Origin of the sequence: Solwaraspora sp. WMMD792, assembly GCF_029626105.1 — a bacterium.
In the GTDB taxonomy this organism is placed as follows: domain Bacteria; phylum Actinomycetota; class Actinomycetes; order Mycobacteriales; family Micromonosporaceae; genus Micromonospora_E.
The window spans coordinates 6671676-6729346 of the sequence record NZ_JARUBH010000009.1; the positions used below are offsets into that span (position 1 = coordinate 6671676).

Consider the following 57671-nt stretch of genomic DNA (forward strand, 5'->3'; position numbering starts at 1 on the left):
GGTGCGGACCCGGCCACCGGCCCGAACGTGGTGCCGAACCAACGCGACGACGCGGCCGCGACGGCACCGGCCGCCGACACGGCCGACGCACCGGCACCCGTCCCGCACCCCGACGGCGCACCGACCGACGGCGCGCCGACCGACGGCGCGCCGACCGACGGTGCACCCAATGACAGCGCACCGACCGACGGCGCACCCAATGGCAGCGCACCGACCGACGGTGCACCCAATGACGGTGCACCCAATGACGGCGTAGCGCACGGTGCCGGACCGGATGGCGCCCAGCCGTCGGACGGTCGAGTCACCGCACTACGCCGGATCGGGCTCACCGAACGCGAACTCCAGGTGCTACGCGGGATGGCGGAAGGCAAGAGCAACGGCGAGATCGGCCGCGACCTGTTCGTCTCGGAGGACACCGTCAAGACCCACGCGCGACGACTGTTCCGCAAGCTCGGCGCACGGGACCGGGCGCACGCGGTGGCCACCGGATTCCGTACCGGACTGGTCGCCTGACCGACCTCAGCCCGGCCGGTCCTGGTCGTCGTCCGCCTCGTCCCGCAGGGTGTCGTGCACGCCGTCGGCGTACCCCCGGGCGTACTCCCAGCTCACGTAGTGGTCCGGGTCGGGGTTGAAGGCCGGCTCATGCACCCTCGGCCGGCCGGAGTCGAGCAGGTGGCGCAGATTACCGCGCAGCAGGTCCCAGTCGAAGTAGTGCGGCTCCCGGCAGTCCTCGCAGTCGATCACCAGCCCGCGGATCCCGACCGCGCCGAGCAGCGCCCGGTAGACCTCCAGGTCGGCGAGGTCCTCCAACACGTCCTGCCGTTCGGCGGGCGTCAACGAATCCGGCTCGCCGGCCTCGGTGGGATCCTCCAGCCCGGCTGCCGGATCGGCGGGGTCGCCGCTGAACGGATCGATCGGCTCTTCGTGCACCCCTCCACCGTAGTCCCACCCGTACCGGCTGCGGGGGCCCCACCCGGTCCGGCCCGCCGCGCAGGTGGCGCGCCCGGCCGGCCCGGCGGTGGGTACGATGAACCATCGCACCGCAAGACGGGGCGAGCCGGTCAACCGCCACCCACGCCGGGCCGCCTGCCGACCCGGCGCCTGGGCATCAGCCGCCGCCGGCCTCAGGCGAACCGTCCGACCAGCTCAGGGGAAGAAGTCGTGGAAAACTCGCCCACCCAGCAGCCCGTCGTCGACAGCACCGCCAACGGCGGTCACGTGCCCCCGGTCCCCGCCGCGTTCGGCGGCCACGTGCCGGAGATGCCCGCCGGGTCGGCCCGGGCGGTGCCGCTCGGGTTGACCTTCGACGACGTGCTGCTGCAGCCCGCCGAGTCGGACGTCATCCCGAGCCGGGTCAACACGGTGACCTCGATGACCCGCAACGTGCGGCTGTCCGTACCGCTGCTGTCCAGCGCGATGGACACGGTGACCGAGGCGCGGATGGCGATCGCGATGGCCCGGCAGGGCGGCATCGGCGTACTGCACCGCAACCTCTCCGCCGACGACCAGGCGATCCAGGTCGACCTGGTGAAGCGCTCCGAGGCCGGCATGATCACCAACCCGGTGACCTGCGGCCCGGACGACACGCTGCGGCACGTCGACACGCTGTGCGGCCGGTACCGGATCTCCGGTGTCCCGGTCGTCGACGAGCAGGGCGCCCTGGTCGGCATCATCACCAACCGCGACATGCGGTTCGAGACTGACCAGAGCCGCCCGGTACGCGACCTGATGACCTCGATGCCGCTGGTCACCGCCCCGGTCGGGGTGGCCAAGGCGGACGCGCTGGCCCTGCTGCGCCAGCACAAGGTGGAGAAGTTGCCCCTGGTCGACGACGCCGGCCGGCTGCGCGGGCTGATCACCGTGAAGGACTTCACCAAGAGCGAGCAGTACCCGGACGCCACCAAGGACGACGCCGGCCGGCTGCGGGTGGCCGCTGCGATCGGCGTCGGCGACGACTCGTACAAGCGGGCCCGGACCCTGGTCGACGCGGGCGTCGACGTACTGATCGTGGACACCGCCCACGGCCACCAGCGCGGGGTGCTGGACATGGTGCGCGCCCTGAAGCGGGACACCGAGGTCGACGTGGTCGGCGGCAACGTCGCCACCTACGCCGGTGCCCGCGCGCTGGTCGAAGCCGGCGTGGACGCGGTCAAGGTCGGAGTCGGCCCGGGCGCGATCTGCACCACCCGGGTGGTCGCCGGGGTCGGTGTACCGCAGGTCACCGCGATCATGGAGGCGGTCCGGGCCTGCCACCCGGCCGGCGTTCCGGTGATCGCCGACGGCGGCATCCAGTACTCGGGCGACATCGCCAAGGCGTTGGTCGCGGGTGCGCACACGGTGATGCTGGGCAGCCTGCTCGCCGGTTGCGAGGAGAGCCCCGGCGAGCTGCTGTTCATCAACGGCAAGCAGTTCAAGTCGTACCGGGGAATGGGGTCGCTGGGCGCGATGCAGTCCCGTGGCCAGGCCCGCTCCTACTCCAAGGACCGCTACTTCCAGCACGACGTGCTCAGCGACGAGAAGCTGGTCCCGGAGGGTGTCGAGGGCCAGGTGCCGTACCGTGGACCGCTGGCCACCGTCGTGCACCAGCTGATCGGCGGGGTCCGGCTGGCCATGGGGTACGTCGGCGCCGAAGGCATCGACGACCTGCACCAGCGCGGCCAGCTGATCCGGATCACCGCGGCCGGTCTGAAGGAGAGCCACCCGCACGACATCCAGATGACCGTCGAGGCCCCCAACTACCACACCCGCTGACCTACGCCGTCGACCTGCCCGCGCGGTGGCCGAGCCGCCGGGCGGTCGACCTGTCCATGACGGAGATATGCCATGCGTGACGTGGTCGAGATCGGGCTGGGCAAGACCGCGCAGCGCGGCTACCACCTGGACGACATCGCCATCGTGCCGAGCCGGCGGACCCGGGACGTCGACGACGTCTCCACCGCGTGGCAGCTCGACGCGTACCAGTTCAAGATCCCGTGCGTGGCGCATCCGTCGGATGCCACGATGAGCCCGGCCAGCGCCGCCAAGCTGAGCGAGCTGGGCGGGCTCGGCGTACTCAACGTCGAAGGGCTGTGGACCCGCTACGAGGACCCGAGCAGGGTGCTCGGCGAGCTGACCGCGCTGGGCGACGACGACCCGGCGACCCGCCGGCTGCAGGAGGTGTACGCCGAACCGATCCGTCCCGAGCTGATCGCCGAACGGGTCCGGCAGATGCGGGCCGGCGGCGGTACGGTCGCCGCCCGGGTGTCGCCGCAGCACACCCTGGCGCTGGCCCCGGTGGTGCTGGACGCCGGCGTGGACATCCTGGTGATCCAGGGCACCCTGGTGTCGGCGGAGCACGTGTCCACCACCGACGAGCCGCTGAACCTCAAGGAGTTCATCGCCGACCTGGACCTGCCGGTGGTGGTCGGCGGCTGCACCGACTACAAGACGGCGCTGCACCTGATGCGTACCGGCGCGGCCGGGGTGATCGTCGGGATCGGCGCCGACGAGTGGTCGACCACCGACTCGGTGCTCGGTATCCGGGTGCCGATGGCCACGGCGATCGCCGACGCGGCCGCCGCCCGCCGCGACTACCTGGACGAGACCGGTGGCCGGTACGTGCACCTGATCGCCGACGGTGACCTGCAGACCTCCGGTGACATCGCCAAGGCGCTGGGCTGCGGTGCCGACGCGGTGATGCTCGGTGAGCCGCTGTCGCTGTGTGCCGAGGCCCCGGCCGCCGGGGCATGGTGGCATTCGGTGGCCAGCCACCCGAAGCTGCCGCGTGGCGCGTTCGGGGTGGCCGACGAGCCGCTGGGCACCATGGAGCAGTTGCTGTTCGGGCCGGCCGACTCCCCGGACGGCCAGCAGAACCTGTTCGGCGGGCTGCGCCGGGCGATGGCCAAGTGCGGCTACCGCGATCTGAAGGAGTTCCAGCGGGTCGGTCTGGTCCTCGACCGGTGACCAGCCGCCGTCCGTCGTTCGCGCTGCGGCGGCGTACGTCCGGTGTCGCCGCGCTGCTCGCGGCGGTGCTGGCCGCCGGCATCGCCGGCTGCGGCGTCCTGCCGGAGCTGATCGACCGAAACGACGACAGCCCGGCGGGTGGTTTCCGACCCGGTGCGGCCGGCATCGGCGACCCCTACTTTCCGACGTACGGCAACGGTGGCTACGACGTGGCCGGCTACCAGTTGACGCTGCGCTACGACCCGGACAGCGAGCGGCTCGACGGCACCGCCACGATCACCGCCACCGCCACCACGGATCTGTCCCGGTTCAACCTTGACCTGGCCGGGCTGGTCGTCGACGCGGTCACCGTCGACGACACCCCGGCCGGGCACAGCCGCGACGGCAACGAGCTGGTCGTCACCCCGGCCACCGGGCTGGCCGACGGTACGCAGTTCACCGTGGTCGTCGACTACGGCGGCCGGCCCGAGCTCCTGACCAGCCCGGACCTGGGTGCGGGCGGCTTTCACGTGACCGACGACGGGGCGATCGCGCTCGGCCAGCCTGAGTCGGCCAGCACCTGGTTCCCGGTCAACGACCATCCGCTGGACAAGGCGACCTTCGACATCGACGTCACCGTCCCGGACGGGCTGGCCGCGCTGAGCATCGGCGTACCGGGGCCCACCAGCAGCGCCGACGGCTGGACCACCTGGACCTGGTCGGAGTCCACCCCGTTGGCCAGCTACCTGACCACCCTGGTGATCGGCGACTACCGGGTGGAGCGTGGCACCCACGCCGGCCGGCCGATGGTGACCGCCGTCTCCGCCGATCTGCCGGAAGGTGGCCCGGCCGAGCAGGCGATGGCCCGCACCGGTGAGATCGCCGACTACCTGGAGTCGGTGTTCGGCCCGTACCCGGTCGACGCATACGGCGGCGTGGTGGTGAACGACGACCGGATCCGCTACGCCCTGGAGACCCAGTCCCGGCCGGTGTACGGCGACGTGTTCTTCGACTCCGGGCCGGTCACCTGGGTGGTCGCGCACGAGTTGGCCCACCAGTGGTTCGGCAACAGTGTGTCGATCCGGCACTGGCGGGACATGTGGCTCAACGAGGGTTTCGCGACGTACGCGGAGTGGTTGTGGTCCGAGCACGACGGTGCGGCCAGCGTCGACGAGATGTTCGACCGGGAGTACGACCGGATCGACTGGGCGAGTCCGGCCGGTGACCCTGGCCCGGCGGGGATCTTCAGCCAGTCGGTGTACAAGCGGGGCGGGCTGACCGTGCACGCGTTGCGGCTGACCATCGGCGACGACGCGTTCTTCCGCCTGCTCCGCACCTGGACGGCCGAGCGACGCAACGGCAACGCCAGCACCGAGGAGTTCGTCACGGTCGCCGAGCGGGTCTCCGGCCAGCCGCTGCGGGAATTCTTCGATGCCTGGCTGTACGGCGACACCGCTCCGGCCAAGCCCTGACTGGTAGTGCGTGGCGGGCCCGGCGTGAATGCCGGGCCCGCCTTGTCATGGTGTGGTGTGGGGTTCGGTCAGCGTTGCAGGGTCAGCACGCCCGGCCGGTAGGGGAGGAGGCCGTAGTCGCCGCCGGAGTTGGGGGAGCGGCCTTGGTAGAGGAATTGGAGGTTGCAGGGGTCGATGGTCATGGTCTGGTCGGCGTTGGTGCGGATGAGTTCGCCGTGGCTGATGTCGTTGGTCCAGGTGGCGCCGCTGTTGGCTTTTCCTGCGAAGGGGTTGTTTTCGCTGGTGGCGTTCGGGGTCCAGGTGCCGCCGAGGTTGGTGGCGGTGAAGGAGCGGAAGTAGCGGCCCTGGGAGCCGATGGCTTCGACGATCATGAGGTAGCGCTGTTGGCCTTGGAGTTTGTAGACCTGGACGCCTTCGAAGAGGTTGTTGGTGGTGTCGGTCATGATGGTGGTGTAGTTGGAGCCGAAGCTGCCGGGGAAGTTGCCGATGGGCATGCTGGCGCGGTAGATGCGGCCGTTGTCGCCGGCGAAGAAGAGGTACATGTTCTGGTCGTCGCCGATGAGTGCTTGGTCGATGGGTCCGGTGCCGGAGTTGCTGATGCTGCCGGTGAAGAGGGTTTGGTGGGCGGACCAGCTGTTGACGTTGGTGGGGTTGGTGGAGGTGCGGTAGGAGAAGGCGGGGCCGCCCCACTGGTAGGCGAGGACCCAGATGTTGCGGGGGGCGAAGTAGAACAGCGACGGTGCGACGGCGGAGAAGGGCATGGCGTTCTGGCTGGCGGAGCCCATCTGGTTCCAGTTGGAGAAGAGGCCGAAGTTCATGGAGCCCCAGCTGGTGCCGTAGTCGTGGTTGGTGGCGTAGACGAGGTGTTGGCCGTTGTAGGGGGCGTGGGTGAAGTCCTTGAGGGACACCCAGCCGGAGCGGGGTTGGGCGAGTGCGCCGGTGGAGGTCCAGCGGTACGTCGACGGCAGATTGCAGGCCGGCGGCGCGGTGGTCGGCGGCGGTGCGGTCGTGGGTGGCGCGGTGGTCGGTGGCGGTGCGGTGGTGGGTGGTGCGGTGGTCGGCGGTGCGGTGGTCGGGGTCGTGCCGCCGTTACACGCCACACCGTTGAGCGCGAAACTCGTCGGTGCCGGGTTGCTGCCCGTCCACGAGCCGTTGAAGCCGAACGACACCGTGCCGTTGGTGGGAACGGCGTTGTTGTAGCTCACGTTGCTGGCGGTCACCGCCGAGCCGCTCTGGGTCAGTGAGGTGTTCCAGGCCTGCGTCACCGTCTGCCCGGCGCCGAACGACCACGTCAGCGTCCAACTGGTCAGTGGATCCCCGAGGTTCGTGATGGTCACGTTGGCGCCGAACCCGCCCGGCCACTGTGACGACACGGCGTAGTTGACCGAGCAGCCCGCCGCAGCGGCATCGGCCGGTGCCGCCACGACGAGCGCGGCCGACGCCAGCAACGCGGCCCCGGCCGACGCCAGCCCGGCTCTGGTTGTTCTCGATTTGATCATGTAGCACTCTCCCGCAGGACGGTGACCTCGCACGTGTGCTCAGGTCAGTGTTAGGTGAGCGTTAACATCCGTGCCGGGTATGTTACGGGAGCGCTCCCAGTCCATCAACCTATGTCTATGCTGGGACGTCAGGTTCCTGCATGAGCCGCGCCGGAGGCAGATGCGAGTCCGGGTCCGACGGGCGGGGCCCCTCCGGGCCGTCCGGGCCGACCCGGACGAAGGTCTCCACCCGGGTCACTCGGCACGGGACGCCCTTCAACTCGAAGTCGTCGGTGCGGGGCGGCCGGTGCGCCGCGCGGGCCCGCTCGTACGCGGCCACGAACTCCTCCACCGGGGTGTCGTCGTCCAGCTTGACCCCGACGTCGGAGATCGAGAACGACTCCGCGTCCCGGGCGTCCTGCGGCGTCGCGTAGGTGGTGGACGACCGAGGCCGCCATCGGCCAGCGACGCACTCTCCGACGGTGAAACCGACCGGGAGCAGCACCACGTTCGGATGCGTGGTCACCGCCAGCCGGGAATCGGCGTGCACGTCCCCTGGGACAGCCCTCGGATGGTAGGAGGCGGAGATCATTTCCATCCGGACGAGTCCGTTGGTCAGTCCGGTGCCGGCGGCCGGGTCAATAACGAATCCGTCCAACTGCGAGGTGTTCCGCTTCGTCTGGCCGGGCGGGTACGGGTCCGGGTCGGTCGGCCGGGGTGGCTCCGGCCCGTCCGCGCCCATCCGGATGAACGGCTGGGCGCGGATGATCCGGTAGCGGGAACCGTTGACGGTCAGTTCGTCGACCGCCTCCCAGTCCAGCAACTCGTACACCGCTTCGTACTCTGCCCGCTCGGCGGCGTGCTCGGGGGTCTGCGGTGTCTCGCTGTGCAGTCTCCGGAAGTGGGATGCAAGGCTGTCACGGGCGTCCTGCGGGCTGTCGGCGTTCAGCCGCAGGATTCGCCACCGACCGTTCACCTCCTGGGCGGAGCCGTAGATCGGGGCACCCCACATGAGCTTCGGGTAGGCGGCCGCACGGTTGCGGGCGTCGTCCTCGGAAACCGCCGATACCGGGTCGTCCCGATGCTCGATTTTGATCAACAGGTGCTCAGGCACCTGGTTGGCGTCATAGACCATGTACGCATTGTGATGGCTCGATCGCTGGGCCGCAGCCCCGCCCTGCCGGGATCGGCCCGCATCACGGTCGATCCGTCTCGGTGTGGCCCTACTGGCCGTTCGGGTCCAGGCTCTGCTGACCATTCTGACCATTCTGACCATTCAGGTCCAGGGCAGCACGCGCCTCGTCTCGGCTGGGGTACCCGCAGAGCTCGACGAGGTTGCCGGTCGTCGCGACGAAGGCCTCGTAGATGTCGTCGTCGAAATGGTTGAGCCAGTCGCCGGCCTTGCCCTTGCGGTAGTGCGCCGTCGGCCCGGTCTCCAGGCGATTCTTGCGCATCCGGGAGAACCCGTGCCGGTCGAGCAGCGCCGCCAACTCGGCCGGAGGCAGGGCAATCCCACAGTGCCGCAGCAACTCTTCCACCTCGTCCGCCTGTCGCTCACCGGTCAGATCCTCGTACCGGAAGAGGCGGAACGTCTCGGCGCTGGGTGCGACCACCCACGACCGCAGCGCGGAGAAGAGGTTCTTCTCCGCGAGGTGGTTGATGATGTAGAGCAGGCCTTCCTTGCGTGGCTTCTCTTTGAGGATCTTCCGATGGTGCAGGACGTCACCCATCGGGGTGTGCGAGTTCCGCAGCGAGAAGTAACTGGAGACGACGATGTCGCGCGGGTCCCGCATCACGAAGAAGGCCCGGTACTTCTCCGGCTTGGGGATCGCTTCGAAGCGTTTGTAGCCGACGAAGAGCGACGAGGCGACCCGGCCGGGCGGAATGGCGTCAGGGTAACGCCGCCGGTGGACTCGCTGATCGAAGGGCAGCAGGCCGGAGTACTGATACACGACCGGGTCGCTGAGGATGGCCTTCACCCACTGGCTGCCCGTCTTGCGGACCGTGCAGTGGTAGATGTTGTCGTATTCGCAGCGGGCGACCACCGGGATCGTCAGCCGGCTTCTCGCGATCCGCGTCTCGAGCATCGTCCACCGCACCGCCACCCGCACGTTGCTGGGCGTGTGGTGCTTGGCGAAGGTGAAGGTCCGTTTGATCAGTGTCCTAGCCCTGTCTCTGCCCGCAGCCGGTCCCTGTCCGAAGCGGATCCCTGCCCGAAGTGGACGACACGCATCAGCGGATGCTGCGCATCTCAGCCTGAGATGATAGTACGCACCCCAGCCTGAGATGATGATGGACGTGGACCGCTCGGTCAACCTCGGAGCCGCCCGTGAATCGATGCGGCAGCCCACTACGTACCGCGAGCTCGAGGCGGCGGGGCTGGTGACCTCCCGGCGTGGCGGCGGCACCCGGGTCGCGGCCGCGCCGCCCGCCGGGCCCGGTCCGGATGAGATGCTGCGTCACCAGGCTGCCGCGTTCGTCCGCGAGACGCGTCAACTCGGCGTGGACGACAGCCAGATCATCTCGGCGGTCGCCCGAGCGCTGGCGGCTTCGATGCAGGACCCCGACGCGCAGGTCCGGTAGTCTGCCATCCAGGAGTTGGGCCGGCTCAAAGGATGTCGAGAACGGCGCGTAGCAGCCGGTTGACCTCGACCATCTCGGCCGGGCTCAGGCGGCCGACGCGCTCGCCGATCGCCTTTTCGACGTCGACGGCACGCAGTTGGTCCAGCATGAGTCGGGTTGGCTCGCCGCGTACGGTGACCTCGGGCCGGAACACGTACGGGTGGGCTGAGGTGGAGGTAGGAGCGACGATCGTCGTGGACAGGTTGAGATCGTCGGACTGCACCACCACGGCGTACCGCGCTCCTTGTTGCTCGTGACCGACGGCATCGCGGGGTGCGCGCAGCCGGTGAACGTCACCACGCACTGAGCTCGTCCATCTCAGCCTGTACGCGGCGAACCTCCGCGAGGTCGTCGATGTTGCCACGAGCGTGCTCCGCGTCGGCCCGCATCTTTGCCCTCAGCGCCTGGTCGGCGTGCTCATCGAGAAGCCGCGTGATGACCTCGTCAATCGGCGCGTCACCGAACTCTTCCGTGCGGGTCCGCATCAGCCGGTCGCGAGTGGCCGTGCTGACCCGGATCGTCGTCGTCGCCATGCAGAGAAGTCTACGTATCAGGCTACATTCTGTCTACAACTTAGGTCTACTTCCTCTGGCTGCTTGTCGATCCGCTAGCGGATGGATCGGCGGATCGGCTCGTGGTGCAGCGGTTACCAGTCGGTAATGATGGCGGGATGCGGTACGACGTGGTCGTGATCGGGTCCGGGTTCGGCGGCAGCGTCGCCGCGCTGCGGCTCGCTGAGAAGGGCTACTCGGTGCTGGTGCTGGAGGCCGGCCGCCGCTTCGCCGACCACGAGTTGCCGCGCACCTCCTGGCGGGTGCGACGGTTCCTGTGGATGCCGGCGCTCGGCTGCTACGGAATCCAGCGGATCACCCTGCTGCGCCCGCCCAGCCGACGCGGAGCAGCCCGCGTACGCGCAGGAGGAACAGGTACAGGGGAGACACCCACGGGGGAGAGCAGCGGCCGGGCCGGGGTGCTGGTGCTGTCCGGTGCCGGCGTCGGCGGCGGGTCGCTGGTTTACGCCAACACGCTCTACGAGCCGCCGGACGACTTCTACGCCGACCCGCAGTGGTCCGGCATCACCGACTGGCGGGCCGAACTCGCCCCGCACTACGCCCGCGCAAAGCAGATGCTCGGCGTCGTCGACTATCCGCGTACCACCGCCGCCGACGAGGCGATGCGGGCGGTCGCCGACCGGATGGGTGCCGCCGACACGTTCCGGTCCACCCCGGTCGCCGTCTACCTCGGTCGTCCCGGTGAGCGGGTCGCCGACCCGTACTTCGGTGGGGCCGGGCCGGACCGGGTCGGCTGCACCCACTGCGGTTCCTGCATGACCGGTTGCCGGGTCGGTGCCAAGAACTCGCTGCCGAAGAACTACCTGTGGTTCGCCGAACGGGCCGGAGCCCAGGTCCGCCCGCTGACCACGGTCGTCGGGCTGCGGCCGGGTCCGGACGGTGCCGGCTACCTGATCGACGTACGGCGTACCGGTGCCTGGGTCGGCGGCCGGCAGACGATCACCGCCGACCAGGTGGTGCTCGCCGCCGGGGCGCTCGGCACCCAGCGGCTGCTGCACGCCGCCCGCGCCACCGGCGTGCTGCCGGCGATCTCCGCCCGGATCGGCGCCCTGACCCGGACCAACTCGGAGGCGATCCTCGGCGTGTCTGTCCCCCGCCGGGCCGCCCGCCGCCGCGCCCTCGACTTCACCGACGGGGTGGCGATCACCAGTTCGTTCCACCCGGAGCCGGGCACCCACGTGGAGCCGGTGCGTTACGGCGACGGGTCCAACCTGATGGGGCTGCTGCAGTCGGCGCTGGTAGCCGGCGGGCCGCACCGGGTGCGCCGCTGGCTGGCCGCGCTGGCCGGCCGGCCCCGCGACACGGTACGGCTGCTGTCGGTTCGGGACTGGTCGCGGCGCACCATCGTGGCGCTGGTGATGCAGTCGGTGGACAACTCGCTGACCACGTACCACCGACGCGGGCGGCTGGTCGCCGGGCACGGGCACGGCGAGCCGAACCCGAGCTGGATCCCGGCCGGTCACCGGGCGGTACGGCTGCTCGCCGACGAGATCGGCGGCCTGCCGGGTGGCGCGGTCACCGAGCCGTTCGACGTGCCGATGACCGCGCACATCCTGGGCGGGGCGGTGATCGGAGCCACCGCTGCCGAGGGCGTCGTCGACCCGTACCACCGGGTGTTCGGTTGTCCGGGCCTGCACGTGGTCGACGGCGCGGCGGTCCCGGCGAACCTGGGGGTGAACCCGTCGCTGACCATCGCCGCGCTCGCCGAGCGGGCGATGGCCCACTGGCCGGTCAAGGGCGAGCCGGACCGCCGTCCGCCAGCGATCTGAGGCCAGCGCATCGGCGACCTGAACCATCGTCCAGCCGTCGCCGGCACGGTCGGTAGGCTTCGTGGACATGAGCACGCCGCGTCCGGTCCTGGTGGTGGACTTCGGAGCCCAGTACGCCCAGCTGATCGCCCGTCGGGTGCGCGAGGCCAAGGTCTACTCGGAGATCGTCCCGCATGACATGCCGGTGGCCGAGATGATGGCCAAGGAGCCGGCCGCGATCATCCTGTCCGGCGGCCCGGCCAGCGTCTACGCCGACGGTGCCCCGCAGGTCGACCCGAAGCTGTTCGACGGCGGGGTGCCGGTCTTCGGCATCTGCTACGGCTTCCAGGCGATGGCGTTGGCGCTCGGCGGCACGGTCGCGCACACCGGCAACCGGGAGTACGGCGGCACCCCGCTGGCCGCCCGCCCCGAGGCCGGAGTGCTGCTGCGGGAGCTGCCGACCGAGATCCCGGTGTGGATGAGTCACGGTGACTGCGTGACCGCCGCGCCGGAAGGGTTCACGGTCACCGCCGGTTCGGCCGGGGCACCGGTCGCCGCGTTCGAGGATCTCGCCGGCCGGCGGGCCGGCGTGCAGTTCCACCCGGAGGTGGGGCACACCGCGCACGGCCAGCTGATGCTGACCCGCTTCCTGTACGACATCGCCGGCATCGAGCCGACCTGGACGCCGCAGAACATCATCGACGAGCAGGTGGCCCGGATCCGCGAGCAGGTCGGTGCCAAGGAGGTCATCTGCGGGCTGTCCGGCGGGGTCGACTCGGCGGTCGCCGCCGCGTTGGTGCACCGGGCTGTCGGCGACCAGCTGACCTGTGTCTTCGTCGACCACGGGCTGCTGCGGGCGGGGGAGGCCGAGCAGGTCGAGTCGGACTACGTCGCCGCGACCGGGATCAAGTTGAAGGTGGTCGACGCCACCGACCAGTTCCTCGGCGCGTTGACCGGGGTGACCGACCCGGAGCAGAAGCGCAAGATCATCGGTCGGGAGTTCATCCGGGTCTTCGAGGCGGCGGCCCGTGAGGTGGCCGCCGCCGGTGACGTCGAATTCCTGGTGCAGGGCACCCTCTACCCGGACGTGGTGGAGTCCGGTGGCGGCACCGGCACCGCCAACATCAAGTCGCACCACAACGTCGGCGGGCTGCCGGACGACCTGCAGTTCGCCCTGGTCGAGCCGCTGCGCACGCTGTTCAAGGACGAGGTGCGGGCGCTCGGCCTGCAACTCGGCCTGCCGGAGGCGATGGTCTGGCGGCACCCGTTCCCCGGCCCGGGTCTGGCGATCCGGATCATCGGCGCGGTCGACCGGCAGCGGCTGGACCTGCTGCGCGCCGCCGATCTGATCGCCCGCGAGGAGCTCACCGCCGCCGGGCTGGACCGCGACGTCTGGCAGTTCCCGGTGGTGCTGCTGGCCGACGTACGCAGCGTCGGGGTGCAGGGCGACGGGCGCAGCTACGGCCACCCGGTGGTGCTGCGTCCGGTGTCCAGTGAGGACGCCATGACCGCCGACTGGTCCCGGCTGCCGTACGAGGTGATCGGCCGGATCTCCACCCGGATCACCAACGAGGTGCCCGAGGTGAACCGGGTGGTGCTGGACGTGACCAGCAAGCCGCCGGGCACCATCGAGTGGGAGTGAGCTGACCGGTCAGTCGGCGGTACCGCAGCGGCCGGTCAGATCGGCCCCCGGTCGCCGTGCACCGGCATGGTCGGTGCCGGGGTGGTGGTCGCCGCAGCAGGTGCAGCGGTGGTCGCCGCAGTGGGCCAGGGCGGCGCGGTCGGCGGCTCCTCCGGCATCAGGAACCAGATCACCGGGTAGGTCAGCGCGGCCAGGCCGCCGGTCAGTACGGTGACCACCGCGAAGATCACCCGGACCAGGGTGGGGTCGGCGTCGAAGTAGCGGCCGAGGCCGCTGGCGACACCGGCGATCATGCGGTCCGTGGTGGGTCGCCGGAGCTGCTTGTACGGGGCCTGAGCTGTGGGGTTCTGGGAGGTCGTCATGCTTCAACGGTCCGCGCGGCGGTCCTCGGCGACCTCGGTGACCCCCCGGATCAATACCCTGATCCGTCCCGGAATGCGGCTCTAGGTAGTCAAGTAGTTACCTAGAATACTGTCGCCAATCTGACAGTCGTCCGCGCCGACTGGCTACTTGCGGGCAGAATTCGGACTCGTGACTCCCGCCCTAGAGCCGCTTCGCAGGATCGCGGCATACGCTGTCTGTGCCGATTCGGAGGACCGGGTTCTGCTGGTCCGCGCCTCTCCGCGCTCTGGTACACCCGGGGTGTGGTCGCTGCCGGGAGGAGCAGTGGACCACGGGGAGGATCCCAACCACACCGTCGTCCGGGAGACCGCTGCGGAAACTGGCATTTCGGTCGCGGTCACCGGGTTGCGGGACGTCCTCGCCGACATGCGCTCCCTTCCCCGGCGCGGCATCACCCTGCACACCGACCGGTTGATCTACGACGCGTCGATCCGTGGCGGACAGATCTGCCACCGGATCAACCAGCCCACCGACCTCGCCCGGTGGTGCAGCCTGGACGAGGCGAAGCAACTGCCGCTGCGTCCGTTCACCGCCAGCGCTCTCGGTCTGCCGCCGGAGACGATCGACCTGCGGCCGGACACCGCTCCCGACTTCCCGTCGTTCTACGCCGTACCTGGGCCGGACGGGCTGCACCGGGCGCAACGGTTCGCGGCGTACGCGGTCGCCACCGATCCGGCCCGGCGGGTCCTGCTGACCCGGATCGCGCCCGGCTACCCGGGTGCCGGTCGGTGGCATCTGCCCGGCGGTGGCACCGACTACGGCGAGCAGCCCGGCACGGCGCTGATCCGCGAGCTGGTCGAGGAGACCGGCCAGCGTGGCCGGCTGGTCCGGCTGCTCGGCGTGGCCAGCCACCGGGACGCGGCCTCGCTCGGTCCGGAGGGCTACCCGATCGACTGGCACGGGGTGCGCGCCTTCTATCAGGTGGAGGTGGACCGCCCGTCCCTGCCGATCGTCACTGACATCGGTGGGTCGACCTCGGAGGCCCGCTGGTTCGCCCGGACGGATCTGGCAGCCATCCGGTCGGAGTTGACCGAGGTGACCGCCGAGGCGGTCGGAGCCGCCCAGCTGGTCTGACCCTGACCCCGGCGGTGCCTCCGACGCTCGGCGGCGCCGCCGGGAAGGCCGTGGTCGGCGCTAGCTCCAGCTAGCGCTGCTTGCTTGAGCTAGCGTATCGCCGTGAGTAGGTGACCGGTTTGGCCCGGACGAACCGGCATAACTCAGACTGATCTCTCGCCATCCCGCGTCGGCTGTGCAATGGTGTAGGCCGCATAATCGGGCGTCCGGCGCAAGTTGCGCGGGACGACCGACCGATGATGGAGGGATCCGTGGCGAGAGCCCCGTGGCGGCGGCGGCGTACGACTGACAGTCCCCGGCCGGCAGGACGTCAATGGGCGGGCCGTCGATGGACCGGTCCGCTTCGTCGTAGTGGCAGCCTGGCCCGCCAGGTCCTGCTGGTGCGGGTCGGCCGCAGCGGCAGCGACCGGCTCCGGTTCGGCCGGCGGTCGGCGGACTCCGTCGGGCGGTACCGGGTCGACCCGCTGACGGCGGCCGAGATCGCCGCGATCGCTCCGCTCAGCCCGGCGGTCGGTCCGGTCGGTCCGGCACCTGCCACCGGCGTCGAGGACCACCCGATCACCCCTGACGACCACACCGCCACGGCGGACAGCCGGCCCGGCGTGCTGCCGCCGGCTCCCGTACCGCTGCTGCCCGGCACCCCGACGGCCGCCCGGCGGGCCGGCTTCGTGCTGGTCAACTCGACCACGCTGGCCAGCCTCACGCTCGGTCTCACCGCCATCTTCCTGGCGATGGAAGGCGACGTACGCCCGGCTGCGGCCTGCCTGATCGCCTGCGTGGTCTTTGACGGACTCGACGGGGCGCTGGCCCGCCGGCTCGGGGTGGCGAGCCCGTTCGGCGCGCAGATGGACTCACTCGCCGACATGTGCTCGTTCGGGCTCGCCGCCCCGGTCGTCGTCTACGCCTCGCTGGCCGGCTCGGTCTCCACCACCGCCGCGGCGGTCGCCTGCGCCCTGGTCGCCGGCTGCGCAGCGATCCGGCTGGCCCGGTTCAACGTGTCGCCGTGCGACGGCCGGTTCTTCACCGGCGTACCGACCACACTGGCCGCCGCCGTCCTCGGTCTCGGCGTGCTGATCGACGTCCCGATCCCCGGCGGTGCGCAGCTGGCGGTCGTGGCGCTGCTGGCCTTCGCGATGGTCTCCAGCTTCCCGTACGCGAAGCTGGCCCGGCTGATCAAGCTGCCGCCGTGGCTGTGGGTCGTGCCGGTGGTCGGCGCGTTGATCGACGCCCGGCTGACCTTCGGCCTGATCGTGCTGGCCTACCTGGTGAGCGGGCCGTTGCTCTGGCTGCACCAGCGGCGGGCCACCTGACCCTCAGTCACCGGCCGGCCCCGACCGGCCGGCCCTCTGCGGGTCAGCGCCAGCGGGCGATCACTGAGCTGCCACCGGCCACCCGGTCACCCGGCCCGACCAGCGCCTCGGCGGCGTCCGCCGGCAGGTAGACGTCGGTGCGGGATCCGAACCTGATCAGCCCGAACCGCTCACCCTTGGCGAGCAGACTGCCGACCGGGGCGCGGTGCACGATCCGGCGGGCCACCATCCCGGTACGCTGCGCGACCACCACCCGGCCCCGAGCGGTCTCCAGCACCGTGTACGCGGCGACGTTGTGCTCCGCGGCCGGCTTCATCGCGGCGGCGAAACCCCCGTCGGTGACGAAGTGGTCGACCACCCGGCCGGCGACCGGACTGCGGTTGACGTGCACGTCGAGCACCGAGAGGAAGACCGCGATCCGTAGGAACCCGGCGGCACCGAGTCGTTCGTCGTGCACCCGTTCCACCGACAGCACCCGGCCGTCGCTCGCCGCGACCACGGCGGTCGGGTCCTCCGGTACGTCGCGTTGCGGGTCGCGGAAGAACGCGGCGACCGGGCCGGCGGCCAACGCTGGCAGCAGCCAGAGCCGGCTCTTCGGCCGGGCCAGCCGGGTCGCGGCGGCCAGCCCGAGGGCGATCCCGGCGGCGGCCACGCCGCTGGAGTCGATGTGCATCCCCCGGGTCAGCGGAACGCTGCTGGTCCGGAACGCCGGCCCGAGCTTGGCGGCCCGGTCGACCGGTGCCGGGGTGAACCGCAGCCGGTGCACCCGCAGCGGCGGGACGTTGCGCAGCACCAGGTCACTGCCGACGCCGAAGAGCGCCGCCTGCCGATCCAACTCGGCGGCCGCACCGGAGGTGCCGCCCGGCAGCGCCGCGACGGCCACGGACAGTACGGCGCCTTCGGTGAGGTACTTGCCGTAGCCGTCGATCATCGTGCGGGCCTGTTCACCACTTCCGGTGAGGACGGTTCCGACGATCAGTAGATCGGCCGGGTCGGCGGCCGACACCGTCTCGATCACCCGGACCCGTTCGTCGACCCACGGGCCGTGACTGGCGATCTCCGCCCGCAGTTGTGCCGTCTGGTCGACGCTGGCCGGCACCACGGTCATCGTGTCGCCGGGCAGCAGTGCGTCGATGGCGGCGTCGACCACCCTCGCTCCCGGAACCACCTCGACCAGCAGGACGTGCTTCGCCGCGTTGTCCCGGGCGAGTTCGGCGGACAGCGCTCGGGCGGCGCGCTCGCCGATGTCGACGCGGGTGCGAAGCACGGAAGCGACTGGTACGGGGGTGTCGGACATGGCGGGCGGGCTCCTCGCGGCAATGGTGGGACGCGGACCCAGCATAGGTGCACCACCGGTGGGCTGCAGCGGGCCGTCAACCACCCGACCCGCTGGGCGGGGTAGCCGGCTGGTCGGGCGCGAGCTCGCCGGGCGCGGCGGCGTCGGGCGTCCGGGCGTCGGCGTCCGCCGGTCCGCCGCTGTGCTCGTCGGCGTCCGCCGGCCCGTTGTCCTGGCCAGCGGTGCCAGCGGGAGGTTCGCGGCGGCCGGACCGCAAAGCACCGACCAACCCGAGTACGCCGATCAGGATCAGCCCGCCGGCGACGATCCAGCCGACTCGAGGCAGCGGTAGGTTGACTGACTGGGCGATCAACCACCAACCGGCGATCAGGAGGAAGATCAGCCCGAAGGTGAGGGAGACGCCGTCGGTACGATGCCGTTTCATCGGATGACCTCCAAGTCGCCAGCGTTGATTTCGATCCGCAGGGTGAGTTCGCCGCCGCCGGTGCCGTCCGATCCGAGGTCCTCCACGACGCGGCTGCCCTGCTCGAAGCCGTCCCAGCGGTGGCCGAGCACGGACGCGTTGCCGGCGTTCATGTCGGTCACGGTCCGGACGTCGACCTCGTCCGGCAGGTAGACGCGGAGTTTGCCGAACGACAGCGAGACCGTCACGTCCTTCTGGCGGTCGGTGAAGTCCACGCCGCGCAGGTCCAGTACGGCGTCGCCGAATGTCGCCGCGTACCGCGAATCCACCTGGCCGTAGGTTGCCGGTTTCCACACCACCGGCTCCGACGTGGCCTCCTTGGCCGACTCGACGAGGCTGGAGACACCGACCGCGGCGGCAGCCGTCAGACCCAGCGCGATGAGCCAGCGGGCCCGGCCGATCCAGGCCCCGACCAGCAACCCGACCGCGATCGTGGCGAGTACCGCCGCGAAGTAGGCCGAGGGTGGCGTGGGCGCCAGGTCGGTCAGGTCGAGCGCGGCGACCAGCCCGAGCACCACGAAGATCATCGAAAAGGTGATGGTGCCCAGCCGGGACCGTTCCTTGCGGGGCCGTGGTGCGGCCGCCGGCGGCGGCGGGACCGGCGGCGGGGGGAACTGCCCCGGTGGCCCGCTACGACCGGCGTACGGGCCGTAGGGCGCGAACGGTGCCCGGTAGCCCCCGGCCGGTGGTGGCGGGCCTACCGGCGGGTACACCGGCAGCGGGTGGGTCGGCGGGTCGTCCGGCCGTGGCTGGGCCAGCTGCCCGGCGGCGACCGGTACGGCTGCTCCCGCTGCTCCCGCTACCGGCGCGGGCGGCGGTGGTGGGCCGTACCCGTGCGGCGGTGGTGGGCCGTACCCCGCCAGCGGTGGGCCGTACCCGGGTGGTGGTGGGCCGTATCCCGGCGGTGCCGGCGCCGGGGGTCCGGCCGGTCGCGGGCCGTTCTCCCGGAAACTGCGGTTGAGCAGCAACGCGCCGCCGATCAGCACCGCCGAGCCGAGCAGGACGGCCCGGAACCCGTCGGTGACGATGAAGCCGAACATGACAGCGGCGAGGATGCCGATCACCAGTACGACGACCGGTGACGTGCTCGACCGGCCCCGGCCCAGCAGCCCTTCCACCGGCGAGGTGCTGTCCCCCTCACTCGGGGTGGCCAGCCACACCACCAGATACACCAGGATGCCGATGCCGCCGAAGAAGCCGAGCACCGCCAGCAGCACCCGCCACAGGACCGGGTCGGTGTTGGTGGCCCGGCCGATGGCCCCGCACACCCCGGCCAGGTACCGGCCCTGACGCGGCCTGATCAATCCGTACCGCGAGGCGAGGGCCTCGGCCTGCGGTGGCGGTGGCGGCCAGCCGTACCCGGGGGCGTCCGTCGGCGGGGCCGACGCGGTCCCGTCGGCCGGCTCGCCCGCTGCGCCGGGCTGCTGTGCCGACTCGTCCGCCGGGTCGGGTTGCGGTGCCTGCTCGCCCGCTGTGCCGGGCTGCGGTGCCGACTCTTCCGCATGGTCGGGCGGCTGCGCCGGTCTGGTCGCTGGGTCGGGTGGCTGAGCCGGTCCACCTGGCTTGGTCGGGTCGTCGGTCATACTTGTGATCCTCCGTGCCCGGCTGTCCGACCTGCCTCGGGAATCGACCCTGACGCCACCCTGACTTTCCAGACCGTGGTTGTCCGGGACGTCCCCGTGGTCGCGCGGGTCGTCGCCGTGTGACGATCGAATCCACCGGCCGAATTCGCCGGCCGAACTCACCGCCAGCGGGCGCCGGCCGGATCGGCCGTCAGATCGTCCACGTCCCATCCGCCGAGGAGGCAGCGATCACTACCGCGATCGAGCCACCACGTCTGTATCGCAGTCGCGAGCAGCGGGTGGTCGCCGGAGTCGCCGCCGGGATCGCCCACCACCTGCGACTGCCGGTGGTCGGCGTCCGGGTGGCGTTCGTCGTACTGATCGGGTTCAGCGGACTCGGCGTGCTGCTCTACGCGGCGTTCTGGGCGGTGGTGCCACCCGCGACCACCGGACCGCCGAAGCGTCGCGACCTGGGCGAACTACTGCCGTTCGTGGCGATCGGCCTCGGCATCATCCTGATCCAGGTGCTGGTCTTCGAGTCCAGCGGGGTGAGTGCCACCGCCGGCTGGCTGGTGGCGGTCATCGCGGTCGGGACCGGGATCATCTGGCACCAGTCGGCACCGGAACGGCGGCGCGCCTGGCGGGAGACCCTGCCGCAGGTGCCGTGGCTGGGTGCGGTGGTCGACGAGAGCGACCGCCGGGCCTTCCTGCTGCGGTTCATCGGCGGCGGGCTGCTGGTGGCGGTCGGCGTGATCGGGGTGGCCGCGGTGTACTCGCCCCGGGGCGACTTCGCCGCCGTCGTCAACGGCGTCATCTTCGCCCTGGTCGGTCTCGCCGGCGTCGGGGTGGTCACCGCCCCGGTGCTGTGGCGGACGTTCAACCAGCTGCGCGCCGAGCGGGAAGGCCGGGTCCGGGAGCAGGAGCGGGCCGAGCTGGCCGCGATGATCCACGACCAGGTGCTGCACACCCTGGCGCTGATCCAGCGCAACGCCGCCGACCCGAAGACCGTGCAGCGGCTGGCCCGGGGTCAGGAACGGACCCTGCGGAACTGGCTCTACAAGCCGACGGCCTCGCCGACCGAGCGCTTCGCGGCGGCGTTGGAGCAGGTGGCGGCCGAGGTGGAGGACACCTTCGGGTTGTCCGTCGAGGCGGTCGTGGTGGGTGACCGGGGCACCGACGAACGGGTCGGCGCGTTGGTGGCGGCGACCCGGGAGGCGCTGGTCAACGCGGCGCGGCACGCCGGGGTGCAGACCGTGTCGCTGTACGCGGAGGTGGAGCCGGAGCAGCTCAGCGTCTTCGTCCGGGACCGGGGTACAGGCTTCGACCCGTCCCGGGTGGAGGAGCACCGGCATGGGGTGCGCGGCTCGATCGTCGGCCGGATGCGCCGGCACGGCGGTCGAGCCGAGATCATCAGTACGCCGGGCTCGGGCACCGAGGTCCGGCTGACGCTGCCGGTCGGGCCGGAGAGCCGGCGGCCCGGGCCGGAGAGTCCACAGCCCACGCCGGAGCGTCGGCAGCCTGGAGAGGGGCAGAGATGAGTGAACCGATCAGCCGGCCGGCGGCGGGTGGGGCACCGGGGCAGCCGGACGGACGGCGGTTGCGGGTCTTCCTGGTCGACGACCATGCGATGTTCCGTACCGGGGTCCGCGCCGAACTCGGTGCCCACGTGGATGTGGTGGGCGAGGCGAGCACGGTGGCCGAGGCGGTCAGCGGGATCGCCGCGGTCGGTCCGGACGTGGTGCTGCTCGACGTACACATGCCTGATGGTGGGGGACGGGCGGTGCTGGACGCGGTGCTACGGGGCTCCGGCGTGGCGCGGCCGTCGGTGCGGTTCCTGGCGCTGAGCGTCTCGGATGCGGCGGAGGACGTGATCGGGCTGATCCGGGCCGGCGCCCGTGGCTACGTGACGAAGACGATCTCACCGGACGATCTGGCGGCGGCGATCCAGCGGGTGGCCGACGGGGACGCGGTGTTCAGCCCTCGGCTGGCCGGGTTCGTGCTGGACGCGTTCGCCTCCCGGTCGGACGCGCCGGTGGTGGATCCGGAGCTGGACCAGCTGACCAACCGGGAGCGGGAGGTGCTGCGGTTGCTCGCCCGGGGCTACGCCTACAAGGAGATCGCCAAGGAGCTGTTCATCTCGATCAAGACGGTGGAGACCCACGTCTCCAACGTGTTGCGCAAGCTGCAGATGTCGAACCGGTACGAACTGTCCAGATGGGCGGCGGACCGCCGGCTCATCTGACCGACCAGCGGACTTGCTCTATCTCCCGGATGGTGGGAACCTGGTTGGCGTTCGTCCGCAGTCGATCATGACGGGCCTGGTTGTGGGCTCGTGATGGGTCTGCTGCGGACCGGTGTTAATCCTGAGGTTACAAGCCGGCAATTGCCGTCAATCCGGCATCCGGGCACCTCGGACAAGTGGTGACTAATCGTATTGACTTGACATCCGAACGTGATGGAGGGGTCGCGGGGAAGGTCACACGAGGGCGTTCCTACTCTGCGGTAATAAAGGTTGTACAGTGGTCCGATGCCCAGGTCAGGGCGGGTCCGAACGACGGTTGAGTGATCTTGACCGGAGTATCGGGGCCGTCCCGGCCGCGTATCACCTTGATAACGGCACCTTCACGCAACGGGCTACCTGGTGTCACAGTGTCAGTCACCTCACAACCCCCCCGTGAGCGCCCTGAGGAGGCTCTCCCATGCGTGGGAAAACCCTAAAGGTGGCGGTCGCAGCGACCGCCATCGCTCTGTTCGCCACCGCTTGCAGTAGCGACGGCGAAGACACCACGGAGAACAACAACTCCGGCGGTACGCTTCGCATCTATGCCTCGGAGCCGGCGTTCCTGCTGCCGTCCGCTGGTGACGACGAGCCGTCCATCTTGGTCCTCCGCCAGCTCTACCGTGGCCTGGTCAAGTACAACGCCGAGACCGGTGAGCCGGAGAACGACCTCGCCGAGTCGATCGAGTCCGAGGACAACAAGACCTGGACGGTCACGCTCAAGGACGGCTACACCTTCGACAACGGTGAGCCGGTCAACGCCGACGCCTTCATCCGGGCGTGGAACTACACGGCGTACGGGCCGAACGCCCAGAACAACGCGTACTTCATGAAGCGCATCGTCGGCATCGACGAGGTCAGCGGTGAGGAGCCGGCGGCCGAGGAGCTCTCCGGCCTGCAGAAGGTCGACGAGCTGACCTTCACCGTCGAGCTGAAGGAGCCGTTCGCCGGTTTCCCGGCGATCGTCGGCTACTCCGGGTTCTTCCCGATGGCCGAGGCCTGTCTCGAGGACACCGACGCCTGCAACGAGACCCCGATCGGCAACGGTCCGTACAAGATCGAGGGCAGCTGGGAGCACGACCAGCGGATCCAGCTGGCGCGCAGCGAGACCTGGGCCGGTGAGGAAAAGGGCGCGGCCGACGTCCTGGACTACAAGATCTACGCCGATGTGGACGCCGGCTACGCCGCCTTCCAGTCCGGCGAGCTGGACGTGATGTACACCATCCCGCCGGCGCGGTACCAGGAGGCCAAGCAGCAGTACGGCGACCGGATGTACGAGGCCCCCGGCGACAGCTTCACGTACGTCGGCTTCCCGACCTACGACGAGCGCTTCGCCGACAAGCGGGTCCGGCAGGCCTTCTCGCTCGCGATCGACCGGCAGGGCATCATCGACGCCGTCTTCGACGGCCGGTTCACCCCCGCTGAGGGCGTCGTGGCGCCGACCTTCGACGGCTACCGCCCGGGTGTCTGCGAGTACTGCACCCAGGACGTCGACCGGGCCAAGGAGCTGCTGGAAGAGGCCGGCGGCTGGGACGGCGAGCCGCTGGTGCTGTGGGCCAACGCCGGTGCCGGTCACGAGCAGTGGCTGCAGGCGGTCGGCGACCAGCTGAAGGCCGCGCTGGGCATCGACTACGAGCTGAAGGTCAACCTGCAGTTCCCCGAGTACCTGGCGACCGCCGACGAGAAGGAGTTCACCGGTCCGTTCCGGCTCGGCTGGGGCCCGGACTACCCGGTGGTCGAGACCTACCTCTACCCGCTCTACGGCTCCGGTTCGGACAGCAACAGCTCGGGCTACAACAACCCCGACTTCGACGCGCTGATCGCCCAGGGCGACGCCGCGGCGGACCTCGAGGCGGCGATCCCGTTCTACAACCAGGCCGAGGACATCATCGTGGAGGACATGCCGGTCATCCCGATGTGGTTCAGCAAGATCGCCGCGCTGTACGGCGAGAACGTCGACGAGTTCCACTGGAACAAGATCTCGGACGCTGAGTACGGCAAGATCACTCTGAAGAACTCCTGACCTGCGAGTCTGACTGATCAAGTCGTAACGCGACGTGGCGGCAACGGGAACTCCCACGAGGGGGCCTGTTGCCGCCACGTTTAGCGCCGAGAGGAGACCCCCCAGATGGGGCGCTACGTCATCCGACGGTTGCTCCAGTTCATCCCCACCGTGCTGGGCACCATGTTCCTACTGCACTACGTCACGTCGCTGGGCATCCAGTTCAGCGGCAACCCGGTCCGGGCGATCTTCGGCGACCGCAAGCCGACCGAAGCGCAGCTCGCCGCCATGACCGAGAAGCTCGGCTTCGGCGACCCCTGCCTGGAGCAGCCGGGCAACCCGTGCTTCGGTCTGTTCTTCGACCGCCTGCAGGACATCTTCCTGCGCTTCGACTTCGGCATCAACCTGCAGCAGGAGCCGGTCACCGAACTGGTCTCCCGGGCCCTGCCGCACACCCTCAAGCTGGTGCTCATCGCCATCGTCTTCGAGGCGGTCATCGGCATCTTCGCCGGTGTCCTGGCTGGGCTGCGTAACGGCAGCTTCTGGGACTACCTGGTGAAGATCTCCACGGTCTTCGTCATCTCCGTGCCGATCTTCGTCCTCGGCGTCGTGGTCCGCCAGTACGTCGGCGTCGAGTTCGGCAACGTCCTACGTGGGCAGGACTGGATACCGGAACTGATCTCCCGCGGCGTCTTCGGCGCCGGGTTCATCGCCGACTACCCGACCGCCAGCCTGGTCATCCCCGGCATGGTGCTCGGCGCGGTCTCCCTGGCCACCACCGCCCGGCTCACCCGGACCAGCATCATGGAGAACATCCGGGCCGACTACGTGCGTACCGCCAAGGCCAAGGGTCTGGCGAACCGGCGGGTCATCGGCGTGCACACGCTGCGCAACTCGCTGATCCCGGTGATCACGTACCTCGGTGTCGACATCGGCTCGCTGATGGGCGGCGCGGTGGTCACCGAGCGGATCTTCAACGTACGCGGTATCGGATCGTTGGTCGCCCAGGCCGCCACCTCCGGTGAAGCCTCGGTGGCGATCGGCGTGGTGACCATGCTGGTCATGGTCTTCCTGCTGGTGAACCTGCTGGTGGACCTGCTTTACGCGGTCCTCGACCCGAGGATTCGCTATGAGTGATCGCAATGGACCGAACATCCGGCCCGGTGCCGTGTTGATCCACGGCGGACCGAGCGTAGCGAGGTGCCACCATGAGTGACCCGACCCATCCCACGGCCCCCGCCGGCGGCACCGAGGTGGCACCACCGCCACCCGAACCGGCCCCGGCCCCGGCCACCACCGAACGCAACGCCAGCCTGTGGGCCGACGCCCGGCGGCAACTGCTGCGTGACCCGGTCTTCATCGCCGCGTCGATCTACGTGCTGCTGGTCGCGTCGATGGCCGCCTTCCCCACCCTGTGGACCCGGCAGGACCCGCGCGCCTGTGACGTCCAGCGGACCCGGATCGCGCCCAGCTGGGAGCACCCGTTCGGGTTCAACAACCTGGGCTGCGACTACTACTCGCACGCCATCCACGGGGCCCGGCCGTCGCTGCAGATCGCGATCTTCGCCACGCTGGGCATCGTCCTTCTCGGCGGCACCGCCGGGCTGCTCGCCGGCTACTTCGGCGGCTGGGTGGACGCGATCATTTCGCGGATCACCGACATCTTCTTCTCGCTGCCGTTCCTGCTCGGTGCGATCGTCTTCCTGACCGTGATCAAGCAGCAGAACGTCTGGACGCTGGCCGCTGTTCTGATCGTGCTCGGCTGGACCACCATCGCCCGGATCATGCGCGGCAGCGTGCTCTCCTCCAAGGGCCTGGACTACGTGCAGGCGGCCAAGGCGATGGGGGCCGGGCACGGCCGGCTGATGTTCCGGCACATCCTGCCGAACGCGATCGCCCCGATGGTCGTCTACGCGACGATCACCCTGGGTGCGTTCGTCTCCGCCGAGGCGACGCTGACCTACCTCGGTGTCGGCCTGCAGCCACCGGAGGAGTCCTGGGGCATCATGATCTCCCAGCACCAGGTCTACTTCCTGGACCACCCGTGGCTGCTGCTCTTCCCGTGCGGGCTGCTGGTCGGCACGGTGCTCTCCTTCATCCTCATGGGCGACGCGCTGCGCGACGCCCTCGACCCGAAGCTGCGGTGAGGTGAGCCATGGCGACAGACAGAGACTTCACCGCCACCATCGACGCGCTGCCCGGGCTCGACGCCAGCGCACCGCCGCTGGAGGTCAACGACCTGCAGGTCGAGTTCCGCACCCGCAACGGCATCGCCCGCGCGGTCAACGGGGTGAGCTTCTCGTTGCAGGCCGGCGAGACCCTGGCGATCCTGGGTGAGTCCGGCTGTGGAAAGAGCGTCACCGCCCAGGCGATCATGGGCATCATCGACTCACCGCCCGGGTTCGTCACCGGCGGCGAGATCAAGTACCGGGGCGTGGACCTGCTCAAGCTGCCCGAATCGCAGCGGCGCAAGATCCGGGCCAACCGGGTCGCGATGATCTTCCAGGACGCGCTGTCGGCGTTGAACCCGGTGTTCACCGTCGGCTTCCAGCTCTCCGAGTTGTTCCGCAAGCACCGGGGGATGTCCCGGGCCGACGGAAAGGCCCGGGCGGTCGAACTGCTCGACCTGGTGAAGATCCCGGCCGCCAAACAGCGGGTCAGCGACTTCCCGCACCAGTTCTCCGGCGGCATGCGCCAGCGGGTGATGATCGCGATGGCGTTGGCTCTCGACCCCGAGGTGCTGATCGCCGACGAGCCGACCACCGCCCTCGACGTCACCGTCCAGGCCCAGGTGATGGCCCTGCTCGCGGAGCTGCAGCGGGAACGCAACATGGGCCTGGTGCTGATCACCCACGACATGGGGGTGGTGGCCGACGTCGCCGACCGGATCTCGGTCATGTACGCCGGTCGGGTGGTCGAGGAGGCGCCGGTGCGGGACATCTACGCCTCGCCGGCCCACCCGTACACCAAGGCGCTGCTGGAATCGATCCCCCGGATCGACCTCAAGGGCCAGGAGCTGAACGTCATCAAGGGCCTGCCGCCCGCGTTGACGAACATCCCGGCCGGCTGCTCGTTCAACCCGCGCTGCCGGTACGCGCAGGATGTCTGCCGGGCCGACCCGGAGCCGCCCCGGTTCGCGCTGGCCCCGAGCCGGACCTCCGCCTGCCACTTCTGGAAGGAGGTCAAGGGCGATGAGTGACGTTGTCCTGGAGACCAAGGACCTGGTCAAGCACTTCCCGCTGACCCAGGGCATCCTGTTCAAGAGGCAGATCGGCGCGGTCCGCGCGGTGGACGGGATCAACCTCCAGCTGCACCGGGGCGAGACGCTCGGGATCGTCGGCGAGTCCGGCTGCGGCAAGTCCACCCTGGCCAAGCTGCTGGTCGGGTTGGAGACCCCGTCGTCCGGCTCGATCATGGTGCACGGTGCGGACATCGCCGGCCGCAGCGGCGCCGAGATGCGCCGGGCCCGGCGCAACATCCAGCTGGTGATGCAGGATCCGTACACCTCGCTGAACCCGCGGATGACGGTCGGTGACCTGATCGGTGAGCCGTTCGAGATCCACCCGGACGTGGCGCCGAAAGGCGACCGTAGCCGCCGCGTCCAGGAGCTGTTGGAGCTGGTCGGCCTCAACCCGGACCACATCAACCGCTACCCGCACCAGTTCTCCGGCGGGCAGCGGCAGCGGATCGGCATCGCCCGGGCGCTGGCGCTGCGCCCGGAGATCATCCTCTGCGACGAGCCGGTCTCCGCGCTGGACGTGTCGATCCAGGCGCAGGTGATCAACCTGCTGGAACAGCTGCAGAAGGAACTGGGGCTGTCGTACATCTTCATCGCCCACGACCTGTCGGTGGTGCGGCACATCGCGCACCGGGTCGGCGTGATGTACCTCGGAAAGATCGCGGAGATCGGCACCGAGGAGGAGATCTACGAGCAGCCGACCCACCCGTACACCCAGGCGTTGCTCTCCGCGGTCCCGCTGCCCGACCCGACGGTACGCGGCCTGCGGGACCAGATCGTGCTGGAAGGCGACGTGCCGTCACCGGCGGACCCGCCGTCGGGCTGCCGGTTCCGGACCCGCTGCTGGAAGGCGCAGGACATCTGCGCCGCCGAGGAACCGACCCTGACGGTACGGGCGACTTCGGCGCACCCCAGCGCCTGCCACTTCGCCGAGGTACGCAACGTCGTGCGGGTCACCGAGTAGTCCCGGCGCCGGCCCGCTCGTCGCCTCGCGTCACCTCGACGCACGGCCTGGGCGGGCCGGCTGGGCACCGTGCGGGCCGGTCGGCCGGCCATCGCAGGTGCCGGGTGGTGATCACAACGGGCCGCGGCCTGCCCGCAGCACCAGCAGCGCCAGCTGGGTGCCGTCGGCACCAAGCTCCGACCGGTAGCGGTCGACGATCTCACGTTCCCGGGAGAGCACCAGCCGGGTGCCGCCCGAGGCGATCCGCACCGCGCCCACCTGCTTCGACAGCTCGGCCCGTTCCTGCCAGAGCGCGATCAGGGCGTCGTCGATCTCGTTGATCCTGTTCCGGATGGCCAGGATGCGATCGGCCGCCTCCGGCGCGTCCGTCCCGGTCTGGTGCCGACCGTCGGATCGCCCCGCCGAGCCGGTCGCGCCCGGTTGGCTCGCCTCCTCGGCGGTGCCGGCCGGTGGCGTCGCGCTGCTGTCGGCGGTGTGCGCAACGGCGTTGGTCCCCATGTCCTGCCTCCTGGACTGTCCGGCCCCGGTGGACGCGGAACCCGGAACGCGAAGTGCCCCGGGCTCTCGCGAGAGCCCGGGGCACTTGTAGGTCTGATGATCAGGCGCGACCTACGGCAGCCGGACTCCCGGAACCGTAGCTAAAGAAAAATCGTGCCTGGCGGATCACGCTACGAGTATGCCCAGGCCGGCGACGCCAGCGCAAGAATTCCGCCATCCTCTGGGAAGACACCCAGCGCGCCGACGGCCTGAGCTCGGCGGGCCTGAGCTTTGCGGGCCTGAGCTTTGCGGGCCTGAGCTTTGGCGGGCCTGAGCCTGCGATCCGGGCTGGCGGCGCGGGCGGCGCAGGGCTGTCGGTCGTGCGGCATAGACTCGCCGTGCGATGCATCCACTCTTCGAAACCCCAGCGGCCCCATCCGCACCTGCCACAGATCGGGACGGTCCGTCGGCGGGACCGCCCCCGGTTGAGCCCGGTGTGGCCGGCCGAGGGCCGGTTGAGCCCAATTTGGCCGGTGCCGCGCTGCTGACCGGGCTCAACGGCCCGCAACGGGAGGCAGTCACCCACGCCGGTGGCCCGCTGCTGATCGTCGCCGGTGCCGGTTCCGGCAAGACCAAGGTGCTCACCCACCGGATCGCCTACCTGCTCGCGGCCCGGCAGACCCACCCCGGTGAGGTCCTGGCGATCACCTTCACCAACAAGGCGGCCGGTGAGCTGAAGGAGCGGGTCGGCAACCTGGTCGGGCCACGGGCCCGGATGATGTGGGTCTCCACCTTCCACTCCGCCTGTGTGCGGATTCTGCGGGCCGAGCATGAGCACGCCGGGCTGAAGTCGACGTTCTCCATCTACGACGCGGACGACTCGCGGCGGCTGATGCAACTGGTCGGCCGGGAGCTCGACCTGGACCCGAAGCGCTACCCGGCCCGAGGGCTGGCCACCCAGGTGTCGAACCTGAAGAACGAGCTGGTCGACCCGGAGACGTTCACCGACCGGGCGGCCGGCCCCAACGAGCGGGCCCTGGCCGAGGCGTACACGCTCTATCAGCGTCGGCTGCGCGAGGCGCACGCGCTCGACTTCGACGACCTGATCATGACGACGGTGCACCTGCTGCAGGCCCACCCGCACGTGGCCGGCAGCTACCGGCGGCGGTTCCGCCACGTGCTGGTCGACGAGTACCAGGACACCAACCACGCGCAGTATCAGCTGGTCAAGGAGCTGGTGGGGGACGGTTCGGACGACGTACCGCCGGGGGAGCTCTGCGTGGTCGGCGACGCCGACCAGTCCATCTACGCCTTCCGGGGCGCCACCATCCGCAACATCCTGGAGTTCGAGCGGGACTTCGCCCAGGCCCGCACGATCCTGCTGGAGCAGAACTACCGCTCCACCCAGACGATCCTGACCGCCGCCAACGCGGTGATCACCAACAACGCCGGTCGCAAGCCGAAGCGGCTGTGGAGCGACCAGGGCGACGGCGAGCGGATCGTCGGCTACGTCGCCGACACCGAGCACGCCGAGGCGGACTGGGCGGCCCGGCAGATCGACCGGTTGTGCGACGACGGCGCGGCCCGCCCGGGCGACGTGGCGGTCTTCTACCGCACCAACGCCCAGTCCCGGGTCTTCGAGGAGGTGTTCATCCGGGTCGGCCTGCCGTACAAGGTGGTCGGCGGGGTGCGCTTCTACGAGCGCAAGGAGGTCCGCGACGCGCTGGCCTATCTGCGGGCGGTGGTCAACGCCGACGACACGGTGAGCATCCGGCGGGTGCTCAACACGCCGCGTCGGGGCATCGGCGACCGGGCCGAGGCGTGCGTCGAGGCGCTGGCCGCCCGCGAACGGATCTCGTTCGGTGCCGCGCTGCGGCGGGCGACCGAGGCACCGGGGATCTCCACCCGGGCGGCGAACGCGATCGCCGACTTCGTGGCGCTGCTCGACGGGGTACGGGAGCAACTGGCCACCACCACCCCGGAGGAGGCGTTGGAGTCGGTGCTGCTGCGCTCGGGTTACCTGACCGAGCTGGAGGAGAGCCTGGATCCGCAGGACGCCGGCCGGGTGGAGAACCTGCAGGAGCTGGTCAGCGTGGCCCGCGAGTACACCGAGCGGGTCGAGGCGTCCGACGAGCCGGCGACCGTCGCCGGCTTCCTGGAGCAGGTAGCGCTGGTCGCCGACGCCGACCAGGTGCCCGACGACGACCCGGACCACCAGGGTGTGGTCACCCTGATGACCCTGCACACCGCCAAGGGCCTGGAGTTCCCGGTGGTCTTCCTGACCGGCCTGGAGGACGGCGTCTTCCCGCACCTGCGGGCTCTCGGCGACACCGGGGAGCTGGAGGAGGAGCGGCGGCTGGCGTACGTGGGGATCACCCGGGCCCGGCAGCGCCTGTTCCTGTCCCGGTCGGTGACCCGGGCCGCGTGGGGGCAGCCGGCGTACAACCCGCCGTCGCGGTTCCTCTCCGAGTTGCCGGCCGAGCTGGTCCGCTGGGAGCGGACCGAGGCGGCGTACACCTCCTGGTCGGGCACGGGTGGCGGGGTCGGTGGGCGGTCGGCCGCTGCGGACCGGTCGCCGGTCGCGCGCGGCGGCGGCTTCGCCGGCGGTACGCCGAAGGCCGCCCGCCTCGCTCAGCGGCTCGGGGTGGATCCGAGCCGGCTGAGCACCGCCAGCGAGCTGCCCACCGCGCCCAAGGTGACGGTGGGGGAGCGGGTCAACCACCAGCGGTACGGGCTGGGCCGGGTGCTGGCGGTGGAGGGGCACGGCCCGGGAGCCAGGGCCCAGGTCGACTTCGGTGACCAGACGATGTGGCTGGTGCTGCGGCACGCGCCGATCGAGAAGATCTGACCCGGTCCGTACCGAAGCGGTCAGCAGCCCAGGTCGACGCCGCGTTCGCGCATCCACGGGGCCGGGTCCACCTGGCTCCACAGCCCGCCGACGTGCACCTCGAAGTGCAGGTGCGGGCCGGTGGAGTCGCCGGTGGAGCCCTCCGCGCCGATGGTGTCCCCGGGGGCCACCTGGTCACCGACGGCGACGCTGGTCGCGGAGAGGTGCGCGTAGTGGGTGAGCACACCGCCGCCGTGGTCGATCACCACCGAGATCCCGTAGCCGGTGTACGCCCAGCCGGCGACCTGCACCGTTCCGGCGCCGGCGGCGAGCACCGGGGTGCCGGCCGGCAGGGCCAGGTCGATCCCGGCGTGCAGCACGCCCCAGCGCTGGCCGTAGCAGGAAGTGATCTGGGCGCCGGGCATCGGGGTGACCCAGTCGGCCGTGCTGGCCGCTGTACTCGGCTGCGCCGCCGCCGCGGTCGTGGCCGAGTCACTGCCGTCGCTGCCGTCGTCGTCGGTCTGCCTCGCGGCGTCGTCGGTCGACCTCGCGGTTTCGTCGTCGGTCCCGGTCGGCGCGGCGCCGTCGGCTGCTTCGGTCGGGTCCGCCGGTTGACCGGTCTCCTCGGAGCGGCTGGTGCTGCTGTCGGTGGGCGCCGGGCCGAAACCGGTCTCGTCCCCGCCGCTGTCCGGGGTGGCCGTCGGCTGACGGGTGCTCCGGTCGGCGCGTCCCGCCGAGTCGGCCCGGTTGGCGAGGGCCGAGGCCGTCGCCGGATCGGTCGCGGTGGGGTCGGGGGCGGAGTTGAGTGCGGTGGCCGCGCCGCCGATAGCGAGGGCCGCGACGGCCAGCACGGTGAGGGCGGCGGTACGGGTCCGGCGGCCGAACTCCGCCACCTGGGCGTGCTTGCCGGGCGGAACCAGCCGGTGCAGCCCTGGTGACCGACGCCGGGTCGAGGGCTCGCTGCGCTCCGTGGGCTCGGGGTGCGACACGGGGGTGACCTCCGTGGTAAGGGGGGCACGGACCCGGAAATGGTGGTGTGCCAGGCACAGAGGGTGGGTACCGGGTAGCCGGAGAAGTCGGCGCGCACCGCCCGGAGGCCGGACTTTCGTGACTCTCCGTGGTCAGATGGGGGATTTGCTGGCCCGACCGATAGTGGTACAGATCACAAGATCCAATGTGACGTAGGACATATTTCCGCTGGTGCGGGTAACCGAACTGCACAAAAAACCGCTCAGACCGTACGGTCCGAGCGGTTTTCGTCAGTCACATAGAGTGTCAGGGCTCGACGACGCCACCGTAGATCGCCTCGACCTGCAGCTTGAGGTCCACTCCCTTGCCCCGCAGCCAGGTGATCGGGTCCTGCGGCTCCGAGTCCACGTGCACCTCGAGGTGCAGGTGGGCACCGTAGGAGTGGCCGGTGTTGCCGACGTCGCCGAGCAGATCACCGGCTTCCACCCGCTGACCGGCGGTGACCCGCAACCGGGACGCATGGCCGTAGACGGCCTCGGTCCCGTCGTCGTGCTTGACGATCACGCAGTAGCCGTAGCCGCCGTTCCAGCCGGCGAGGGTGACCGTGCCAGCGTGGATCGAGTGGAACGGGGTGCCCTCGGCGGCGGCCAGGTCGACGCCGGCGTGCAGCTTCCCCCAGCGCATGCCGTACGGAGAGGTGAAGGTGTAGCCGCGCAGTGGCAGCATCCACACGTCCGGAGCGGCCTGGGTCATCGAGGTGGCCGGGGTCCGGTCGGCGTCCCGGGAGGCGCGCTCGGCGTCCTCGGCCCGCTCGCTGATCTGGCTGTCGAGGTCGAGGGCCTGGTCGTCGATCTCCAGGGCCTGGTCGCTCAGCGCGACGCTGTTCTCCAGGTCGGCCAGGGCCGACGGGCTGAGCGTCTTGGCGTCGGGCATCGCGCTGGCCCCGAGGGCGACGACACCCGCGCCGACGACGGCGGTGGTCATGACCGCCGCGTAGCGGCTACGGGGTGGAGTCGGTACGCGGCGACGACCCCGATATCGATCGGGCTCTGACGACAGGCGCTGGCGCACGCACACCCTCCATCGGCGGGTAGTTCGGCGGCGGTGCGAGCATCCGGGACCTCGTTGCGGAACCTGGGATTAACGCTCGTTGGCCGGGTTGGTTCTGGCCGGAGCCAGAGGACAACCGTGGACACGGTAGCCAACCCCTAGGGTCGCCACAACCCGACTCGCGAAAAACTGTTGACGATCTGCGACCGTCCGTTGTGTATTGCCCGATTTCGTAACCTTTTATCGGGCCACTCGTTGGTAACTGCTGGTTACATTGAGCAATACTTATCGTGCGTTCAGTCAGGGTGGATTCGGGGTTGCGGCTCAGGGGCGGCCGGGCTGCCGGCGATGTGCCGAGGTTGGTTAACCTTCGTTAAGGATCGACCGGTCGGCAGGAGGCGCGCAGCGATGGAGACTCGGATCCGGGTGGTGGTGGCGAAGCCTGGTCTCGACGGCCACGACCGCGGCGTCAAAGTGGTGGCCAGGGCGTTGCGGGATGCCGGCATCGAAGTCATCTACACCGGTCTGCACCAGACACCGGAGCAGATCGTCGAGACCGCCATCCAGGAGGATGCCGACGCCATCGGGCTCTCCGTGCTGTCCGGCGCGCACCTGACGCTGTTCCGCCGAGTGCTCGACCTGCTGGGCGAGCGGGGTGCGGACGACATCGTGGTCTTCGGTGGAGGCATCGTCCCCGACGAGGACATCGCGGCACTCAGTGCGCTCGGCGTGGCCAGGATCTTCACCCCTGGGGCGAGCACCGCCGACATCGTCGACTGGGTCCGCGGCAACGTCCCCGCCCGGTGAAGTGGCAACGTCCCCGCCCAGTGAATAAGGTGAGCGGCCCAGCGAAAAGGGTGAGAGGCCGGACGCACCCCTCACACGTCCGGCCTCTCCATGCACGATGCCCCGCCGCCACCCCTCGACCGACAGGGCATCGGCCGCTTCCGTCGGCCCCGCGCTGCGTTTCCGACACCTCACTCAACGACACCTGTCACCGGGGGTTACGTCGCCGGCACACCTTATTTTCGGGGGCGTGCCGGTGGTCGCGACCGGGTCGCCGTACGGCTGGGTGGGCGGCTCGCCGGATGTGTGCAGTTGCGCACACCGTCCGCCCGCCTACTGGCGTCCCAGGGCCGGGTGGTTAGGCTGCGCCAATGGCCGGTCACCGCTCGTGACCGGGAAATCATCTGATTCTGCACGCTGGCGGCGGCGCGACGGCGCGCCGCGGAGACGGAACGGGACGCGCAAACGTGGACCTGTACGAGTACCAGGGGCGCGAGCTGTTCGAGCGACACGGATTGCCCGTGCTCGCCGGCGGCGTCGCCACCACCCCGGAAGAGGCCCGCGCGATCGCCGAGCGCCTCGGCGGCCGTGTCGTGGTCAAGGCCCAGGTCAAGGTCGGTGGTCGAGGCAAGGCCGGCGGCGTGAAGCTGGCCGAGGACGCCGACGAGGCGGTCAGCCACGCCACCAACATCCTCGGTATGGACATCAAGGGGCACACCGTCGGCAAGGTGATGCTGACGGTGACCGCCGACATCGCCGACGAGTACTACCTGTCGTACCTGCTGGACCGGGCCAACCGCACCTTCCTCTGCATCGCCAGTGTCGCGGGCGGGATGGACATCGAGCAGGTCGCCGCCGAGACGCCGGAGCGGGTGGCGAAGATCGCCATCGACGCCAACGTCGGGGTGGACGAGGCCAAGGCCGCCGAGATCGTCACCGCCGCCGGCTTTCCGGCCGAGCTCACCAACCAGATCACCGAGATCGCGGTCCGCCTCTGGCAGGCGTTCATCGCCGAGGACGCCACCCTGGTCGAGGTGAACCCGCTGGCCCGGACCCCCGAGGGTCGGGTGCTCTGCCTCGACGCCAAGGTCACCCTGGATGAGAACGCCGGTTTCCGGCACCCCGACCACGAGGCGATGGTCGACCAGTCCGCGGTCGACCCGCTGGAGCAGCGGGCCAAGGAGAAGGACCTCAACTACGTCAAGCTCGACGGCTCGGTCGGCATCATCGGCAACGGGGCCGGCCTGGTCATGTCCACCCTCGACGTGGTGGCGTACGCCGGCGAGGCGCACGGCGGCGTCAAACCCGCCAACTTCCTCGACATCGGCGGTGGCGCCAGCGCCGCGGTGATGGCCAACGGGCTGGAGATCGTGCTCTCCGACCCGGACGTGCGGACCGTGTTCGTCAACGTCTTCGGCGGGATCACCGCCTGCGACGAGGTGGCCAACGGCGTCGTCCAGGCGCTGGCCCTGCTCGAACAGCGCGGAGAGACGGTGACCAAGCCGCTCGTCGTCCGGCTGGACGGCAACAACGCCGAGGCGGGCCGGGCGATCCTCGACTCGGCCGCCAACCCCCTCGTCGAGCGGGTCGACACCATGGACGGAGCGGCCGAGCGGGCCGCACAGCTCGCCGCAGCGGCGTCCGGCCGCCCGGAAGGACAGTGATCGAGATGGCGATCTGGCTGACCAAGGACTCCAAGGTCATCGTGCAGGGGATGACCGGCTCCGAGGGCTCCAAGCACACCCGGCGGATGCTCGCCGCCGGCACCACCGTCGTCGGCGGGGTCAACCCGCGCAAGGCCGGGCAGCAGGTCGAGTTCGGCGACACCCGGCTGCCGGTGTTCGCCAACGTCGGCGAGGCGATGAAGGAGACCGGAGCCGACGTCACGGTCATCTTCGTCCCGCCGGCGTTCTGCAAGGCGGCGGTGATCGAGGCGATCGACGCCGAGATCCCGCTCGCCGTGGTGATCACCGAAGGCATCCCGGTGCACGACTCGACCGCCTTCTGGGCCTACAACACGGCCAAGGGCGGCAAGACCAGGATCGTCGGTCCGAACTGTCCGGGCATCGCCTCCCCGGGTGCCTCGAACGCCGGCATCATTCCGGCGGACATCACCCCGGCCGGCCGGATCGGCCTGGTCAGCAAGAGCGGCACGCTGACCTACCAGCTGATGTACGAGCTGCGCGACATCGGCTTCTCCACCTGCGTCGGTATCGGCGGTGACCCGGTCATCGGCACCACCCACATCGACGCGCTGGCGGCCTTCCAGGAGGACCCGGAGACCGACGCGATCGTGATGATCGGCGAGATCGGCGGCGACGCCGAGGAGCGGGCCGCGGAGTTCATCAAGGCGAACGTGACCAAACCGGTGGTCGGCTACATCGCCGGGTTCACCGCCCCGCCCGGCAAGACGATGGGCCACGCCGGTGCGATCATCTCCGGCTCGGCGGGCACCGCCGACGCCAAGAAGGTCGCGCTGGAGGCGGCCGGAGTCAAGGTCGGCCGTACGCCGAGCGAGACCGCCCGGCTGATGCGTCAGGTGATCACCGGCGGCTGACCGGCCACAGCCGACATGGGCCGTCGACCGGGAGACCGGTCGGCGGCCGTCGTCGTGTGGTCAGCCGATCGGGTAGTTCCCGGTGGCCCAGAAGCTGGCGTTGGCGATGATGTTCAGCACGCTCAGCACGATCGCCACCCAGCCGAGCACCGGGGACTTACGGAAGCGGTTGGCGTCGCGGATCGACAGCGCGCCGAAGACGATGCCGAGGATACCGCAGCAGAGCAGGCCGACCACGATGCCGAGCACACCCCACAAGGTGCTGCGGTCGCTGCCGCCCGATGCTGCGGCCGGTGGATACTGGGTCATCTGCAGGGTCCCCCGTCAACTCGACGACCGCCGTCGTCGACGGCGCGGTCCAGCACCGAGCGTACGGCCAAATGACCGGAATGTCGGCGGGTTCGGCAGGTGACCGGCCAGGCCACGGCGATATTGCCGCCGGATCAGTGCGCCCACGTGCCAAAGTAGGCACGATGGCAGCCCACCCCCCGGATCCGCCACGGACGGCGGACGGTACCGCGTCGGTCGACGCCGTTCGGCGCCCAGGCCCCGGCCGCGACCCCGGTGCCGCCCGCCGTGGCCGGGCTCCGCTGGCCGTCGCGGCCTCGGTGACCACCCTGTGGGCCGCGGTCGTGTCCTACCTGCCGGTCGCGGTGGTGATGTGGCTGATCCGGCTCGCCGAAGGCGACTCGTCGATCCTCGGCGCGGCCCGGATCGGTCTGGCCGCCTGGCTGCTCGGGCACGGCGTACCGCTGGACACCTCGACCGGCCCGCTCGGGCTGCCGCCGCTGCTGCTCAGCGCGCTCGCCGCCTGGCGGATCTACCGGGCCGGCGTGCACACCACCCGGGCGGTCGGTGCCCGGCACCGCGGATCCGCCGGCCGGGCGATCGTCGTCGCGCTTGCCGTCGCGACCGCGTACGGCGCGCTCGGTGCCGCCGCCGCGCACGTCACCAGCAGCGCTACCACGGCGGTCGAACCGCTGCGGGCCGGGGCCACGCTGGCGGCGTTCGGCGGGATCGGCGCGTTGCTCGGAGCCGGCCAGACCACCGGAACGCTGCGCCGACTGGCGGCGCGCTGCCCCGACCTGCTCCGGCACGCGGCGCGGGCCGGGCTGGTCGCCGCGCTGCTGGTGCTCGGTGCCGGCGCCGCCGTGGCCGGGCTGTCCGTGGCGATCAGCGGTGGGGACGCCGCCGACACCATCGGGGTGTACCGGGCCGGGGTGGCCGGGCAGGCCGGGATCACGCTGCTCAGCATCGCCTACGCGCCGAACGCCACCATCTGGGCGACCGCCTACCTACTTGGGCCGGGCTTCGCGCTCGGATCCGACACGGCGGTACGGACCACCGAAGTCACCCTCGGCAGCCTGCCGGCGGTCCCGTTGTTCGCCGGGCTGCCCAACGGCCCGGCCGGCGGGCTCAGCGCGGCGCTGCTCGCCCTGCCGGTGCTGGCCGGGATGACCACCGGGTGGGTGCTGGCCCGCCGCTGGCCGGCGGGGACCGACCGGGGTGGTGCCGGGCTGCCCGGCTGGGCTGTGCTGATCGGTGCTGCCCTGATCAGCGGGCCGGTGGCCGGACTGTTCCTGGGCGGTGCGGCGGCCGTGTCCGGCGGGCCGCTCGGTGCCGGACGGCTCGCCGACGTCGGCCCGGTCGCCTGGCAGGTGGCGGTGGTGTCGAGCGCGGTGGTCGCGGTCGGGGCGGTGGTCGGCGCGGCGGCGGCGCGGGCGGTGGCGGCGCCCCCGGCGGACCGGTCCGCGCCCCGCCAGCGACGGTCCGTCGCCGCCCGGTCCGCCGCCGCCCGGTCCGGTGCCGGGCAGGGACATCCCGGCAACGACACAGGGCGCCCCGGACGATCCGGGACGCCCTGATCGGGGTCGCGTCACAGAGCCTGGCTCAGATGCTGTTGAACCCGCTGCCGAAGTCCAGCAGAACGCCGAGGATCGAGTTCGCGATGCCGAGCACCACCCCGATCGCGCCGCAGATCAGCCCGGCCATCGCCTGGCCACGGTTGTCGGCCAGGCCCTGGTCGACCTTGTTCTTGCCGAGGAAGCCGAGCACCGCGCCGGCGATCCCGGCCGGAATGCCGAGCAGCGGGCAGCACACGGCCAGCACCAGCGAGGCGATGCCGACGATCATGCCGATCAGGCCCAGGTTGTTGTTCTTCTGCTGGCCCGGCATGCCGTAGCCGCCGGCGGGGTACGGCTGGCCCGGCACCGGCTGCTGCGCGTACGGGTCACCGTAGGGCTGCCCCGGCGGCTGCTGCGGGTACGGCTGCCCCGGCGGCGGCTGTTGGCCGTACGGGTCCGAGTAGGGCTGCCCCGAAGACGGCGGCTGCTGGCCGTACGGGTCCGAGTAGGGCTGCCCCGAGGACGGCGGCTGCTGGCCGTACGGGTCGGACGGTGGCGACGAGGTCGGGTCCTGGGGCTGCTGGGGCTGCTGGCCGTACGGATCTTGGCCTGGGTAGCCGGGCTGCACAGAGAGCTCCTTCATGACGACGACGCTCAGGGCGGTCGGAGATCGTGTTTTTGCCCGAGCGTCGGGCAGCGTATCTGGTCAGCGCAAATCCTGCCGCCCGTCGCGCCCGCCCGTCGCGTTGGGCGGGACCTGGGCGGGACCTGGACGGGGCCTCGTCGGCGGCCGGGTAGGGTGCTCGGGTGACCTCGTCCCCGGCCAGACTCGTGGTGCTCGTCTCCGGCTCCGGCACCAATCTGCAGGCGCTGCTCGACGCCACCGAGGACCCCGCGTACGGCGCGGTCGTCGTCGCGGTCGGCGCGGACCGGGACGGGATCGCCGGGCTGGACCGGGCCAAGGCCGCCGGGGTGCCCACCTTCGTGGCCCGAGTCGCCGACCACGCCAGCCGGGCCGACTGGGACGCCGCGCTGACCGCCGAGGTCGCCGCGTACCAGCCGGACCTGATCGTCTCGGCCGGCTTCCTGAAGCTGGTCGGCGCGCGGTTCCTGGCCGCCTTCGGGGACCGCTACGTCAACACCCACAACTCGCTGCTGCCCGCGTTCCCCGGCATGAACGGACCGCGTGACGCCCTCGCCTACGGGGTCAAGCTGGCCGGTGCCACGCTCTTCTTCGTCGACGCCGGCGTCGACACCGGACCGATCGTCGCGCAGGTCGCGGTCCCGGTCGAGCCGGACGACGACGAGGCCAGCCTGACCGAGCGGATCAAGGAAGCGGAACGGGCGCAGCTCGTCGAGTACGTCGGCCGGCTGGTCCGGCACGGCTGGACCATCTCGCATCGAAAGGTCACCATCCGATGAACCCGAGCATCGACGGCCGCCGCCCGCTGCACCGGGCGTTGATCAGCGTCTACGACAAGACCGGCCTGGTCGAGCTGGCCACCATGCTGCACGCCGCCGGGGTGGAGATCGTCTCCACCGGGTCGACCGCGACCACCATCGCCGCCGCCGACGTGCCGGTGGTCCGGGTGGAGGACGTGACCGGCTTCCCGGAATGCCTGGACGGCCGGGTCAAGACGCTGCACCCGCACGTGCACGCCGGGCTGCTGGCCGACCTGCGCTCCGCCGACCACACCACCCAGCTGGCCGAGCTCGGCGTCGCCCCGTTCGACCTGCTGGTGTCCAACCTGTACCCGTTCCAGCAGACCGTGGCCTCCGGTGCCGACCTGGACGGCTGTGTGGAGCAGATCGACATCGGTGGCCCGGCGATGGTGCGGGCGGCGGCGAAGAACCACGCCAGCGTCGCGGTGGTCACCTCGGTGTCGGCGTACCCGCTGATCGAGCAGGCCCTCGCCGACGGTGGCTTCACCCTGCGGCAGCGGCGCGCCCTCGCCGCCCGCGCGTTCGCCGACATCGCCGAGTACGACGTCGCGGTCGCCGACTGGTGCGCCCGGACCCTGGTCGGCGCGGACACCGACCAGCCGGTGGACTGGCCGGAGTTCGCCGGCACCGCGCTGCGCCGGGCCGCCGTGCTGCGCTACGGCGAGAACCCGCACCAGCGGGCGGCCCTCTACCTGGACCCGGCGGCACCGGCCGGGCTGGCCCAGGCCGAGCAGTTGCACGGCAAGGAGATGTCGTACAACAACTACGTCGACGCCGACGCCGCCTGGCGGGCGGCGAACGACTTCACCGCCCCGGCCGTGGCGATCATCAAGCACGCCAACCCGTGCGGCATCGCGGTCGGTGTCGACGTCGCCGAGGCACACCGCAAGGCGCACGCCTGCGACCCGGTCTCCGCGTACGGCGGGGTGATCGCGGTCAACCGGCCGGTCACCGTCGAGCTGGCCAACCAGGTCGCGGAGATCTTCACCGAGGTGGTGGTGGCCCCCGGGTTCGACCCGGCCGCGGTCGAGGTGCTGGCCCGGAAGAAGAACCTGCGGCTGCTGCTCGCCCCGGCGTGGCAGCCGGCGGAGGTCGAGTGGCGGGAGGTCACCGGCGGCCGGCTGGCGCAGACCGCCGACCGGATCGACGCCGCCGGCGACGATCCGGCGAGCTGGCGGCTGGCCACCGGTGAGCCGGCCGCCGCGGACCTGCTGGCCGACCTGGGTTTCGCCTGGCGGGCGGTACGTGCGGTGAAGAGCAACGCGATCCTGCTGGCCCGCGACGGTGCCACCGTCGGGGTCGGGATGGGCCAGGTCAACCGGGTCGACGCCGCCGAGTTGGCGGTACGCCGGGCCGGCGCCGGCCGGGCCGCCGGCGCGGTGGCCGCCTCCGACGCGTTCTTCCCGTTCCCGGACGGCCTGCAGGTGCTGATCGACGCCGGGGTACGCGCGGTGGTGCAGCCCGGTGGTTCGATCCGGGACGACGAGGCGATCGCGGCGGCGAACGCCGCCGGGGTCGCCATGTACCTGACCGGCACCCGGCACTTCTTCCACTGACCGGCCGGCCGTCGTCGTGTCGCCGCAGCAGCGCGTCGAGGAGCGGATCGTCGGGGCCGACTGGGCGCTCGACGAGTTCGACCGGGTGCACTTCGACCGCTGTGAGCTCGTCGACGTCGACCTGACCGAGGCGGTGCTGACCGGCTGCGTCTTCACCAACTGCGTACTCGCGAACGTGCGGGCCAACGCGGCCCGGCTGACCCACTGCGCGCTGCTGCACTGCGTGATTCGACGGTCGTCGTTCTTCGACGCGAGCTTTGCCGACTGCAAACTGACCGGCACCCAGTTCCTCGATTGCACGCTGCGCCCGCTGCGCGTCGACGGCGGGGACTGGGGGTTCGTGCTGCTGCGCGGCCAGGACCTGACCGGGACGAAGCTGTCCGGGCTGCGGCTCCGGGAGGCCGACCTGACCGAGGCGGACCTGAGCCGGGTGGATCTTTCCGGGGCGGACCTCGGCTATGCCCGGTTGACCAACGCGAAGCTGCGCGGCACGGACCTGCGTGGGGCGGATCTGGCCGGGGTCGAGCTGCGCGGCCTCGACCTCACCGGGGCGCGGATCGACCTGGCCCAGGCGGTGCAGGTCGCGGCGGCGTACGGTGCCGACGTGCGGCCCTGACCGGCTGGTCCGCGCGAGGTGCCAATCGGGGCGGATCGGGCGACGTGAGACGATCGGTGACGTGACGGCGACAATTCTGGACGGCAAGGCGGCGGCTTCCGCCATCAAGGACAACCTTCGTGCCCGGGTCAAGGCGCTCGCGGAGCAGTCGGTGGTGCCCGGTCTCGGCACCGTGCTGGTCGGTGAGGATCCCGGCTCCCAGGCGTACGTCAACGGCAAACACCGCGACTGCGCCGAGGTCGGCATCGCCTCGATCCGCCGGGACCTGCCGGCCGACGCGACCCAGGAGCAGGTGGAGGCGGTGGTGGCCGAGCTGAACGCCGATCCGGCCTGCCACGGTTACATCGTGCAGCTGCCGATGCCGAAGCAGATCGACACCCAGCGGGTGCTTGAGCGGGTCGACCCGGACAAGGACGCCGACGGGCTGCATCCGGTGAACCTGGGCCGGCTGGTGCTCGGCTTCGACGCGCCGGTCGCCTGCACCCCGCGGGGCATCGTCGACCTGCTGCGCCGCAACGGGATCCGGATCCGGGGGGCGGAGGTGGTGGTGATCGGCCGGGGCACCACCGTCGGTCGGCCGCTGGGTCTGCTGCTGACCCGGCGCAGCGAGAACGCCACGGTGACGCTGTGCCACACCGGCACCCTGGATCTGGGCGACCACACCCGCCGGGCCGACATCGTGATCGCTGCGGCGGGCGTACCGGGGCTGGTCACCGCCGAAATGATCACGCCGGGGGCGACGGTCGTCGATGTCGGCATCACCCGGGTGCTCGGCGAGAACGGCAAGGGCCAGTACACCGGTGACGTGGCACCGGACGTGGCCGAGGTGGCCGGTGCGCTGGCCCCGGTGCCCGGCGGGATCGGCCCGATGACCCGGGCGATGCTGCTGACCAACGTCGTGGAACTGGCCGAGCGGGGCCTGGCCGGTCGGTGAACCGACCGGTGTGGCGGGCGTGAGGTGGGTCTCCGGGCGCGCCCCTGACCCGCTCAGCCGTTACCTGGCTGATACGGTCCCGTCAAATTCGCCCGGTAGCAGGGAGTGAGACGACAATGGGCAAGAAGGTCACCGTCGTCGGTGCCGGCTTCTACGGCTCGACGACCGCGCAGCGCCTGGCCGAGTACGACGTCTTCGACACCGTCGTGCTGACCGACATCATCGAGGGCAAGCCCGAGGGACTGGCCCTCGATCTCAACCAGTCGCGGCCGATCGAGGGCTTCGAGACCAAGGCCGTCGGTGCGACCACCGGGGTGGACGGCTCCGGCTACGAGGTGATCTCCGGCTCGGACGTCGTCATCGTCACCGCCGGCCTGCCGCGCAAGCCGGGGATGAGCCGGATGGACCTGCTGGAGGTCAACGCCAAGATCGTCCGTGGGGTCGCGGAGAACATTGCCCGGTACGCCCCGGACGCGGTGGTCATCGTGGTGTCCAACCCGCTCGACGAGATGACCGCGCTGGCGCAGATCGCCACCGGGTTCCCGCGCAACCGGGTGCTCGGCCAGGCCGGCATGCTGGACACCGCCCGGTTCTCCCACTTCGTCGCCGAGACCCTGGCGGTACCGGTGGCGACCGTACGCACGCTGACTCTCGGCTCGCACGGTGACACCATGGTGCCGGTGCCGTCGCGGTGCACCGTCAACGGCAAGCCGCTGACCGAGCTGCTGCCGGCGGACAAGATCGAGGAGCTGGTGGTCCGGACCCGCAACGGCGGGGCCGAGGTCGTCGCCCTGCTCAAGACCGGGTCGGCGTACTACGCGCCGTCGGCGGCGGCGGCCCGGATGGCCAAGGCGGTGGCCGAGGACTCCGGCGCGGTGATGCCGGTCTGCGCCTGGGTCACCGGGGAGTACGGCATCGACGGCGTCTACCTGGGCGTGGAGGCCGAGCTCGGGGCCGAGGGTGTCCGTCGGGTGGTGACCACCGACCTGACCGACACGGAGCTGGCCGCACTGAAGGAGGCCGCTGAGGCGGTCCGGGCCAAGCAGGCGGACGTGGCCGATCTCTGAGCCGTACCGGCGTGACGATCGGGGCGGGCATCCGGGTGCCCGCCCCGACGTGTGTCGCGCCTCGTTCGTCCCGCCCGCTGCGCACCGGGTTCGGCAATCCAGTACGCTCGTACTGCTAACACGAGTTTCCGAGAGGAGCGCCGGTCGATGGCGAAGATCAAGGTAACCAACCCGGTCGTCGAGCTCGACGGCGACGAGATGACCAGGATCATCTGGAAGCAGATCCGGGAGCAGTTGATCCTGCCCTACCTCGACGTCGACCTGCACTACTACGACCTGTCGATCCAGTACCGCGACGAGACCGACGACCAGGTGACGGTGGACGCCGCGAACGCCATCAAGCAGCACGGCGTCGGCGTCAAGTGCGCGACCATCACCCCGGACGAGGCCCGGGTCGAGGAGTTCGGCCTCAAGAAGATGTGGCGCTCCCCGAACGGCACCATCCGGAACATCCTCGGCGGCGTGGTGTTCCGCGAGCCGATCATCATGTCGAACGTCCCCCGGCTGGTGCCCGGCTGGACCAAGCCGATCATCATCGGCCGGCACGCGCACGGCGACCAGTACAAGGCCTCTGACTTCGTGGTGCCCGGGCCCGGCACGGTGACCATCACCTATACCCCGGCCGACGGCAGCGCCCCGGTCGAGATGGAGGTCGCCAACTTCTCCGGCGGCGGCGTCGCGATGGGGATGTACAACTTCGACGAGTCGATCCGTGACTTCGCCCGCGCCTCGCTGCGCTACGGTCTGGACCGCGGTTACCCGGTCTACCTGTCGACCAAGAACACCATCCTCAAGGCGTACGACGGTCGGTTCAAGGACATCTTCGCCGAGGTGTACGAGGCCGAGTTCGCCACCGAGTTCGCCGCCGCCGGGATCACCTACGAGCACCGGCTGATCGACGACATGGTCGCCGCCGCGCTCAAGTGGGAGGGCGGCTTCGTCTGGGCCTGCAAGAACTACGACGGTGACGTGCAGTCGGACACCGTCGCCCAGGGCTTCGGCTCGCTGGGGCTGATGACGTCGGTGCTGATGACCCCGGACGGCCGCACGGTGGAGGCGGAGGCCGCGCACGGCACGGTCACCCGGCACTACCGGCAGTGGCAGAAGGGCGAGAAGACGTCGACCAACCCGATCGCGTCGATCTTCGCCTGGACGCGGGGTCTGGCCCACCGCGGCAAGCTGGACGGCACTCCGGCGGTGACCGAGTTCGCCAACACGCTCGAGCAGGTCTGCATCGAGACCGTCGAGGCGGGCCAGATGACCAAGGACCTGGCGCTGCTGATCGACCGCAACGCTCCGTGGCTGACCACCGACGAGTTCATGGCGGCTCTCGACGGCAACCTGGCCAAGCGGCTGAGCGCCTGAGCAGCCGAGCGTCTGAGTAGCTGAGCGCCTGAGCTCGCGGCCGGCACCGTCACCGGTTCCTCCGGCGAATCGTTGAACAGGGTGGACGTGGTGCCAGTCGCGTCCAAGGGGATCTTCCGGTGGCGGTCGCCCTGAGCAACATGACGCCAACGGTCGATCCTCGGCTGTGAACCAGCAGCCTGCCGTCCCTTCCCTGCGGGGGGCCCTGTCCCGGGCCCCCCGCAACCATGTCCGGTCTGGTCAGGCGTCACGCAGCAGCGCCGCCGCCTGTTCGGGCCGGACGTCGTTGATGAACACGCCCATCGCCGATTCCGAACCGGCCAGGTACTTCAGCTTGTCCGCCGCCCGCCGGATGGTGAACACCTGCAGATGCAGGTAACCCAGCTCCCGTTCGTGACGTACCGGGGCCTGATGCCATGCCGCGATGTACGGTGTGCCCTGCCGGCTGTCGAAGAGCCGGTCGAAGCGGCGCAGCACGTCCAGGTAGAGCGGCCCGAAGGCGTCCCGTTCGGCGTCGTCCAACGCGGCGATGTCCGGCACCCGGCGGTGCGGTGCCAGGTGCACCTCGAACGGCCAGCGCGCCGCGGCCGGCACGTACGCCGTCCACCGGTCGTTCGCCGCCACCACCCGTACCCCGGCCGCCCGCTCGGCGGCCAGCACGTCCGCGTACAGGCTCCGCCCGCCGGTCGCCTCGGCGTGCCGTCGGGCGGCGGCCAGCATCGACCGGGTACGCGGCGGCACGAACGGGTACGCGTAGATCTGCCCGTGCGGGTGGTGCAGGGTGACCCCGATCTCCACGCCCCGGTTCTCGAAACAGAACACCTGCTCCACCGCGTCCAGCGCGGACAACTCGGCGGTCCGGTCGGCCAGCGCGTCGACGACGGTGCGGACCCGGGCCGGGGCCAGCGCGGCGAACGAGGTGCCGTGCTCGGCGGTGAAGCAGACCACCTCGCAGCGCCCGAGACCGGGCCGGGTCGGGGTGAACGGCGTACCACCGGGGTAGCCGGCGGTCCCGTCACCCACCCGGTCGCTCAGCGACGGGAACCGGTTCTCGAAGACCACCACCTCGTAGTCGTAGGCCGGAATCTCGCTGGACCGGCCGGGTCGCGACGGGCAGAGCGGGCACTGGTCGGTCGGCGGCAGGAAGGTCCGGGTCTGCCGGTGCGCGGCGATCGCCACCCACTCGTCGGTCAACGGATCGTGGCGAAGCTCCGAGGCGGGTGGCGGGGGCGGCAGCTCCCGCCGGTCCGGTCCTTCCCGGACGGCGTCGTCCCGCTCGTCGAAGTAGATGAGTTCCCGCCCGTCGGCGAGCCGTACCGCATGGCGTTTCACGACGCTGAGTTCCTATCGGTGTGGGTCGGCGATCGACAGCTCGACGCCGTGTCCGGCCAGGACGTCGCGGGCCGGTGCGGGTAGTCCGGGGTCGCTGACCACGACCTGGGCCGTGGCCAGCTCTGCCATCGAGGAGATGCCCACTACGTCCCATTTGGTGTGGTCGGCCAGCACCACCAGGCGGGCCGCCGCCGTGATCAGGGCGCGGTTGGTGTCGGACTCCATCAGGTTCGGGGTGGTGTAGCCGGCCCGTTCGCTCATCCCGTGCACACCGAGGAAGAGCAGGTCCACGTGCAGGTCGCGGAGGGCGGTCACGGCCACCGGCCCGACCAGCGCGTCCGACGGGGTACGCACCCCACCGGTGAGGATGACCGTCCGGTCGCCCCGACCGTCCCGGTAGAACACGTCGGCCACCGGGATCGAGTTGGTCACCACCGTCAGCCCGGGGACGTCGACCAGCCGGCGGGCGAGCTCCACCGTGGTGGTGCCGGCCGACAACGCCACCGCCCCGCCGGCGACGACCAGCTCGGCGGCGCGTGCGGCGATCGCCGCCTTCTCGGCCTGCTGCCGGGCGGACTTCGCCACGAACCCGGGCTCGTCGGTGGCCCCGGGATCGACCAGGGTGGCCCCGCCGTGCACCTTGGCCAGCAGCCCCCGGTCGGCGAGGACGTCCAGGTCCCGGCGGATCGTCATGTCCGAGACGCCGAACTCGACGGCCAGGTCGGTGACCCGTACCCCGCCAGCGGCCCGGACCCGGTCCAGGATCGCTGCCTGGCGCTGCGGCGCGAGCATCAGCACCACGTCCTGCTCCCACCTGCTCGCACTCAATCCAACAGATGCGAACACTATCGCGCAGGTACGGCCGAATGGAAGTACGCCCGGCCAGGTAGGCGTCTGCGTAGGGTCGGGTCAGCGGAACGCTTTCGCCACCGCGCTGCGCCAGACCGGCGGACGGCCGAGCCAGGCGGCGAGCCGCGCGTCGTGCGGGGCGTAGTGGTCGGCCAACTCCCGACGGGTACGGGCACCGGGCGGCTCGACCGGCAGGCCGTCGGACGGTGCGCCCGGTGCTCCGTCGACCAGGGCCGGCGGTTGCGTCGGCGGCGGTAGCCACGGCTCCTCGTCGAGCCTCGGCAGGCCGAGGAAGTCCAGCACCTCGCCGTACACCTTGGCCGGCGTGGTCCACAGCCGTTCGGCCTCCACCAGGCAGATCCGCTCCCGGCCAACCTGAGAGGCCAACCGGTCCAGGTAGGTGGCGTACTCGCCGCGCTGCCGGTACGCGTGGTGCTGGTGGGCAAAGCTGCGGTACCCGGCCTCCACCCCGAGGCGTTCCTCCTGCCCGCGTAGCCGGGCGGACTCCAGCGCCAGCGCCCGAGCGAACGATGGCTCCGGCTCGTGCCCGGCCAGCCGTTCCACCCGGAAGTGCGACCAGGCCCGGTCCACCGGATCGCGGACCAGCACCAGCAGCCGCACGTCCGGCAGGTCGCGGGCGATCCGCAGCGCCGCGTACGGGTGGTAGAGGTAGTAGGTGCTGGTTTCGAAGGCGCTGGCGGTGCCGCCGTGGCGTCGCTGCAACCGGCGGGCGGTGCGCTGGCGGGGGAAGTGCCCCCGGTACCAGTCGATGCCGCGCTCGTACGAGGTGTCGAAGAAGCTCACCCCGTCGCGGCGGGCCGCCCGCAGCACCAGCGGATGAGCGGCCAGCATCCGGTGCAACCCGGCGGTCCCGCACCGGTGCCCACCGCAGATCAGGAACGACGGCAGCACCCGCCTCGGGGCCGTCCACCGCCCGTACGACCAGGACCGGGTGGGCACGATCCGGCGTAGCGGCTCCGGGATCCGACTGCGTAACGGCATGTCGCCCTCTCCTGTCCTGCCTGGACGGCTGTGCTGCCGGGGTGGCGCGAAACGCTATTTACCGGATAACGCTGCCGCTACCCGGACAAGAGCGGCTTCTCGTCCGACTTGCCGTCATCTGCAGAAAAGGCGACAAAGGAGGATGTCGTGGGTCAGGCCGGCTTCAGTCGCGGCTCCACCCAACCCGTTTCGGTGAGGTGTTGCAGCACCGTCTGCACGCCCTGCTCGATGCTCATCTCACTGGTGTTCAGCACCAGGTCGGCATCAGTCGGCTCCTCGTACGGATCGTCGATCCCGGTCATCCCGGTCAGCTGACCGGCCCGCGCCTTGGCGTACAGCCCCTTACGGTCGCGGGCCTCGCAGACCTCCAACGGGGTCGCCACCCAGACCAGCAGGAACCCGGCCCCGGCGTCGTTCGCCATCTGCCGGGCCACCGCCCGGGCCTGGGCGTACGGTGCGATCGGGCAGCAGATCGCCACCCCGTGGTGCCGACCGACCTCGGACGCGACCCAGCCGATCCGACGGACGTTACGGTCCCGGTCCGTCTTGGAGAACGTCAACCCGGCGGAGAGCTCGCGGCGCACCACGTCCCCGTCGAGCAGCGTGACGGTCCGGTCGCCGCTCTCCCGCAGCGCGTCCGCCACCCCCCGGGCGATGGTCGACTTGCCGGAACCGGACAGCCCGGTGAAGAACACCACCAGGCCACGATGCCGGCGCGGCGGCCGGGCCCGGGCCAGCTCCCGCGCCACCGCCGGCGGGGTGTGCCACTCCGGTAGCGGAAAACCCCGGTCCAGCAGGTCGTCGATCTCCTCCTGATCGAGCGCCAGCCGCCGGTTGCGCGGCGGGATGTCGTCGCGCCAGCGCCACTGACCGTCCCGGTTGTCGTAGGCCAGCTCCCGGGGCACCAGCACCCGTGGACCGCCGCCGGAGAGCATCTCGCCGGTGGACAGCAGGTGGGTGACGCCGTACGCGGCCGCCACCCGGGCCCGCAGCAGCGCGTCGCGGATCTCGTCACCGCGCCGGGTCAACGGCACCGCGACCAACGTCGCCGGCGGCATCCGGTCCCGGGCCGCGAAGACACTGCGGACCAGCACCTCCGGCGGCAGCCCGCTGACCCCGCCGTCGGCGACCGGGATCAGGATCAGCAGATGCGCGGCGAGGGTACGGGCGGCGTGCGCGATCTGGGCCAGCTGCGGGCGGTGCAACGGGCGGTCGGCGATCACCCCGAGCACCCGGCCCGGGGGCAGCAGCGCGCGTACCTCCGCCGGGCTGCGACGCAGCCGCTGGAACGGCCCGCCGGTGCCGTCGCCGAGCCGGCGCACCCGGCCGCCGACCGCCGAGAAGCCGTCCCGGCTCGGCCAGGCGTCGACGATGTCCAGCGCGGCCACCGGAGCACCCTCCGGGTCGGTGAGCACCAGCACCCGCAGCAGCGGATTCGTCAGGTCGAGCCCGGCGACCAGGCCGGCCGGCACCTCCAGGGTGACCGGCACCGGCCAGGCGGTGCCGTCGGCCAGCCGGCCGCGACTACGCAGCGAGGCAAGATCGGCGCGGGTGTGGAAGCCGGTCAGCGGGGCGTACGCCTCGGACAGGATCAGCTCAAGGTCGGCCAACTCGAACGGCCGCGGCGTGTACGCCGGCGCGTCCCGCAGCACGTCGTCAGGCAGCACCCAGCCGTCGGTCATCACACCCCCCAATGGATCGAACTCACAGTTTCGCAGCCGGCCGGCCGTCGGTCGAGACTGGCACGGCGAGTTCTGCCACCATCGCGGGATGTCGACCATCGTCGCGCGATGTCGACGTCTCGTCCGGGGCCGAACCAGAGCAACGCTTGCTTCCGGGGCCGGCGGAGTCACCCCTAATGGCAGGGCATGGGTCGCTACTCAGGGAACCTCCAGGGGGAAACCCCATCCCACGACGTGCCGGCAGTCCATACGCTGACCGGGTGACTCTCATCGCAACCGATGCGCTGACCAAGACGTACGGCGGGCGGGTGACGGCCCTGGCCGACCTGACCGTCGAGGTCCAGCCCGGCATCGTCGGCCTTGTCGGGGCCAACGGCGCCGGCAAGTCGACCCTGATCAAGATCCTGCTCGGCCTGCTCGCCCCGACCAGCGGACAGGCCCGGGTGCTCGGACTGAACCCCACCACCGACGCCGACGCGGTCCGCGCCCGGGTCGGCTACATGCCGGAGAACGACTGCCTGCCGCCGGACCTCAGCGCCGCCGAATTCGTCACCCACCTGGGGCGGATCAGCGGTCTGCCGCGCGCGGCGGCCCGGGAACGGGCCTCCGAGGCGCTGCGCCACGTCGGGCTCTACGAGGAGCGCTACCGGCAGATCGGCGGCTACTCCACCGGCATGAAGCAGCGGGTCAAGCTGGCCCAGGCGCTGGTGCACGACCCCGACCTGCTGCTGCTGGACGAGCCGACCAACGGCCTGGACCCGGCCGGCCGGGACGCCATGCTGGCCCTGGTGCACCGGATCGGCGCCGAGTTCGGCATCTCGGTGCTGGTCTGCTCGCACCTGCTCGGCGAGGTGGAACGGATCTGCGACTCGCTGATCGCCATCGACGGCGGCCGGCTGCTGCGTTCCGCCCAGCTCTCCGACATGACCACCGCCAGTGACGTGCTGGCGATCGAGGTCAGCGAGGGCACCGAGGCGCTGGCCGCCCGGCTGGCCGCGGCCGACCTGCCGGTCAGCCGGGAAGGTCAGCTGCTGCTGGTGCCCGCCGAGACCGGCTCCGACGTGTACGACCGGATCCTCACCGCGGTCGTCGAACTCGACCTGCCGCTGCACCGGCTCGACCAGCGCCGGCACCGGGTCGCCGAACTCTTCGCCACCACGGAGGACTCCCGTGTCAACGTCTGACCAGCTCACCGCCGCCCGGGGCACCGGGCCGACGCCGGCCGACCCGGCTGTCGCGGGCACCACCTCGAACGGCGCGCCGGGCGGCGTCATCCACGACATCGGCTACCAGCGCTACACCGGGGCCCGGCTCGGTCGCCGGCACGTCGTCGGCGCGCTCTACGCGCACAGCCTGCGTACCGCGTTCGGGCTCGGCCGCAGCGCCAAGGCCAAGATCTTCCCCTGGTTCATCGTCGGGGTGGTGGTCGCCGCCGCCGCCGGCCTGGTGGCCGTCCGCGCCCAGATCGGCCAGGTGCTGCTCAGCTACGCGCAGTTCGCCGACACGATGAGCTGGCTGGTGATCTTCTTCGTCGCGGTGGTCGCCCCCGAACTGGTCTCCCGCGACCTCGGCAGCGGTGTGCTGCCGCTGTACTTCTCCCGGCCGCTGCGGCTCGTCGACTACCCACTGGCCAAGTTCGCCGCCCTGGCCACCGCCGTGTTCATGCTGCTCGGCGCACCACAGCTGGTGATGTTCCTCGGCGGCGCGTTCACCACCGACGCCGGCTGGTCCGGGGTGTGGGACGAGGTCACCGACCTCGCCCCAGGCCTGGCGTACGCCGTGCTGTGGGCCGGTGTGTTCAGCGCCATCGGGCTGGCGGTCGCCTCAGTCACCGGCAAGCGGGCATTCGCCGCCGGTGGGATCGTCGCAGTCTTCCTGATGACCACCCCGATCGGCGGGGTGCTCTCGGTGCTGCCGTCGGTCACCGCCAACCAGCTCGCCGGTCTGGTCGCCCCGTCCAGCCTGGTGCAGGGCACCGGAATCTGGCTGTTCCGGGACGCGCTGATAACCGAAGCCGGCACCGGTCTGGACACCGGCGGCTTCGGCCCGCTGTACGGGCTGGTCACTGTCGTCCTGATCGCCGGCTGCATCGCCGCCCTGATCGCCCGCTACCGGAAGGCGGCCCGTCGATGACCACCTCGACCTCGACCCCGAGCTCCACCCCGGCCGCCGCGGCCCCGGTTACCTCCGGCACCGGCACCGCCGGCACCGCCGGCACCGCCGGCCGCCCCGCCGCGATCGAGCTCGCCGGGGTGTCCCGCTGGTACGGCAACGTCGTCGCGGTCAACGACGTCAGCATGGCCCTCAACGCCGGGGTCACCGGCCTGCTCGGCCCGAACGGCGCCGGCAAGACCACGCTGCTGCACATGATGGCCGGCTTCCTGCCGCCGTCGCGGGGCACCGTCACCGTCGACGGCGAACCGACCTGGCGCAACCCGGGCGTCTACCACAAACTCGGGCTGGTCAGCGAACGGGAGGCGGTGCACGGCTTCCTCACCGCGTACGAGTTCGTGCTGGCCAGCGCCCGGCTGCACGGGTTGCCCGACCCGGCTGCCGCCGCCCGGCGGGCGATCGAGCTGGTCGAGATGACACCGGCGCAGGACCGGCGGATCGGCACCTACTCCAAGGGGATGCGCCAGCGCACCCGGGTCGCCGCCGCGCTGGTGCACGACCCGACGGTGCTGCTGCTCGACGAGCCGTTCAACGGCATGGACCCGCGCCAGCGGATGCACATGATGACGCTGCTGCACTCGCTCGGCGACGCCGGCCGGACCATCCTGTTCAGCTCGCACATCCTGGAGGAGGTCGAGCAGGTCTCCGGCACCGTCCAGGTGATGGTCGCCGGCCGGCTGGCCGCCTCCGGCGACTTCCGCAGCATCCGGCGGCTGATGACCAACCGGCCGCACGTGTTCGCCGTACAGTCCAGCGACGACCGGGCCCTGGCGGTGGCGCTGCTGCGCCACGACTCGGTCACCGGCGTCGACCTGCCCAAGGGCGGTGGGATCACCGTACGCGCCGGCGACTACGGCAGCTTCACCCGCGCCCTGCCCCGGATCGCGCTCACCGAGGGGATCCGGGTGCACCGCCTGCTGCCGTCGGACGAATCCCTGGAGAGCGTCTTCTCCTACCTCGTGGAGGCCTGAGAGCCGTGAACTCGACCGTCATGTGGATCACCGCGCGCGGGCTGTTCGGCCGCCGCCGGTTCCTGCTTTTGCTGCCGCTGCCGGTGCTGGTGATCGCCCTCGCCGTGCTGTGCCGGTGGCTCGGCGTCGCGCCGGGCAACTGGGCCCAGCCGGTCCTGATCGCGCTCGGCCTGGCTGTGGTGCTGCCGGTGGTGGCGCTGATCGTCGGCACCGGGGTGCTCGGTTCGGAGATCGACGACGGCACCATCGTGCACGTACTCAGCAAGCCGCTGCCGCGCTGGCAGATCGTGCTGCCGAAGCTCGTCGTCGCGTTCGGCGTCACCACGCTGACCGTCGCGGTGCCGCTGTACGTCGCCGGGGTGCTCGCCGAATCGGTACGCCTCGGCCTCGCCCTGGCCGCCGCGAGCGCCGCCGGAGCGCTGGCCTACTCGGCGCTGTTCGTGGCGCTGAGCCTGGTCACCCGCCGTCCGGTGCTGCTCGGCCTGGTCTACGTGCTGATCTGGGAAGGGCTGCTGGGCAACATCGTCTCCGGCACCCAGGTGCTCTCCGTCCAGCAGTACGTGGTCACCTTCGCCGACCGGATGGCCGCCACGACCCTGTTCGACGGCCAGGTGTCGGTCACCGTATCGGTGATCATGACTGCGGTGATCGCGGTGCTGTTCACCCTGCTCGCCATCGACCGGCTCCGTTCGTTCAGCGTGGCCGGCGAGACCAGCTGACCCGACCGTACCGATCGGCTCGCATCGGGGGGTGCCCGTGCCGGCCGACCAGTCTCCCCGCTGGTCGGCCGGCCCGGCTGCGTCAGCCCGTGGGCCCGGTCAGCCCGTGTTGCGCATGCCGGCGGCGATGCCGTTGACCGTGGTCAGCAGGGCCCGCTCCAGCGCGGTGTTGTCGCTCGGCGCCCGCCGGGCACCCGGCGCGGTCGCCACCGTCCGGGTCGCCGCCCCCGAGTCGCGGTACTGCCGCAGCAACGCCACCTGCAGGTGGTGCAGCGGCTCCAGGTAGGTGTCCCGGACCGCGAGGGTGCGCTGCAGCACGTTGTTGTTCTGCAGCAGGCTCGACGACCCGGTGATCGCCAGCACCTCGCGTACCGTCCGCTCGTACTCCTCGGTGATCTTGTCGAAGATCGGCTGCAGCGGACCCGGCACCAGCGTCTCCACGTAGCGCCGCGCGATGCCCAGGTCGGTCTTGGTCAGCATCATCTCGACGTTCGACAGGAACGTGCGGAAGAAGTGCCACTGCTCGAACATCTCGCCGAGCACGTCGGACAGGCCGGCCTCACGGGCGGCGGCCAGCCCGGAGCCGACCCCGAACCAGCCGGGCACGATCTGCCGCGACTGGGTCCAGCCGAACACCCACGGAATCGCCCGCAGCCCGCCAAGCCCGGCGCCGGTGTTCGGCCGCTTCGCCGGCCGGGAGCCGATGTTGAGCGCGCCCAGCAACTCGGTCGGGGTCGCCGCCCAGAAGTACGCCGGCAGGTCCGGGTCCTCGACCAGCGAGCGATAGCAGCGGAACGCCGAGTCGGACACCACGTCCATCGCCGCGTCCCAGTTTTCCAGCAGCTCCAGCGGCTGGCGCGGCTCGGTGTGCAGCAGCGTCGCCTGCAGCACCGCCGCCACGGTCAGCTCCAGGTTCTCCCGGGCCAGGGCGGGGATCGTGTACTTGTCGGAGATCACCTCGCCCTGCTCGGTCACCTTGATCGAACCGTCCAGGGTGCCGTACGGCTGGGCCAGAATCGCCTCGTGCGTCGGCCCACCGCCCCGGCCGACGGTGCCGCCTCGGCCGTGGAACAACCGCAGGCGTACGCCGTGCCGGGCCGCCACGTCCCGCAGCGCCCGCTGCGCCCGGTGGATCTTCCACTGGCTGGTGGTGATGCCGGCCTCCTTGTTGGAGTCGGAGTAGCCCAGCATCACCTCCTGCACCTCGCCGCGCGCGGCAACGATCGCCCGGTACGCCGGCAGCGACAGCAGCTCGTCGAGCAGGTCGCCACCGGAATCCAGCTCGGCCGGGGTCTCCAGCAGCGGCACGAAACCGACCCGGGCCAGCCCGTTGTGCACGTCGACCAGGCCGGCCTCGCGGGCCAGTACCGCGGCGGCCAGCACGTCGTCACTGCCCAACGTCATCGAGATGATGTACGACTCGACGACCTCCGGACCGAACCGCTGCTGCGCCTCGCGGATCGTGCCGAAGACGTTGAACGTCTTGCGCGCCGACTCGGTCAGCGGAGCGTCCATGCTGGACAGCGGGCGGCGGCCGGTCAGCTCGTCGGCCAGCAGCTTCGTCCGCTCGGGGCGGCTCAACGAGTTGTAGTCGGTCACTTCGCCGACCCGGGCGTACATCTGGGCCAGCACCGCGTGGTGCGCCTCGGCATGCTCGCGCACGTCCAGCGTCGCCAGGTGCAGACCGAACGCCGACACCGTACGGATCGCCGACGCCAGCTTGCCGACCGCGGTCAGCTGACCCGAGTTGCGGGCCAACGACGCCCGCATCAGCTCCAGATCGGACAACAGCTCGTCGGAGCCACGGTAGTCGCGGCCCGGCACGTGCGCGGTGCCCCGGTTGAGTCGCAGCCGGGTGTTCGCCAGCTTCGCCTTCACGCACCGGGCCTTCAGCCGGTACGGCTCCTCCGCGTTGGTGCGCCGGAACCGGGGCGCCACCTCCGGCAACGCGTCGAGGTCCTTGGCCAGGCTGGCCGACAGGTCCAGCGAGACCCCGCGCAGCCGCCGGGACACCGACACCTCGTTGATCAGGGCGTCCATTGCCTCGTCGGTGGCCTGGATGCCGTGCTCGTGCTGGATCATCAGCACGTCGCGGGTCACCGCCGGGGTGACGTACGGGTTACCGTCCCGGTCGCCGCCGATCCAGCTGCCGAAGGTCAACGGCCGCGACGTCGGTGAAGTTTCAACGCCCAATTTGCGCAGCGTGTCAGCGAGATCGTCGAGCACCTGCGGGGCGGCGTCGGCGTACAGGTCACGCAGGTAGTAGACGGCGTTACGGGCTTCGTCGGTCGGGTCCGGGCGGTCCAGCCGCAACTCGTCGGTCTGCCAGAGCAGATCCAGCAGCTCCGCCAGCCGGCGGCTGCTCGCCGAGGCGTGCTCACTGGCCCCGTACAGCACCGCTTCGGACATCTCCACGTCGAGTTCGTCGGCGACCGCCCGCAGCTTCGACAGGATCGACCGGCGGGCCGCCTCGGTCGGGTGGGCGGTGAACACCGGGCGTACCGCGAGCCGGCGGGCGGCAGCGGCGATCTCGTCGGCCGACACCCCGCGAGCGGAGATCAACGTCGCGGCCTTGTCCAGCCAGCCACCCTCGGTGGCCCGGCGGCGGCGCAGGTCCCGGGCCCGGTGCACCTGCTCGGTGATGTTCGCCAGGTGGAAGTAGGTGGAGAAGGCGCGGGCCAGCTTCGTACCCGTGGTGACGTCCATCGCGGCGAGCCGGGCCGCGGCGGCCTCGGCGTCACTGCGTACCTGGGTACGGATCTCCTCGACCAGGTCGAGCAGCGGCTGGCCCTCCTGCCGGGCCAGGGTCTGGCCGAGCAGGGTGCCGAGCCGGCGGATGTCGGACCGCAGCGCCGCGTCCGGCCCGTCCTGATCCTGACCGCTGCCAGCAGCATCGGTCTGCACGGTGCCGGCCTTCGCGTTGCCGGCCTGGGCGGCACCGTCCTGCGCGTTGCCGGCCTGGGCCTTGTTGGCTTGCGCGGCGTCGGGTTGCGCGGCGTTTGCGGGTTGGGTGGCGGCGAGTTGCTGGGCGTCGGGCATCGGGTTTGCGGACAGCTCAGTCACTGGGCGCTCCTCACGCGAGTACGAAGGACGGCGCTGTCCGACAACTTGGATGTTATCGGCCGTCCCCCCGGCCACGGGGAAACTGGTGAGTCTTGTCTCAACGTTCGGCGTACCGTCCCGGAATGTCTCTTTCTGGGGTGGCCCGCCCAACCGGCGATGCCCCCTTCAGGGGCGGCGCCCACGCAGCGAGGGGAGCCGGTCACCCCCACCTGCTCAGCGAGGGAACCTACATTGTCGTCAAACCCGCCGGGTGACAACAATGTAGGTTCCCTCGATCCGATCACTGGCGTTGCTCGGCGATGGCCTGCCGGACCATCCGGGCGAGTTGTCCGCTTTGCCGGAGGA

General features: G+C 70.9%; 51 protein-coding genes and 1 pseudogene (2 of these 52 cut by a window edge). 31 read left to right on the forward strand and 21 right to left on the reverse strand.

From position 1 onward, the window contains the following. Positions 1–513, forward strand: partial view of a helix-turn-helix transcriptional regulator gene (locus tag O7629_RS31085; RefSeq protein WP_347403742.1) — the 3' portion only. The gene continues 201 nt to the left of window position 1, outside the view; 513 of the gene's 714 nt are visible here — the last part of the coding sequence; the start codon falls outside the window, past its left edge; its stop codon occupies positions 511–513. A 6-nt stretch (positions 514–519) separates the two neighbouring features. On the opposite strand, the gene O7629_RS31090 is transcribed toward O7629_RS31085, so the two are convergent. Next, complete coding sequence (locus tag O7629_RS31090; protein WP_278173786.1) at positions 520–930, reverse strand: DUF5319 domain-containing protein; 411 nt, start codon at positions 928–930, stop codon at positions 520–522. Positions 931–1260: 330 nt separating this feature from the next. Here O7629_RS31090 and guaB point away from each other — a divergent pair, with 330 nt between their 5' ends. From guaB to O7629_RS31105, 3 genes are all read left to right on the forward strand, one after another. Continuing rightward, positions 1261–2751, forward strand: a complete 1491-nt coding sequence (gene guaB, locus O7629_RS31095) for an IMP dehydrogenase (protein WP_278174757.1) — start codon at positions 1261–1263, stop codon at positions 2749–2751. 72 nt (positions 2752–2823) lie between these two features. After that, complete coding sequence (locus O7629_RS31100) at positions 2824–3942, forward strand: GuaB3 family IMP dehydrogenase-related protein (protein WP_278173788.1); 1119 nt, start codon at positions 2824–2826, stop codon at positions 3940–3942. A 68-nt stretch (positions 3943–4010) separates the two neighbouring features. Continuing rightward, the gene (locus tag O7629_RS31105) at positions 4011–5393 is read left to right on the forward strand and encodes a M1 family metallopeptidase (RefSeq protein WP_278174758.1); all 1383 of its coding nucleotides are present in this window, start codon (positions 4011–4013) and stop codon (positions 5391–5393) included. A 68-nt stretch (positions 5394–5461) separates the two neighbouring features. On the opposite strand, the gene O7629_RS31110 is transcribed toward O7629_RS31105, so the two are convergent. The 3 genes from O7629_RS31110 to O7629_RS31120 form a co-directional block, all read right to left on the reverse strand. Further along, the gene (locus O7629_RS31110) at positions 5462–6892 is read right to left on the reverse strand and encodes a non-reducing end alpha-L-arabinofuranosidase family hydrolase (protein WP_278173790.1); all 1431 of its coding nucleotides are present in this window, start codon (positions 6890–6892) and stop codon (positions 5462–5464) included. Positions 6893–7007: 115 nt separating this feature from the next. After that, the gene (locus O7629_RS31115) at positions 7008–8006 is read right to left on the reverse strand and encodes a DUF5954 family protein (RefSeq protein ID WP_278173792.1); all 999 of its coding nucleotides are present in this window, start codon (positions 8004–8006) and stop codon (positions 7008–7010) included. 88 nt (positions 8007–8094) lie between these two features. Further along, entirely contained in the window at positions 8095–9030 is a 936-nt protein-coding gene (locus O7629_RS31120) for a sulfotransferase domain-containing protein (RefSeq protein ID WP_278174759.1), read from the reverse strand. A 130-nt stretch (positions 9031–9160) separates the two neighbouring features. Here O7629_RS31120 and O7629_RS31125 point away from each other — a divergent pair, with 130 nt between their 5' ends. Then, positions 9161–9454, forward strand: coding sequence for a hypothetical protein (locus tag O7629_RS31125; protein ID WP_278174820.1), 294 nt, complete (start codon positions 9161–9163; stop codon positions 9452–9454). Between the two features lie 25 nt (positions 9455–9479). On the opposite strand, the gene O7629_RS31130 is transcribed toward O7629_RS31125, so the two are convergent. Both O7629_RS31130 and O7629_RS31135 read right to left on the reverse strand, forming a co-directional pair. Next, positions 9480–9797 carry a type II toxin-antitoxin system PemK/MazF family toxin gene (locus O7629_RS31130; RefSeq protein ID WP_278173794.1) on the reverse strand — a complete coding sequence of 106 codons (318 nt, stop codon included), beginning with the start codon at positions 9795–9797 and terminating at the stop codon, positions 9480–9482. Next, positions 9787–10026 carry a hypothetical protein gene (locus tag O7629_RS31135; RefSeq protein ID WP_158632395.1) on the reverse strand — a complete coding sequence of 80 codons (240 nt, stop codon included), beginning with the start codon at positions 10024–10026 and terminating at the stop codon, positions 9787–9789. Before O7629_RS31135 ends, O7629_RS31130 begins: the two co-directional genes overlap by 11 nt. A 137-nt stretch (positions 10027–10163) precedes the next feature. Between O7629_RS31135 and O7629_RS31140 the strand changes: the two genes are divergently transcribed. Both O7629_RS31140 and guaA read left to right on the forward strand, forming a co-directional pair. Further along, positions 10164–11834 carry a GMC family oxidoreductase gene (locus O7629_RS31140; RefSeq protein ID WP_347403704.1) on the forward strand — a complete coding sequence of 557 codons (1671 nt, stop codon included), beginning with the start codon at positions 10164–10166 and terminating at the stop codon, positions 11832–11834. A gap of 67 nt (positions 11835–11901) precedes the next feature. Then, positions 11902–13455: a glutamine-hydrolyzing GMP synthase gene (guaA, locus tag O7629_RS31145; protein ID WP_278173797.1), complete on the forward strand. Its 1554-nt coding sequence runs from the start codon at positions 11902–11904 to the stop codon at positions 13453–13455. Between the two features lie 35 nt (positions 13456–13490). Here the strand turns inward: guaA and O7629_RS31150 are convergent, their stop codons facing one another. Beyond that, positions 13491–13817 (reverse strand): PspC domain-containing protein, encoded by a 327-nt coding sequence (locus tag O7629_RS31150; RefSeq protein ID WP_278173799.1) that lies wholly within the window; start codon positions 13815–13817, stop codon positions 13491–13493. Between the two features lie 169 nt (positions 13818–13986). Here O7629_RS31150 and O7629_RS31155 point away from each other — a divergent pair, with 169 nt between their 5' ends. Together O7629_RS31155 and O7629_RS31160 are read left to right on the forward strand one after the other, a co-directional pair. Next, positions 13987–14931, forward strand: a complete 945-nt coding sequence (locus tag O7629_RS31155) for an NUDIX domain-containing protein (protein WP_278173801.1) — start codon at positions 13987–13989, stop codon at positions 14929–14931. Between the two features lie 251 nt (positions 14932–15182). Further along, positions 15183–16241 carry a phosphatidylcholine/phosphatidylserine synthase gene (locus O7629_RS31160; RefSeq protein WP_278173803.1) on the forward strand — a complete coding sequence of 353 codons (1059 nt, stop codon included), beginning with the start codon at positions 15183–15185 and terminating at the stop codon, positions 16239–16241. A 43-nt stretch (positions 16242–16284) separates the two neighbouring features. On the opposite strand, the gene O7629_RS31165 is transcribed toward O7629_RS31160, so the two are convergent. The 3 genes and pseudogenes from O7629_RS31165 to O7629_RS31175 all read right to left on the reverse strand — a co-directional run bounded on the left by O7629_RS31165 (position 16285) and on the right by O7629_RS31175 (position 19584). Next, on the reverse strand, positions 16285–17538 hold the full coding sequence (locus O7629_RS31165) for a phosphatidylserine decarboxylase (protein WP_278173804.1): 1254 nt from the start codon (positions 17536–17538) through the stop codon (positions 16285–16287). Positions 17539–17779: 241 nt separating this feature from the next. Further along, positions 17780–17962: pseudogene (locus tag O7629_RS33680) on the reverse strand (hypothetical protein); the annotation flags it as partial. Beyond that, positions 17959–19584, reverse strand: coding sequence for a PspC domain-containing protein (locus O7629_RS31175; RefSeq protein WP_278173808.1), 1626 nt, complete (start codon positions 19582–19584; stop codon positions 17959–17961). The pseudogene O7629_RS33680 and the gene O7629_RS31175, both read right to left, overlap by 4 nt. A 239-nt stretch (positions 19585–19823) precedes the next feature. On the opposite strand from O7629_RS31175, the gene O7629_RS31180 reads away from it, so the two are divergent. The 7 genes from O7629_RS31180 (at position 19824) to O7629_RS31210 (ending at position 28045) form a co-directional block, all read left to right on the forward strand. Beyond that, positions 19824–21101: an ATP-binding protein gene (locus O7629_RS31180; protein ID WP_278174762.1), complete on the forward strand. Its 1278-nt coding sequence runs from the start codon at positions 19824–19826 to the stop codon at positions 21099–21101. Then, the gene (locus O7629_RS31185) at positions 21098–21805 is read left to right on the forward strand and encodes a response regulator transcription factor (protein ID WP_278173810.1); all 708 of its coding nucleotides are present in this window, start codon (positions 21098–21100) and stop codon (positions 21803–21805) included. The genes O7629_RS31180 and O7629_RS31185 overlap by 4 nt, the downstream gene beginning before the upstream one ends. Before the next feature lie 457 nt (positions 21806–22262). After that, positions 22263–23864: an ABC transporter substrate-binding protein gene (locus O7629_RS31190; RefSeq protein WP_278173812.1), complete on the forward strand. Its 1602-nt coding sequence runs from the start codon at positions 22263–22265 to the stop codon at positions 23862–23864. 105 nt (positions 23865–23969) lie between these two features. Then, on the forward strand, positions 23970–24980 hold the full coding sequence (locus O7629_RS31195) for an ABC transporter permease (RefSeq protein WP_278173814.1): 1011 nt from the start codon (positions 23970–23972) through the stop codon (positions 24978–24980). A 71-nt stretch (positions 24981–25051) separates the two neighbouring features. Beyond that, positions 25052–25990: an ABC transporter permease gene (locus O7629_RS31200; RefSeq protein WP_347403705.1), complete on the forward strand. Its 939-nt coding sequence runs from the start codon at positions 25052–25054 to the stop codon at positions 25988–25990. An 8-nt stretch (positions 25991–25998) separates the two neighbouring features. Then, entirely contained in the window at positions 25999–27042 is a 1044-nt protein-coding gene (locus O7629_RS31205) for an ABC transporter ATP-binding protein (protein WP_278173816.1), read from the forward strand. Then, entirely contained in the window at positions 27035–28045 is a 1011-nt protein-coding gene (locus O7629_RS31210; RefSeq protein ID WP_278173818.1) for a dipeptide ABC transporter ATP-binding protein, read from the forward strand. The genes O7629_RS31205 and O7629_RS31210 overlap by 8 nt, the downstream gene beginning before the upstream one ends. Positions 28046–28156: 111 nt before the next feature. Here the strand turns inward: O7629_RS31210 and O7629_RS31215 are convergent, their stop codons facing one another. Next, positions 28157–28543, reverse strand: a complete 387-nt coding sequence (locus tag O7629_RS31215) for a chorismate mutase (RefSeq protein ID WP_278173819.1) — start codon at positions 28541–28543, stop codon at positions 28157–28159. A gap of 382 nt (positions 28544–28925) precedes the next feature. Between O7629_RS31215 and pcrA the strand changes: the two genes are divergently transcribed. Beyond that, positions 28926–31370, forward strand: a complete 2445-nt coding sequence (gene pcrA / locus O7629_RS31220) for a DNA helicase PcrA (RefSeq protein ID WP_278173820.1) — start codon at positions 28926–28928, stop codon at positions 31368–31370. 20 nt (positions 31371–31390) lie between these two features. Here the strand turns inward: pcrA and O7629_RS31225 are convergent, their stop codons facing one another. Further along, positions 31391–32176: a M23 family metallopeptidase gene (locus tag O7629_RS31225; RefSeq protein WP_347403743.1), complete on the reverse strand. Its 786-nt coding sequence runs from the start codon at positions 32174–32176 to the stop codon at positions 31391–31393. 448 nt (positions 32177–32624) lie between these two features. Further along, positions 32625–33389 carry a M23 family metallopeptidase gene (locus O7629_RS31230; RefSeq protein ID WP_278173823.1) on the reverse strand — a complete coding sequence of 255 codons (765 nt, stop codon included), beginning with the start codon at positions 33387–33389 and terminating at the stop codon, positions 32625–32627. Between the two features lie 387 nt (positions 33390–33776). On the opposite strand from O7629_RS31230, the gene O7629_RS31235 reads away from it, so the two are divergent. The 3 genes from O7629_RS31235 to sucD all read left to right on the forward strand — a co-directional run bounded on the left by O7629_RS31235 (position 33777) and on the right by sucD (position 36711). Further along, positions 33777–34175, forward strand: a complete 399-nt coding sequence (locus O7629_RS31235; protein WP_278173825.1) for a cobalamin B12-binding domain-containing protein — start codon at positions 33777–33779, stop codon at positions 34173–34175. Between the two features lie 446 nt (positions 34176–34621). After that, positions 34622–35818, forward strand: coding sequence for an ADP-forming succinate--CoA ligase subunit beta (gene sucC / locus O7629_RS31240; protein ID WP_278173826.1), 1197 nt, complete (start codon positions 34622–34624; stop codon positions 35816–35818). Positions 35819–35823: 5 nt separating this feature from the next. Beyond that, positions 35824–36711, forward strand: a complete 888-nt coding sequence (gene sucD, locus O7629_RS31245) for a succinate--CoA ligase subunit alpha (protein ID WP_278173827.1) — start codon at positions 35824–35826, stop codon at positions 36709–36711. Between the two features lie 60 nt (positions 36712–36771). Here the strand turns inward: sucD and O7629_RS31250 are convergent, their stop codons facing one another. Continuing rightward, positions 36772–37020, reverse strand: coding sequence for a hypothetical protein (locus tag O7629_RS31250; RefSeq protein ID WP_278173828.1), 249 nt, complete (start codon positions 37018–37020; stop codon positions 36772–36774). A 164-nt stretch (positions 37021–37184) separates the two neighbouring features. On the opposite strand from O7629_RS31250, the gene O7629_RS31255 reads away from it, so the two are divergent. Then, entirely contained in the window at positions 37185–38576 is a 1392-nt protein-coding gene (locus O7629_RS31255; protein WP_278173830.1) for a DUF6350 family protein, read from the forward strand. Between the two features lie 25 nt (positions 38577–38601). On the opposite strand, the gene O7629_RS31260 is transcribed toward O7629_RS31255, so the two are convergent. After that, the gene (locus O7629_RS31260; protein WP_278173832.1) at positions 38602–39198 is read right to left on the reverse strand and encodes a DUF4190 domain-containing protein; all 597 of its coding nucleotides are present in this window, start codon (positions 39196–39198) and stop codon (positions 38602–38604) included. A 164-nt stretch (positions 39199–39362) separates the two neighbouring features. Between O7629_RS31260 and purN the strand changes: the two genes are divergently transcribed. From purN to O7629_RS31290, 6 genes are all read left to right on the forward strand, one after another. Further along, positions 39363–39977, forward strand: coding sequence for a phosphoribosylglycinamide formyltransferase (purN, locus tag O7629_RS31265; RefSeq protein ID WP_278173834.1), 615 nt, complete (start codon positions 39363–39365; stop codon positions 39975–39977). Next, on the forward strand, positions 39974–41554 hold the full coding sequence (gene purH / locus O7629_RS31270) for a bifunctional phosphoribosylaminoimidazolecarboxamide formyltransferase/IMP cyclohydrolase (protein ID WP_278173837.1): 1581 nt from the start codon (positions 39974–39976) through the stop codon (positions 41552–41554). Before purN ends, purH begins: the two co-directional genes overlap by 4 nt. 16 nt (positions 41555–41570) lie before the next feature. Then, a complete protein-coding gene (locus O7629_RS31275; protein ID WP_278173838.1) occupies positions 41571–42170 on the forward strand; it encodes a pentapeptide repeat-containing protein in 600 nt (199 codons plus the stop codon). 61 nt (positions 42171–42231) lie between these two features. Further along, on the forward strand, positions 42232–43104 hold the full coding sequence (locus O7629_RS31280; RefSeq protein WP_278173840.1) for a bifunctional methylenetetrahydrofolate dehydrogenase/methenyltetrahydrofolate cyclohydrolase: 873 nt from the start codon (positions 42232–42234) through the stop codon (positions 43102–43104). Between the two features lie 116 nt (positions 43105–43220). Next, positions 43221–44171 carry a malate dehydrogenase gene (mdh, locus tag O7629_RS31285; protein WP_278173842.1) on the forward strand — a complete coding sequence of 317 codons (951 nt, stop codon included), beginning with the start codon at positions 43221–43223 and terminating at the stop codon, positions 44169–44171. Between the two features lie 147 nt (positions 44172–44318). Further along, the gene (locus O7629_RS31290) at positions 44319–45536 is read left to right on the forward strand and encodes an NADP-dependent isocitrate dehydrogenase (protein WP_278173844.1); all 1218 of its coding nucleotides are present in this window, start codon (positions 44319–44321) and stop codon (positions 45534–45536) included. Positions 45537–45776: 240 nt separating this feature from the next. Here the strand turns inward: O7629_RS31290 and galT are convergent, their stop codons facing one another. The 4 genes from galT to cysC all read right to left on the reverse strand — a co-directional run bounded on the left by galT (position 45777) and on the right by cysC (position 50401). Further along, positions 45777–46868 carry a galactose-1-phosphate uridylyltransferase gene (gene galT / locus O7629_RS31295; RefSeq protein ID WP_278173845.1) on the reverse strand — a complete coding sequence of 364 codons (1092 nt, stop codon included), beginning with the start codon at positions 46866–46868 and terminating at the stop codon, positions 45777–45779. A gap of 12 nt (positions 46869–46880) precedes the next feature. Next, entirely contained in the window at positions 46881–47660 is a 780-nt protein-coding gene (locus O7629_RS31300) for a DeoR/GlpR family DNA-binding transcription regulator (protein WP_278174764.1), read from the reverse strand. Positions 47661–47777: 117 nt separating this feature from the next. After that, entirely contained in the window at positions 47778–48719 is a 942-nt protein-coding gene (locus O7629_RS31305) for a sulfotransferase domain-containing protein (protein WP_278173846.1), read from the reverse strand. Positions 48720–48871: 152 nt separating this feature from the next. Next, positions 48872–50401, reverse strand: a complete 1530-nt coding sequence (gene cysC / locus O7629_RS31310) for an adenylyl-sulfate kinase (protein ID WP_278173848.1) — start codon at positions 50399–50401, stop codon at positions 48872–48874. 260 nt (positions 50402–50661) lie between these two features. On the opposite strand from cysC, the gene O7629_RS31315 reads away from it, so the two are divergent. The 4 genes from O7629_RS31315 (at position 50662) to O7629_RS31330 (ending at position 54263) form a co-directional block, all read left to right on the forward strand. Further along, positions 50662–51585, forward strand: coding sequence for an ABC transporter ATP-binding protein (locus O7629_RS31315; RefSeq protein ID WP_278173850.1), 924 nt, complete (start codon positions 50662–50664; stop codon positions 51583–51585). An 88-nt stretch (positions 51586–51673) separates the two neighbouring features. Then, complete coding sequence (locus tag O7629_RS31320) at positions 51674–52534, forward strand: ABC transporter permease (RefSeq protein WP_278174766.1); 861 nt, start codon at positions 51674–51676, stop codon at positions 52532–52534. Then, the gene (locus O7629_RS31325) at positions 52531–53544 is read left to right on the forward strand and encodes an ABC transporter ATP-binding protein (protein ID WP_278173851.1); all 1014 of its coding nucleotides are present in this window, start codon (positions 52531–52533) and stop codon (positions 53542–53544) included. Before O7629_RS31320 ends, O7629_RS31325 begins: the two co-directional genes overlap by 4 nt. A 20-nt stretch (positions 53545–53564) precedes the next feature. Beyond that, positions 53565–54263, forward strand: a complete 699-nt coding sequence (locus O7629_RS31330) for an ABC transporter permease subunit (protein ID WP_123606025.1) — start codon at positions 53565–53567, stop codon at positions 54261–54263. 99 nt (positions 54264–54362) lie between these two features. On the opposite strand, the gene ppc is transcribed toward O7629_RS31330, so the two are convergent. Both ppc and O7629_RS31340 read right to left on the reverse strand, forming a co-directional pair. Next, complete coding sequence (ppc, locus tag O7629_RS31335) at positions 54363–57326, reverse strand: phosphoenolpyruvate carboxylase (RefSeq protein ID WP_278173853.1); 2964 nt, start codon at positions 57324–57326, stop codon at positions 54363–54365. A 280-nt stretch (positions 57327–57606) separates the two neighbouring features. After that, positions 57607–57671, reverse strand: partial view of a DUF559 domain-containing protein gene (locus tag O7629_RS31340; RefSeq protein WP_278173855.1) — the end only. 916 nt of this gene lie beyond the right edge of the window; only the last 65 of its 981 coding nucleotides appear in the window; the start codon falls outside the window, past its right edge; it ends in the stop codon at positions 57607–57609.

What these genes read in the sequence shown, in the direction of transcription:
- O7629_RS31100 (WP_278173788.1), top strand. Translation starts at nt 2,824, where the DNA reads ATGCGTGACGTGGTCGAGATCGGGCTGGGCAAGACCGCGCAGCGCGGC.
- pcrA (WP_278173820.1), top strand. Translation starts at nt 28,926, where the DNA reads ATGCATCCACTCTTCGAAACCCCAGCGGCCCCATCCGCACCTGCCACA.
- O7629_RS31300 (WP_278174764.1), bottom strand. Translation starts at nt 47,660, where the DNA reads ATGCTCGCGCCGCAGCGCCAGGCAGCGATCCTGGACCGGGTCCGGGCC.
- O7629_RS31290 (WP_278173844.1), top strand. Translation starts at nt 44,319, where the DNA reads ATGGCGAAGATCAAGGTAACCAACCCGGTCGTCGAGCTCGACGGCGAC.
- cysC (WP_278173848.1), bottom strand. Translation starts at nt 50,401, where the DNA reads ATGACCGACGGCTGGGTGCTGCCTGACGACGTGCTGCGGGACGCGCCG.
- O7629_RS31150 (WP_278173799.1), bottom strand. Translation starts at nt 13,817, where the DNA reads ATGACGACCTCCCAGAACCCCACAGCTCAGGCCCCGTACAAGCAGCTC.
- O7629_RS31175 (WP_278173808.1), bottom strand. Translation starts at nt 19,584, where the DNA reads ATGACCGACGACCCGACCAAGCCAGGTGGACCGGCTCAGCCACCCGAC.
- guaA (WP_278173797.1), top strand. Translation starts at nt 11,902, where the DNA reads ATGAGCACGCCGCGTCCGGTCCTGGTGGTGGACTTCGGAGCCCAGTAC.
- O7629_RS31250 (WP_278173828.1), bottom strand. Translation starts at nt 37,020, where the DNA reads ATGACCCAGTATCCACCGGCCGCAGCATCGGGCGGCAGCGACCGCAGC.
- O7629_RS31185 (WP_278173810.1), top strand. Translation starts at nt 21,098, where the DNA reads ATGAGTGAACCGATCAGCCGGCCGGCGGCGGGTGGGGCACCGGGGCAG.
- sucD (WP_278173827.1), top strand. Translation starts at nt 35,824, where the DNA reads ATGGCGATCTGGCTGACCAAGGACTCCAAGGTCATCGTGCAGGGGATG.
- O7629_RS31325 (WP_278173851.1), top strand. Translation starts at nt 52,531, where the DNA reads ATGACCACCTCGACCTCGACCCCGAGCTCCACCCCGGCCGCCGCGGCC.
- O7629_RS31210 (WP_278173818.1), top strand. Translation starts at nt 27,035, where the DNA reads ATGAGTGACGTTGTCCTGGAGACCAAGGACCTGGTCAAGCACTTCCCG.
- O7629_RS31110 (WP_278173790.1), bottom strand. Translation starts at nt 6,892, where the DNA reads ATGATCAAATCGAGAACAACCAGAGCCGGGCTGGCGTCGGCCGGGGCC.
- O7629_RS31135 (WP_158632395.1), bottom strand. Translation starts at nt 10,026, where the DNA reads ATGGCGACGACGACGATCCGGGTCAGCACGGCCACTCGCGACCGGCTG.
- guaB (WP_278174757.1), top strand. Translation starts at nt 1,261, where the DNA reads ATGCCCGCCGGGTCGGCCCGGGCGGTGCCGCTCGGGTTGACCTTCGAC.
- O7629_RS31215 (WP_278173819.1), bottom strand. Translation starts at nt 28,543, where the DNA reads ATGGGGACCAACGCCGTTGCGCACACCGCCGACAGCAGCGCGACGCCA.
- O7629_RS31255 (WP_278173830.1), top strand. Translation starts at nt 37,185, where the DNA reads ATGGCAGCCCACCCCCCGGATCCGCCACGGACGGCGGACGGTACCGCG.
- O7629_RS31140 (WP_347403704.1), top strand. Translation starts at nt 10,164, where the DNA reads ATGCGGTACGACGTGGTCGTGATCGGGTCCGGGTTCGGCGGCAGCGTC.
- O7629_RS31125 (WP_278174820.1), top strand. Translation starts at nt 9,161, where the DNA reads ATGATGGACGTGGACCGCTCGGTCAACCTCGGAGCCGCCCGTGAATCG.
- O7629_RS31190 (WP_278173812.1), top strand. Translation starts at nt 22,263, where the DNA reads ATGCGTGGGAAAACCCTAAAGGTGGCGGTCGCAGCGACCGCCATCGCT.
- O7629_RS31235 (WP_278173825.1), top strand. Translation starts at nt 33,777, where the DNA reads ATGGAGACTCGGATCCGGGTGGTGGTGGCGAAGCCTGGTCTCGACGGC.
- O7629_RS31200 (WP_347403705.1), top strand. Translation starts at nt 25,052, where the DNA reads ATGAGTGACCCGACCCATCCCACGGCCCCCGCCGGCGGCACCGAGGTG.
- mdh (WP_278173842.1), top strand. Translation starts at nt 43,221, where the DNA reads ATGGGCAAGAAGGTCACCGTCGTCGGTGCCGGCTTCTACGGCTCGACG.
- O7629_RS31115 (WP_278173792.1), bottom strand. Translation starts at nt 8,006, where the DNA reads ATGGTCTATGACGCCAACCAGGTGCCTGAGCACCTGTTGATCAAAATC.
- O7629_RS31205 (WP_278173816.1), top strand. Translation starts at nt 25,999, where the DNA reads ATGGCGACAGACAGAGACTTCACCGCCACCATCGACGCGCTGCCCGGG.
- purH (WP_278173837.1), top strand. Translation starts at nt 39,974, where the DNA reads ATGAACCCGAGCATCGACGGCCGCCGCCCGCTGCACCGGGCGTTGATC.
- O7629_RS31195 (WP_278173814.1), top strand. Translation starts at nt 23,970, where the DNA reads ATGGGGCGCTACGTCATCCGACGGTTGCTCCAGTTCATCCCCACCGTG.
- O7629_RS31165 (WP_278173804.1), bottom strand. Translation starts at nt 17,538, where the DNA reads ATGTCCGACACCCCCGTACCAGTCGCTTCCGTGCTTCGCACCCGCGTC.
- O7629_RS31260 (WP_278173832.1), bottom strand. Translation starts at nt 39,198, where the DNA reads ATGAAGGAGCTCTCTGTGCAGCCCGGCTACCCAGGCCAAGATCCGTAC.
- O7629_RS31305 (WP_278173846.1), bottom strand. Translation starts at nt 48,719, where the DNA reads ATGCCGTTACGCAGTCGGATCCCGGAGCCGCTACGCCGGATCGTGCCC.
- O7629_RS31330 (WP_123606025.1), top strand. Translation starts at nt 53,565, where the DNA reads ATGTGGATCACCGCGCGCGGGCTGTTCGGCCGCCGCCGGTTCCTGCTT.